Below are 57671 nucleotides of genomic sequence, written 5' to 3'. Positions count from 1 at the left end.
CACACTATTTGTAGAGAAACGAAAAAGAATTTTATACCAGCTATTTGTTTATCTACACTCGGTATAGCTGGGCCTGTCGTAACGGAAAATCGTGATGAATGCTGGGAATCCGCATGGCATCGGCTACATGAAACGACTTTACAAAATGAAAATTCATCGGATTCCTTCTCACAAATTACATCTGCCATGTTAGCAAATGTAATCGTTTTTGAATTGTTTAAACATGTCGCGGATGATTCTTATCGTGAAAAAGAATCACAATTCTTTTTATTAAACTATGAAACACTTGAAGGAACGTGGCATCCTTTTATAAAACACCCTCTTGCAACTGATGAAAGTTTTACAATTGATACGATAGAAAATCTTTCTGAAAAACTTGAGCATCGGTATGGCCAACATACTTCAACTGATATATTCCGCTTTTTCGACTCATTAACTTCTAAAGAAGCCGGTATATTCCATGTATGGGATGAACAAGATTCATATCAATTACCGTTATCACAGTGCTATATTCAAGTAGCCACTCCACTATCAGATGGCCCAGCTCCCCTTCTGCCTCTTATGACTTGCAGTGGATTGACTCATAATGAAGCACGCCGAGAAGCCGGTTTAACAGGAATTGAAACATATGTAGCAGAAATCATTCACCGCCTTATTCCTGAACATAACGATATCGGTATCGGTGCTGGAGGAACGATGACAGAAGGATTTTACCGGGCACTACAACAACATTTAAACAATAAACTGTATGAGCGGCAGTCACATATGCTAGAAGAACTTACAACGATTGATTTAACTGATATTCACGATAAACATTGTAGATTTTATTACGATGCTCTTGCTACAATTCATGAAACACCTAAAATTGCAATGAGTGAAGAGATTCTCAGTTTTCCAGTCATTTGGGTTGGTATAAATGATAGATGGTACGGTGCATCTAATATTAATATGACGTTAGCCTTACGGAACGCACTACAACTATCACTGCTCCACATTCAAAGTGAAGAGACTCCTTACAGAGCTAATATCTTGCCTGAATCATCTATTATTTTATATGACACGGATTCTTTTAGAGTGGAAATACAAGCGGAAGAAGAAATTCCAAGCGCACAATCTTTACAGCTTGCCTTACAGCATTTAGAAGAACATAATTTTTATCCCTTCGTGTTTGATTTAGCAATCGAACCATTTTTGAAAGAAAACTTAGACGGTGTGTATGGGGTATTAATTGCAAAGGAGGACGGTCTATGACTCAAAATATATTGCTTATAGGAGATGGCCTTCTTGCAGACTATGTACATGATCAATTATGCAAACAATATTCCATCATTCGTCAGCATACCCTTCCAGAAGTACTTCCTGAAAATATTCATCTCGCTCTCGTATTACATGACGGATCTCCTTCTACTATTCATCATGACGCTGAGCTAATTTTTCGGTCAAATCATATTCCATGGCTACGTGGTTTTACTTCATTTGGCGAAGGTATTATCGGTCCTTACATTCATCCTCTTACGCCCGGATGTTCCCATTGTTCTGATGGACGCCGTTTTATCGCTGGCTTTGACCAAAAAGAAATGTGGGAACTACAGCGGAAATATGCCTTTAAAGCAGATGATGTAACGAGGCGTGATGTACGTGCCACCCAAAATGGAATGTTACAAATGTGCCATCTTATTTGCGCAGAAACAGAAAAAATATTAACTCATAACCATTCTTCTTTAGAAAATGAACTTATTTTACTAAACTTACAAACATTACAATGTACGCGGCATTCTTTTCTTCCAGATCCTCTCTGTCCTGTATGTAGTAATTTACCTAATGATACTGCGGATGCGGCGGAAATTTCTTTACAACCGAGTTTAAAAGTAAGCACCGAAACGTATCGCTGCCGTTCCATTCATGAATTAAACACATTTTTAACGAGAGACTATTTAGATTATCGGGTCGGTATGTTGAACGGCAAAATGCAGCATTCATTATTACCATTCGCTGACGTCATTATAAACATGCCATTAATGTTCGGAAATGAAGGTGTTGCAGGCCGAACTCATTCATTTGCAGTGAGTGAAGCAACTGCTATTTTAGAAGGTTTAGAACGATATTGCGGGATGTCGCCTCGCGGGAAAAAGACAAATGTGCATGGTAGTTTTCATGATTTAGAAGAACACGCACTAAATCCCCTCTCGCTCGGTGTACATACAAATGAACATTACAATCGTGATAATTTTCCATTTAAACCATTTGATCCTGATTATGAGCAAAACTGGGTATGGGGATATTCTTTATCACAAAACAGACCGCTTTTAGTTCCTGAATCAATTGCTTATTATAGCCTCGGTCATCGAGACGCTTTCGTGTATGAAACATCAAATGGATGTGCAATTGGCGGTAGTTTAGAAGAAGCGATTTTTCACGGCATTTTAGAAATTGTAGAGCGTGATGCCTTCTTACTCACTTGGTATGCCGAATTACCTCTTCCCCGCCTTGATCTTAATTCAGCAAATGATACAGAATTACAATTAATGATCCAGCGGTTACGTACGATTACCGGATATGAATTACACGCTTTTAACGCGACGATGGAACACGGCATCCCGAGCTTATGGGTAATTGCAAAAAATACGCGTGAAAATGGAATGAACGTTGTTTGTGCGGGAGGCGCTCATTTAGATCCTATTCGAGCTTTAAAAAGTGCCATTCAAGAAATAGCAGGCATGTTACTTATAACAGACGATGAGCTCGAGCACAAAAGAGAATACTACGAAAAGTGCTTACAAGATCCTTATTTCGTTAATAAAATGGAAGACCATAGTATGCTGTACGGATTGAAAGAAACGGAAGAACGTCTTCACTTCCTTTTACGAGAAGATGCACCGGTGCAAACGTTCCAAGAAATAAATGTATCACAATCATTTGATATGGATTTAACATCCGATCTCCACCAACTTTTAAATCGTTTGCATCAATCTGACCTTGAAGTAATCGTTGTAGATCAAACCGTTCCCCTTATAGAAAAGAACGGACTACACTGTGTAAAAGTTATTATTCCAGGTATGTTACCGATGACGTTCGGACACCATCTTACTCGGGTTACAGGACTGGACCGGATATATACCGTACCGATGACACTTGGATATACAGACGAACCTTTAACAAATGAAAGATTAAATCCACATCCACATCCGTTTCCATAGTAAAGGAGGGATTTCATGCAGCTAAATACTTTTTTACATCATCTCCATTTCTCTATCGATGAAATTATGCCAAATCATGAGGTGGACTGGAAAGACGCACCGCTTCCTTATAAATTATATCGAAATGTACCTACCATCCCGCTCTCCTTAGAAATCCCGTTATCTTTATCGAACTCTTCTACTACACCTACTCTAAATGAGATTGGTCACTACCTTTGGTATTCATTTGGTGTAACACAATTATGTCAGCTAAATAGCGGGAGAAATGTATTACGTAGATCCATTCCTTCAGGCGGTGCCTTATACCCTAATGAATTGTATATCTATTTAAAGATTGACGATTATCCAGACGGCATTTACCATTATGACGCCGCGCATCACCGGCTTATTTTACTTCGCGAAGGAAATTTCGATTCTTATTTAGCAGACGCACTCGGTAACCGCTGTAATATACATGATTGTTTCGGTGCCGCATTCGTATCCACTATGTTTTGGAAAAACTTCTTTAAATACAATAACTTTTCATATCGCCTTCAAGGATTAGATAGCGGGGTTCTCATTGGACAATTACTTGAATGTGCCAAACAGTTCGGTTATACGAACGGCGTATACTTTCAATTTCTAGACCGTGCACTGAACCATTTACTCGGATTGTCAGAAGGTGAAGAAAGTGTGTATGCCGTTATTCCTTTAAGTACAGAGCCAGAAACTAATTGGTTTCACAATGATTACCATGAAAATAAAACATTTACTTCTCGTGAGTTGTTGCAACAAATTCCGCCGCTCGCACATGAACATTTCGTTCGCTCAAAACATGTAGATGAATATCCGATGATAACAAAAATAAATGAAGCTTCTATGATCGAATCGACAGCACACTTCCAAACACTAGCTCATGAAGAGCACTATCAATATCATGAGCATGCTGTACAACTGCCGAAAGTAGAGCGTTTATCTTATGATTTCTTGCAACTTTGCAGAAAACGGTATTCCCCTGATGCTGACTTTACTTTAACGAAATGGGATGCAGCCGAGCTCGCTACTTTACTACAAGAAGCGAGCCTCTCCCTCCCTTATTCCAACGACCTTGATGGTAAGTATATAAATGAAAATGCGCGCGTCTCATTATATGGATGTTTCTATAATGTAAAAGATATAAAAAACGGCGCTTACACTTATAACAGTAAAACGCATTCCATACAACCACTTCGATATGGGGACCTTCGTTATCCTCTTCAATCCAGTATGACGATGGATAACGTAAACCTTTTTCAAGTATCACTTTGCCTACATGTAGTCGGAAAGAAAGATTATTATACAAATGCATTAGGCTATAGAGGGTACCGTATTCATCAAATGGAAGCAGGTATACTTGTTCATAAACTCGTTTTTGCAGCGACCGCGATGGGGATGGGCGGGCATCCTTTACTTAGTTTTGATACAAATTCATGTGATCAATTGTACGGAATAGATGCTGGGAATGAAACATCTCTTATTCAAGTTCCAGTTGGGGCATATCGGGCGCGGAATTGGTTAAAAGGGGCTTTGCATTGTTAGAAGCACGCCGTCTATCGGCGTGCTTTTTTAAAGGATTTAATTTATAAAAGGCGAAATGAGTATATATTCTTACATAAAAGGAGAATTTAACTTGAGCATTTTACAACGGTTAATTCAGCAAGCAAAAAATCCTAGCGGAACAATTGGTTCCTCCATGCTTTGTATTATGAACGCTGCACATACGAGATTAATAAATTGGGCTTTGCAGAAAGTACATATAAAGACAGATGCAGTCGTATTAGACATCGGCTGTGGTGGAGGTAAAACCATACACACTCTTTCAAAACGAACTCCACTTGGGGAAATATATGGGATTGATTACTCCGATCAAGCTGTGAAAAATTCTATACAGACGAATGCAAAAGATGTTCAAAAACAAAAAGTAATTGTTCAACAAGCAAGCGTTTCTTCGATTCCACATCATACGAACTTCTTCGATCTCATTACCGCCTTTCAAACTCATTATTTTTGGCCTGATGTTGAACAAGATATAAAAGAAGTATTTCGCATCTTAAAACCGGACGGCTCCTTTTTATTAGTGGCTGAAACTTTCAAAATTCAATATCATATGAAGAAATTTAACACGACCGAAGAACTAATAAATCTCTTTTATAAAACAGGATTTACAAGTGTACAATGTTACGAAGAAAGAGATTGTCTTTGTGTAATAGGAATTAAATAAAAAGCAGACCTCAAAGGGTCTGCTTTTTTACTAGATTAACTTAAAAATACTCTTAATTTGTCTAGCAAATAACCAATTTTTCGTACCGTAGTTATCATTTAAACTATCTAAATTGATAGATTGTCCGTTAGCAAACTTTAATTCTAACGTAGTATTTTTGTCATTTGTTTTTAAGTTACTATTTGTAATGGCATCATACTTTAATTTTTCAATCTCAACATATTCGTCTTTTTCTTGTCCAATCACGACATGGTCTTGGAAGAAGAAAAATACTTCTACTTTTTTACCGAAACAAAATACATTTTTCGTATAAATTAATGTCGCGTTATCAAGTCCGACACATACTTCTTTCATTTCTTCCACAACGTGTCCAAAGTCTTCTTCATGTCTTGCATTTGATTCAGCAATCCATTCTTCGATTGTTCTCATGTTAATTGCCATACTGCGCCCCCTGGTTCGTTCATTGCTTCGTTTAAAAAATAAATACTATATGAAAATATAAGCGATACTTAATATGTTTTCAAGGGGAAACGGTATATTCAAAATAAAGTGAAACTTTAATCAGTGGGAGCTTACTGCCCGCAAATAGCGGGATAAAGTTAAATTTCAAATTAATATAAAAGGAACACCAATTTCATTAAATTTTAAACGTTTGAACGAGACATTCTTCATCATCAATTAGCTGCGCTCTCTCATCAAATTCAATGTTTAATTCTTTATATACTTTCTTCCAAAACGACAATGCTGGTACATTTTTTACAAGTTCGATAACGAACTATTGTCCTCTCTTCTCTTCTAGTAAATTCTCAACAGCTTGTTTACCGATTCCTTTTCCTTTATATTGATTCAATATGAAAATATCATTAATACCAAAATCATTTTCCTTCTTCAAAAACGGACGTTCCAGTAGTAATAAGAATCCTACAATACTCTGATCAACTTTTATAAAATACGGCGTGATTCCGTCATTTTTCCAAAACATATGCAAATCTTCGTATTCAAAAAATCCGTTCGCTCCGATAGTTATATTCATAGTGAACTTAGAAAGGTCATGAAGATATAAAGCGTACAAATTACGTAATATTTCTTTTTCTGATTCTTGAACTTTTTGAAGTGCTACAATCATAAAAAAGCTCCCCTTCCACATATGTAACTATTTCCCGATTCTCTTCATTCGACAAAAATGATAATTCCTCTTTAACAAAAAAATAGCACTTTAAAAAGTGCTATTCCGCTCTCCTTGCCGCTTGCTGAATTGGATCCCAAACGCTGTTATATGGTGGGGCATAACTTAAGTCGACATCTTCTAAATCGTGAATGCTCATTTTATTGAAGAGTGCCATTGCGATTACATCAATCCGTTTATCTACACCTTCTTCTCCAATTACTTGTCCGCCTAATAATTGTTTCGTGTCAGAACGGTATAGTAATTTCAAGTAAAGTGGTTTTGCATTTGGATAATAGCCCGCCATATTAGTCGAATCTACTTTGACTGTTTTATACGGGATGTGTAGCCCTTTCGCTTCTTTTTCATTTAATCCTGTTCTTGCAAGCGTCAAATCCATAAATTTAATAATACCTGTACCTAACGTACCTTTAAAGGCTCTTCGTTTATCAAGCATATTCAGTCCAGCAAGTCGCCCTTGTTTATTGGCAGTCGTTCCGAGCGGGATATGATCATGAATTTCCTTTATAACGTGGTAATGTGTTGCGCAATCACCAGCTGCATATACGTCTTGCACATTCGTTTGCATATATGCATTTACTTCAATTGCCCCTTTATGATTCTTACGTATATTTGTCCCTTCAAGAAAATCAGTATTTGGCTTCACTCCTACCGACACTAAAACAAGATCTGCTTTATACGTACCTTTATCCGTTTCAATTGCTTCTACTCGTTCATTCCCTTTAAACGCTTTTACATTTTCATTCGTTAAAATTTCAATATGATGCTTATCTGCTTCTTTATGTATGTACTCTGCCATATCTGCATCATAAATCGTACCGATATGATCATTTCGCTCAATCATTCTTACTTTCTTACCAAGTTCGACGAATGTTTCTGCCATCTCCAGTCCGATTGCGCCACCGCCAATAATCGTTACATCTTCAACTTTATTCGTTTCTAGCGTTTTTAATATGCGCTCAGCATCAGGAATTGTTTTTAAAAGATGAACGCCTTGTAATTCCCGTCCTTCCCATTCTGGCATAACAGGACGCACTCCAGTCGCAATTAATAATCGATCGTACGGAAATTCAAAGACATCTTTCGTCTTCGTATGCTCTGCGTACACCATTTTCTTTTCCGTATCTACTTTCGTTACTTCATGACGCACTTTTGCATCAATTCCATATTTCTCACGAAACGTCTTTACGTTACGCGCGATTAACTTTTCAGTTGAAGTGATAGCACCACTAATGACATACGGTAATCCACACTGAGCGTATGAATAAATTTCACCTTTTTCTAAAGTTACAACATTTGCATTTTCATCGTTTCTAACAATTTGCATAGCTGCACTCATACCAGCTGCATCTCCGCCAATAATGACATAGTTCACTTTACCACTCCTTCTTTTTTACATACTCTTTACGTTTTCCATATTTTATAGAAATAACACCTACTTCTATTGTAAAGAAAGAGAATTTCATCTTCAAATTTTGTGCACAAACCTATGCTTGAATAGGTAACTGTCGTGTCTTATAAACAATATGTTTAATATGCTATAACAGTCACAATTGAAAGTAGGTGAAACATACATGTGCGCCGGCCTTCTCGCTCAAACTCCAGAGGAACCGAAAGAACCAAAACCCGCCTTGTCGCTTGATCAAGAATTCTCTATTAACGCAACCATCTATAGTGCTCGTGCTTGGTTATCTAATGATGAGACTTTCCCACAAACGATTTGGAAAGGCTCTCGCTTCGCTTCAGCATCACACGCTGGCAAGTCCATCTTACCAATCGGCACTGTAAAAATTTTGAACTTATCTGATGATACAATAACAGTTACTGCATCATCAGAATCAGATGATAATCTCAAAATAGTCGTACCCCCTCATTCTGAAGGTGTTTTAACATCTAATGGTTTATCTGATGTGCAAGCAAGTACATCAGGAGGAGCAAGTAAAGTCACATTTCTCTTTCATATCTTTTTCTCAAGGGATCCTGGTTCAGATAAAAAACCATAAAAAAGGTACAGTTATGCACTGTACCTTTTTTCATGTGTTCTATTCTCTTGATTTGATTAGTTCAATATTATAAGTTTCGATATCTGTTAACGTTCCTGTAAAATAAGGGTTTTCTCTATACCAAGACTGTTTTGCAAAATACGCTTGCATATCTTTCGTTTGAAAAATATGTCCATGCCTTGCATATATTTCATTTCTAGCAATTTTCAACTGCTCTTTCGATAAATATGTTAAATCTGCGCTCGTTAATTTTCGAATATCACTATCAGGAAAGATGAAACCATTATATACATACCCAGTCGCGGGCGTTGGAGTAACATTATAAACAACTGTTTTTTCCGTATTTTTCTTTTGGAATGGAAGATTATAAGACAAAAGTGCCGTTACCGTCTCTACTTGTGTCGTTTCCCGTCCACTTTCTCCATTTCGTTCTAAATAAATCGTCGCACTTCCATCAGTCGCTACAGGCCCCCATGTAATTTCTTCTCCTGCCAGCGCTGTAACCGGTTTTTGATTTACGTACAATGTTGCACCAGGCGCGTTCGTTTGAACTGTAATATATTGAACTTGCAACGTTAAATCTATCGTTACGTTATTTTGGCTTTGTTTCATAAGTACAACCTTTTCCTCACGAGATAATTTTACATAGTCATTTTTATAATCTGATTGAAACACTTGATTTCCCGGAAGAAATGGCCCATATTGCTTCTCAAACTTTTTGTCATCTGTCTTATCAATTTCTTTTCCGTTCATTTTTAACGATACGCCTTTTTCATTTGTAAGCAAAGTTGTATAGTACGTCTTCGCTTTCAATTTATATCGATCAAATATAAAGAAATACTTTCCGTCTTTCGTTAATGAAAAATCAGCTCTTTCTATTCCGTCCCGTTGTTTTTCACCTTGTCTCAAATATCCTTTTAATTCATTTACGTAAGATGGATTTTCTTTTATATATGAAAATAGAGGCGTTAAACTCTCTCTCGTTATCATAACCGATGGATCATCTGCCGTAACGATCTCAGCTAATTTCTCTCCGTCCCTCTCTTGTAAAATCGTAATCATCCGGTCTACTTGTGCCACCTGCGTATAATACGATGCTCCGTACAAATACAATCCAATAATCACTATAACAAATAGTGCTAACAGTGTAATGCCAACTTTTGTACCACCGCTCATGTTCTTCTTTACTACAGGACGTCCCCTCTTCGACCCGCAGTTTTGACAAAATTGCACACCATCTTCAAACTGAGCTCCGCACTTTGTACATACATTCATTCAGTCAACCACCTTTTCATTAGAAGCCAGTTATTCCCTTTGTTAAGGCTTGAATTATCGTACTAATGTAAGACCAAAGTACCATGAACGTTGCAATTCCAATTAAAACATTTGCAATAATAAGTGTGTAAACAAGATCTAATCCGCCATTGTCTAGCTTTAATACGGCTACAGTTATACTAATCCCTATATAAGTTGCAGCTACGGATAATAATATAGGTAAGAAAAAGATTAATAAGAAACTAAAAAGAAAAGAAAGGACTAATATGACAATAGTCGGCGTCGCTATCGTTCCCCATATACCAAATACTTCAAGAAACGAAAAAGACGATTTCATCATCTTACCACTTACAAAAATAATAAATCCGACAAATAAAGTTAAAATTAATAAAAAGAAAAAGACCGTTATAGATTCTCCAAAAAACGTGGGAGTAGATATATCTGGTGCAAATGTTCTCGTAACTGCTGATGCTGCACTCATCATTCTATAAAAAATACATGCTCCTAAAAAACAAATAAGAACAAGGCTTACAATTCCATTTCGCACTTCAATAGCGCCGCTTTTCATAATCGCTGTCGGTGCTTGTAATGCATGTTTAAAAAATTGAAAATAGCCGCTCGCGAACCGCTTCGCTTGCTCTACCGTTTCATTTGGCAGAGCTTCCTTTGCTTGTGCCGCACGTGCTTGTTCCGGCCCTTCTTCTTGGCCACTACTTGCCACTACTTCTTCCGTTAACGAATGTCCACAATTCCCGCAAAACTTTGCCTCCGCTGCATTTTCTGTATGACATGACGGACATTTCATTCTCTTATCCCTCCTTAAGCATATACCATATAGGGTGTTACAAGTTCAATATATGACTTTGGACATAAAACATGACTACAAGAAAAAGATTCTGAAATCCTTCTTCCGAAAGAAAATATATGTGCTAGTAATCTTGAAAAAAAATGCTATTATGAAACAGAATAAATAATATTTTTAACAGATTGGATGACTGGCAATGGAATTGGTAAACTCAATTTTTCAAATACTCCTTACAAGCGTAATCCAATTATTATCTTTAATTGGCGTTATCATTGTAATTGGATTTCTATTAGGCTATTTAGAATCTCTCACACGCATGTATTGGTCGAGAGCTTTTGGAAGAAAAGGATTCCTATTAACGGCTTGGATCGGTGTTCCGATTCATGAACTTGGACATGCCATTATGTGCGTACTGTTCCGTCATAAAATTGTGGCGACTCAGTTCTTCCCAACAGATACAAGTCAAGGGGCTTTAGGTTACGTACAACATCAATACAATCAAAAAAGTGTGTATCAACGAATTGGGAATTTCTTCATCGGCATTGGGCCTATTATTTCTGGTATTACTGCACTAATCCTTTTAATGCGCTATTTCGTACCAGAATCATATTTTTTATTTAATACAACTCTCGAAAAAACGATTGCTTCTACTTCTATTAATATAGAAATGATCCAAAACATGCTCTTGTCGACGTTTGTATTATTGAAAAGCTTATTTACAATCGGTAATTTATTGAATCCTTCCTTTTGGTTATTTTTATTTATCGCCATTTGCATTTCCGCACATATCGCTTTAAGTAAACCAGACATTAAAGGATCAATAGACGGAGTTATCGTCATGTTTATCGTTTTATTTTTATTCAACATCATAGCGGGACTGTTCCAATACGACAGTAACCAGCTAATTGGACAGGTTATGAAATATAATATGTATCTCATTGCGTTTTCTAGTGTAGCACTGCTTTTCTCTTGTATTTCTACACTTGTTAGTTTTTCGTTTTATAAAATAAGAAGAGGGCGTTCTTTTTGAACTCCCTCTTCTTATTTTATATTCCCCTTATAATCACAATGCTCAACAGGCACACGAGCATGCCCTTCTTCATCGGTACACCATGACTGTGATTGGAATGCCAGAAAGATACCAATCCATTCTTCTTCCTTTTCAAAGTGAATAAGTATTCCTCCGTCTTGCCATATGCCATCATCACCTTGCCATTTTTCTACATTCCCTTGATTCATATGAATATCATGTATACCGTTTCCTGGTTTGAAATGAAAATAGGAATCTGGTGTATTTTCTTCTGGTCCCCATCTTTCACCAAATGCGTAAATAATTGCTTTTTCTTCTATCGCTCGTTTTATATAACGTTCTATTTTTTCATTTAAATCATTATCTGCTCCTGCTTTTTCGGGAGGTAAAGGAATCATTTGATTTGAGTCAAATAGATTTCCTCTTATATAATCTAAAGCTACTTTCGGTTCATTGTTTTTTATTTCTGTAAAACCGAATGGTAATGTCGGTAAAATATGAATCGCCTCTGACTTAATATTGTTACTCGCAAAATATAAAACTTCTGATGGATAACTTTGTGACTTTACGTTAATTGCAATACGATAATCTACTCCTGTCTCGCCCTGTAAATGAACTTGATAATGAGGTGTTTTCCCTTTTCCAATCTCTGATTGTATAACTGTACCTTTTAACACACCGTAGTTTTTTAGGGTCATACATTTCATCTCCCATTCATCTAGTAGAAGCTATTCATATTTAAATCATTATCCACTCATAAAAAAAATCCTCCTATATTAGGAGGATTTTTAATTTCTCAACATATACCAAACAATAACCTCTACCACTACAAGCAAAACCGCACCAAAAATCATTAACGTCGTCTTCTTTAATAGTTCATTTTCACGGTAAGGGATATTACATAAGTAAGCACCTAGTGTAATCCGTGATGGACAAGCGATTGTCGCTACTGATGATGCGGTGTTTTGAAGTGTTGTGACATATTGCCACGGGAGTGCTACGTTTTGTGCGGTTTGCATTTGTAGTTTTATAAACATTGCATTTGATCCTGCGTTACTACCTGTTAAAAATCCACCAATAGCGCCAATAAACGGCGCAACGAAAACGAAAAATGTTCCAAATGTATCACCAGCTGTCTTTGCGAGTAATGAATGCATGCCTGATGCACCCATTAGTTCTGAAATGGCGATAAACATTGTCGTCGTAATCGCAAAAGGAATCCATTGTTTGATCGTTTGTGAGAGTGATTGTTTAATAATATTAGACGGGATGCGGAAGAAAATAATAGTAAATAAGCAAGTCATACCGAGCCAAAATCCTGGTGAATATAGTAACTCTAGTTTGTAAGAGTATGATTTCAAATCAAGAACCGCATATGATCTGAACAAATCATGTAATGCTGGAACGAGGCGAGAAAGTAAAATACAAACTGTTAGAAATATATAAGGGCTAATAATTTTTATAATGGATACTTCTCTCTCCGTTGCAGCCGCATGCTCTGTTATAAGATTTTGCCCACTTTTTCCTTTTAATTTAATGATAAGAAAGCCAAAGGTAATCGTAACGATAGAACTTAATATCCCGGCTAGTTCAACACTTACGTATGCATTAGAAAGATAGATTCCGAGAGAAAATAATAGAAAGAATCCTACTCCTTCTTTCCACTTTTCTATAACCGCTTGCCAGCCGCCAACAACGTGTAAAGAAAGAATAACGAAGTAAGCAAACATCGGAATACTTAATAGCGCTGTATTTGTGCCAAGTGTTGTAAGAGGCATATTTATTAGCTGCGAACCGATAATCGTACCAGTTGCCATTGCGCCCCATGAACTAGCTAGTAAGCCGATGAATGAGAGTAGTACAGCTTGAAATGGTTTATATCCTAGTGAAAGAAAAATAGGTGCTGCAACCATGAAGCCGATACCGAATCCACTTACTGATTCAATAAGCGGGCAAATGCCAAAACACATAAGCAGCATTTGTAATAAGCGATCCTGAGTAACTTCTTCTAGAAAACGTGCTACTTGATCGATGTACCCCATTTTGTTCATGAGGTGAAATAAAAAAATACCGAAAAATAAAACGTACCCGACAATAAAACAAATTAACCATCCTTTAATCGTTGCGTGTACAGTTTCACTTATCCCTAATTGAAACGTTGGCGAGAGTAAAACGATTCCAACAGACACAGCATAAGAAATTAACGAGGACCTTAATGACGTTTGTTTAAATAAAAATAAACAAATGAAAATCATCATAATTGGGATAAGTGCCAACAATATGGCCATGTTATCATCTCATTTCGTTTAAAATACAATTTTTAACTATTATATAACAGATGCTATAATTTTCAATTGTTTTTAAAACAGATTCAAAAAAGGAACCAAACGGCTCCTTTTCATTCACTCCCATTTTCTATTATCCTGAAAAACTGTCTGCTTTCCGACTATTTCTTTCAACACAACAAACACAATGTAAGTACATATTGCTTGCAATATAATATTCCAAAATTTCATTAATGTAAATGAATGAATCCGTAGAAATAATTCGTTTAATAATACAATCGAAACGATACTAAATAATTCTATACTAATCGAAAATAGACATATTTCTAAAATAGACTGTTCTTGAATGCGATTTAAGTTGGAAAAGATGAATACATACCCTAAAAATAGAGCCATTAACTCTATTTTCGTCATGCTAATGAGCCAAGCGTATAATGGTACAGTTAAAAATAGATATAGTAATTTACGTCTTAGCATGCCTTCTCCCCCTCTGAATTATATGTATTTTCTGTATATTTTAACACTTATTACGCAAAACAAAAAGAAGAGACTATGCCTCTTCTTTTTGTTTTGTTGCATATATTAATTCACATATTTCTTCTCGCTTTTCATTTTCTAAAAGCTCAATGACCTTACTTCCAACGACAACTCCGTCGCATATTGTAACCATTTCTTCTACATGTTCTTTTGTTGAGATGCCGAATCCAGCGACTACTGGTAAGTTGACGTGTGATTTTACTTTTTCTAAGTAACTATGAATCTCCTCTTTAAAGTTTTGACGTACTCCCGTTACGCCCGCTACTGTAACAGCATAAACGAACCCTTCTGATTCACTCGTAATTTTTTCAATTCTTTCAATAGGACTCGTTACGGTAACCAGTGGGATGAGCGCAATGTTTACCTCTCGAAGTAACGGCGCAATAATATTTTGTTCTTCATACGGTAAGTCTGGAACGATGATGCCGTCTACACCTGCTTCTATACAGTTCTCAATGAATCTCTCTTTTCCGAATGCAAGTACCGGATTTAAATATGTCATAAGAACAAAAGGTATTTGTACTTCTTTCCTTACCTCTGCTAACGCTTGAAAAATGCCTTTTAATGTTACGCCGCTATCTAGCGCTCGTTTCCCTGCTCTTTGAATCGTTGGGCCATCTGCAACTGGATCTGAAAACGGAATACCAATTTCAACGATGCTTGCTCCTGCTTCATCAAGAAAACGAATTCTTTCTTTTAATTTTTCAAGGCCACCATCTCCGCCCATTACGTACGGAATAAATGCTTTCTTGCCATTTTCAAACGCTGCTTTAATTTTTTCTACTCCCATTTTTTACACCTCTTCCATATAACGTTTTATACTCTCTACATCTTTATCACCGCGGCCAGATAAACAAATGACAAGCCCTTCATCTTTCTTCATTTGCGGCGCTAATTTTAATGCGTATGCGACAGCATGCGAGCTTTCTAACGCCGGGATAATGCCTTCTTTTTTCGTTAATAATTGAAATGCTTCTAATGCTTCTTCGTCTGTTATCGAATGATAGGAAACGCGGCCAATATCTTTTAGCAAGCTATGTTCTGGACCAACACCTGGATAATCAAGTCCTGCTGAAATAGAGTGTGCTTCTTGAATTTGTCCTTCTTCGTTTTGCAGAAGATACATCATTGATCCGTGGAGAACGCCAACGCTTCCTTTCGTTAAAGTTGCTGCATGCTTTTCTGTATGAACGCCTTTTCCAGCTGCTTCTACGCCGTAAAGAGCAACTTCTTCATCGTGTACGAACGGATAAAACATCCCCATCGCATTACTACCACCGCCAATACAAGCAACGACTGCTTCTGGTAACTTTCCTTCTAACGCCTCATATTGTTTTTTCGTTTCATTTCCAATTACACTTTGGAAATCACGGACAATTTGCGGGAATGGATGTGGTCCGAGAACAGATCCCATAATGTAGTGCGTATCATGCACATGTGAAACCCAGTAACGAAGCGCCTCGTTTACCGCATCTTTTAATGTACCGCTACCTGCCGCTACACTTTCTACTTTCGCTCCGAGTAATTCCATTCGGAACACATTTAATTTTTGACGTCTTACATCTTCTTCTCCCATAAAAATGACGCATTCTAATCCGAGAAGAGCACATACAGTAGCTGTTGCAACTCCGTGTTGTCCAGCTCCTGTTTCAGCGACAACTTTTTTCTTGCCCATTCGCACTGCAAGTAGTGCCTGACCGATTGTATTGTTAATTTTATGAGCTCCTGTATGATTCAAATCTTCACGTTTTAAATAAATCTTTGCACCACCGCAATACTTCGTCATATTTTCAGCATAATATAGCGGTGTTTCTCTTCCGACGTACGTTTTTAAATAATGATTTAATTCCTTTTGAAATGCTTCATCTTGCATCGCTTCTTTATATGCTTCTTCTAGTTCTAGTACAGATTGCATTAACGTTTCTGGAACATATCGTCCTCCGTATATACCGTAATGTCCTTTTTCATCTGGATATGCGTAGTTCATTTGGAACACTCCTTCGCTTTTATAATAAATTGTTTTATTTTCTCTACATCTTTCTTTCCTTCTGTCTCTACTCCACTGCTCACATCGACCATGTATGGCCGAACAGTGCGAATTGCTTCTTCTATATTAAGAGCGTTTAATCCACCAGCTAATATCGTTTTCTTTCGCAATTCTTTTGGCATATGCCCAAGTAGTTCCCATGAAAATGTCTTTCCATTTCCTCCATGAAACTTTTCTTTCGGGCTATCAAATAATATATAATCCGTTTCATACCTTTGAGCGTTTTTCATATCACTCTCTGAAGTTACTCCTAGCGATTTTATAGACGGAATATTCAATCTTCTAATTTGATAATTGTCTTCATCCCCATGTAGTTGTACATGTGTTAACCCGCACTCATCTGCAATTTTCTGGATCACTTCTACTGATTCATTTACGAAAACACCGATTTTTAACACGTTGGCTGGAAGCTCCTGAATGATTTCTTCCGCTCTCTTTGGAGTGATTTTCCGCTTACTTTCTGCAAAAACAAATCCGAGTGCATCTGCTCCGTATTCGCAAGCACGTTTTGCTGTTTCCATATCAGTGATGCCGCAAATTTTCACTTTCATATATTCACCTTACAATCTTCAAAAAAATTACTAATAGAAGATGATGTCATAAGTGCCTCTCCAACTAATACACCTTTGGCTCCAGCTCTTTTAACACGGATAATATCTTCTTTTGAATGAATGCCACTCTCACTAATCCAAAATAATTTCTCCTCATTCAATCTTTTTCCAAGCTTTTCAGTTTGGCTTAAATCTACTTCGAACGTTTTTAAATTACGATTATTAATGCCAATAACGTGCGGATTTAATACAATCGCAGTTTCTAATTCCTGTTCATCATGAACTTCAACAATCGCTTCCAATCCTTTTTCTAACACGTAGCTATACAACTCTTTTAACTTCTCTTTCGTTAACGCTGCTACAATTAGTAAAATAATATCTGCTCCCGCTTCATACGCTCTATCGATTTGAATCTTATCAATTATGAAATCTTTACATAAAAGCGGAATGTTACTTTCTTCTCTTGCTGTTTGTAAATCGTGAAACGATCCTTTAAAAAATTGACCATCTGTTAAAACAGATACTGCTCCTGCACCACATTTCTCATATGTTCCCACTTGTTTTCGTACGTCAACGTGTAAATTGATATCTCCTTTTGATGGTGATGCTCGCTTTACTTCTGCAATGACAGTAAACTGCTGTAACGCTTCTACAAGTGAATGTGTCTTTCTTTTTGTTTTTACTGGTGTATATATTTCATATAACTCCGCAACTTCCTTTTTCTTCTGTTCTACAATTTTATCTAAAATCGTCCCCACTTTAGTTCACCCTTTCTAATTTTTCGTTGCTTGCTGCAATTAATAAGTTTAATTTGGTTAATGCTTTTCCAGAGTCAATGCTATGTGCCGCGAGTTTAATTCCTTCTTCAATCGTTTCCGTTTTTCCATTTGCGAAAAGAGCTAGACCTGCATTTAATAAAACGGTATCACGATAAACACTCTTTTCTCCGCTCAATACTTCAAGCGTAATCTTTGCATTTTCTTTTGAATTCCCCCCTCTAATTTCTTCATTTTTCACTCTTGAAAAACCATACTTTTCTGGATCAATACTCATTTCTACTATTTCATTATCTTTTAAAAGGACTACGTGATTTTCCCCTTGTAATGACGCTTCATCTAAAAAACCACTTCCATTTACGACAAGCGCTTGTTTCCGGCCTAACTTTTGTAATACTTCTGCAACTGGTAATAACATATCTCGTTTATAAATACCGACAAATTGTGTTTCTAAATTCACTGGATTTGTTAAAGGACCAATTAAATTAAAGATCGTCGGCACGTTTAACTCTTTTCTTATTTTCATAATGCGCCTTAGTGCTGGATGCATCACTGGTGCAAATAAAAATGCAATGCCCACATGCTCTAGTAAATAATCAATTTCGTTTGGCGTACTACTAATATTTACACCTAGTTCTTCTAATAAGTCTGCACTTCCTGTTTTACTAGAAACAGCACGATTACCATGTTTTGCAACCTTTACACCTGCTCCTGCCAGTACGAATGCTGATGTTGTGCTAATATTAAACGTTTGAGCACCGTCACCACCCGTCCCGCAATTGTCCATTGCTCCTTGTATATGGTTCGAAAACGGCAATGCCTTTTCGCGAAGAGCTCGAACGAGACCGTATATTTCTTCTGCAGTTTCACCTTTCGCTTTCAGTAAGACTAAGAAAGCTGCAATTTCACTTTCTAATATGTTTTCACTTAATAAAAGTAGTCCTGCTTTATACATTTCCTCTTCTGTTAAATGTTGACCCTCCACTAATTTACGAAGATAGTTATTCATACTCTTTCCTCCTCTTTTATTTCTGTTAAAAAGGCACGTATTAACTTTCCGCCTTCTTCTGTTGCGATTGATTCCGGATGAAACTGTAATCCGAAGAGCGGATAATAATTGTGACGGACTGCCATTATCTCTCCGTCGTCCATCGCTGTCGCTAATATGTCAAAACACTCTGGCAAGCTCGTTTGCTCTGCAACAAGGGAATGATAGCGCATTGCCGTTAGCGGCTGTGTAGCGTATGAAAAGATTGACGTTCCGTTATGTTTCACACGCGATGTTTTTCCATGTTTAATACATTCTGCTCTAACAATCTCTCCTCCAAATGCAGCTATGATCGCTTGGTGGCCAAGACAAATCCCTAATATGGGAACGTTCTTATAAAAATGACGGATGACGTCGATACAAATGCCAGCATCCTCTGGTTTTCCTGGTCCTGGTGAAAGTACAATTCCTCTTGGATTCACCTCTTCTAACTGTTCTATCGTTATTTCATCATTTCTTACAACTACAATTTCTTCTTCATGTTCGCCTAACAGTTGATACAAGTTATATGTGAACGAATCGTAATTATCGATAAGTACAATCATTTCATTACCTCCAAAAGCGCTCTCGCTTTATTTAATGTTTCTTCATATTCAGCTACTGGATCTGAATCGTAAACGACTCCTGCTCCTGCCTGAACGTATGCTTTTTCATCCTTTACGACCATCGTTCGAATGGCGAGCGCCATATCAAGATTTCCTGAAAAACTAACGTATCCAACTGCACCAGCGTATACATTTCTTTTTTCATTCTCTAGTTCATTTATAATTTCCATCGCTCTAATTTTCGGAGCTCCAGAAACCGTCCCTGCTGGTAAGCAATACGCTAACGCATCAAATCCGCCCATTTGTTTTTGCAATGTTCCGTAAACTTCGGATACAATGTGCATAACGTGAGAATATTTTTCTACTTTCATATATTTATCTATCGTAATCGAGCCGATTTCACTCACTCTACCAATATCGTTTCGCCCAAGATCTACAAGCATCATATGCTCTGCTCGCTCTTTCTCATTGCCTAACAGTTCTTTTGCGATTTCCTCATCTTCCCTCTTCGTTTTCCCCCTCGGCCTTGTACCAGCAATTGGATTCGTCATCACTTTATCCTCCCTTACTGATAGTAAACTTTCCGGCGAAGAACCGAGTACAACATAATCTTGAAAATCGATATAGAACATATATGGTGATGGATTTGCAATTCGAAGTTTTCGATATAACGCGAATGGATCACCAATACATTCACTTTGTAAACGCTGTGACAGTACAACTTGGAATATGTCTCCTGCTCTTATATATTCTTTCGCCATTTCTACCATCTCACAAAACTCTTTTTCCGTTATAGAAGAAGTAAATGATAATGGGGATTGTATTGTATTTACTTCAGCTTCTTCTCCTTGTAGCACTTTCTCTTTGTATACTCGTATCCTTTCGTATACTTCCTCATAATCTGTTGAATCATCTTCCCTGCATACATATACAAACGACAACTTTTGGCGTAAATGATCGTAAACGATAAACTCACGATATAGTAAAAGGTGTACTTCCGGAATATTTAATGGGTCGTGTAAATCCGCTCCAATGTTTTCATACTGCCGAATGACATCATATCCAATATAACCAACTGCTCCTCCGCAAAATGGAAATGGACTGTCTACTTGTGATGGTGCGATTACTTCTTCTAACACTTGCAGTACGTTACCCTGTAACTTTTCTGCCCGGCCGTAAATCGTTCGTTCCACTTCCGTACCAACGCTTTTCACTTCTCCATAAGGATTACATCCTAAGTAAGAATAACGCCCTTTATCTTGATGAAGCTGTGAACTTTCTAATAAGAATTTCTTCTTCCCTTTCATACGTCTATATAAAGAAATTGGCGTAATGCTATCTCCTTCTTCTTCAGTAATTACTAAAAATGTCTTTCTCTCTCTTTTTTGTTTTATAAATTCTTCTTTCGTCATCATGTCCTTCACCTCGCCCTGAAAAATAAAAAAGTCCTCTACATATCGAAAATATGTAGAGGACGATAAATATACCGCGGTACCACCTCGTGTTGGATGCAAAAGCATCCCGCTTTGTTCAGGTACAAAATTTATACCTTATCCTTGTAACGGCGGAACCCGGGTTGCCTACTGAAAAAAATTGTTCAGCATACCTCTCGTAAGCCCATTCCGTATATGGCACCGTACCGGGCTCCCACCTATTCCCGGCTCTCTGTAACGTCTCCAATATACGTACTCTTCTTACTTAAACGATTTCATTTATTTAATTTTTTATACACAAAAAGGGAGTACTCATCCTATAGAAAGGACGGGTACTCCCGTGGTGCCACCTTAATTCGTTACAAATGTAACGCACTTTACCGTATCAAAAACAATACGTGTCTCTTGTATCGATGAGATCATGTCGCCAAAGCCTACTTCTTTCGTTTCGGTTTGGAAGCTCCGAAGCCCATTCCACATCAATTCCATACTGATTCGCACCAACCATCAGCTCTCTGACATGTTCATCATGTGTACTCTTCTTCATCAACGCTTGCATTTTTTTAAGTTGCACTCATTATAGACCTGACTTTTTTCACAAGTCAATACTTTTTCAAAAATTTTATTTTTCTTTCCTTTCAATATTATATTGACAAAACAACCTCTTTTTATGTAAATATAATAAATACTCTATTAAAAATAAGGTTTTTTGTATGAATATTATATATTAAAAAAGTAAAATGACATCAAAAAACGCTTACATTTCTGAAAATTCATATTTCTATATGGATTTTTCAGAATAATCATGATAGATTATAAAGTGAAACTTTAATCAGTGGGGGGTGTTCATCCCCACTGATTATTAGTTGAATCAATCAGGTATTAACGCATCAAAAGACATGACAAAAGGAAGGGGAACTTCATGAGTACGCAGATGTTAACTTTAACTTCAATCTCTATTTACATGCTCGGGATGTTAGTAATCGGCTATTTCGCCTATAAACGAACGTCCAACTTAACAGATTATATGCTTGGCGGGCGTACACTAGGCCCCGCAGTAACGGCATTAAGTGCTGGAGCATCCGATATGAGTGGTTGGCTTTTAATGGGATTACCAGGTGCAATGTTTAGCGTTGGATTAAGTAGTAGTTGGATTGCGATCGGCCTAACACTAGGCGCATACGCAAACTGGCTTTATGTTGCTCCTCGCTTACGTACCTACTCAGAAATTGCAAATAACTCTATTACTATTCCAGAATTTTTGGAACACCGTTTCCACGACAAATCTCATATGCTACGTTTAGTATCTGGACTTGTTATTATGATTTTCTTTACTTTCTATGTAGCTTCAGGATTAGTTTCAGGCGCTGTATTATTTGAAAATTCATTTGGTATGAACTACCACGTTGGATTATTCATTGTTGCAGGCGTTGTTGTAGCTTACACATTATTTGGTGGGTTCTTAGCAGTAAGTTGGACAGACTTCGTGCAAGGAATCATTATGGTAGTCGCTCTTATTCTTGTTCCTATCGTAACAATTATGAATTCGAATGGACTTGGACCTGCATTTGATACAATCCGCTCTGTAGATCCAACACGTTTAGATATTTTTAAAGGGGCCTCTACTTTAGGAATGATTTCTTTATTCGCATGGGGGCTTGGTTATGTTGGACAACCTCATATTATCGTACGCTTTATGGCGATTTCGTCCGTAAAAGAATTGAAAAGCGCACGAAGAATTGGTATGAGCTGGATGATTTTCTCTGTTGTCGGAGCTATGTTTACTGGTCTTATCGGTATTGCTTACTATTCACAACAAGAGTTAACATTATCTAACCCAGAAACAATTTTCCTTGAACTAGGAAAAATTTTATTCCATCCACTTATTACTGGATTCTTATTAGCCGCTATTTTAGCAGCGATTATGAGTACAATCTCATCTCAGTTACTTGTTACTTCAAGTGCAGTAACGGAAGACTTATATCGTACATTCTTTAAACGCTCTGCCTCTGATAAAGAGCTTGTATTTGTCGGTCGTATGGCTGTACTTGTTATTGCATTAGTTGGATGCGCTTTAGCGTTTAAACAAAATGATACAATTTTAGCTCTTGTTGGATACGCTTGGGCTGGGTTCGGTTCTTCATTTGGACCTGCTATTTTATTAAGCTTATATTGGAAACGTATGACGAAATGGGGCGCACTTGCCGGTATGATTTCTGGTGCCGCTACTGTTATTATATGGACTCAATTCAAATTCTTAAAAGATTTCTTATATGAAATGATTCCAGGTTTCGCTATTAGTTTACTAGCCATCGTAATTGTTAGTTTACTAACACAACCTTCAAAAGAAGTTGAAGAGCAATTTGAGGATTTCGAAAAACAACATCGTCATAATTTATAAAAAAATCTCTGCTGTTATCATAACAGCAGAGATTTTTTACAGTTCGACAATCTTCTTATCAAATTTAACAAATTCTTTATGTTTCGTTAAATTTAACATAACACTACTCCTTTATAGTATGAGTATCAGCACTTATACAGAAAGGGGACTCCAACATGTTAGCAGCTTTCCAGCAACAACAAACACGAAAATTTTCACCTATCACAAATACTTCTGCGTCTTGTTTAAACATGCAACCTAACCCGCCTAAAATTTCAATTGCTCCTTCTGTTATTTCAGTCATCGGTGTTCATATGGAAAAACATAAATTAAAAATAAAAACGGGACAAAACATTGTGTTATCAGCTTCCATTTTACCAATACAAGCAACGAATAAAGAGCTTATTTGGTCAAATATGAATTCTGATATCATCACCATATATCCAAAAGGTGACACCGTAACGATTACTGGAAAAAGTGCAGGTAAAGCAGTCGTAATTGTCACAACTGCTGAAGGCAAATTTCGTGACCTATGTGTCATTCATGTACAACCTTATATGACAAATCCAAAGTAAAAGAGTGGCTTCGTAGCCACTCTTTTACTTGATTTCAATATTTTAGTTTTTACTTTTTACAAGGTTAATAAAAAATTGGATATAACCATACATTTTTTTTGATGGAAATTCTACTAAACTTTCCCCGTCTTGATTTAAGTCAATGAATCTCCTCCTCTTCCCTATTACAATGAAAACAATATTAGAAAAGGAGGACATATTATGACTGAACGAAAGTACGCCTTATTTGCTAGCACATCTCTTCTTGTTATGGCATTCATTGCATTTTTCTCTTACGGTTTTGTTCATGGAAACCTCGTTATACAAGGAGATGCGAGTACAACATTCCATAATATCCAAACTTCAAATTCACTTTTCAAAGCGGAAGTTTTTGGGTGGATTATCATTTTTATCACTGATATTGTCGCTGCGTGGGCTCTTTATTTCTTTCTAAAACCAATTCATACTAGCCTCTCATTACTAGCCGCTTTGCTTCGTCTTATGTATACAGCTATACTTGGGATTGCTATATTCAATCTAATATTGGCATTATTGCTTTCAAAAAATACAATTGCAAATCCAGAAACATATACAATGTTGTTTCTCAGTGCATTCGAATACATTTGGTCTGTAGGATTGATCATTTTTGGATTGCATCTTTTCGTTTTAGGCTATGTAGCTTTTCTCTCTAAACAGATACCAAAGTTTATTAGTATACTGCTGTTCATTGCTGCTACCGGTTATATGCTAATTCACGTCATGAATACAATGTTTACACAATACGATACAATGATTTCACTCATACAATCACTATTCCAATTACCTATGATTGCAGGTGAATTAGGACTTGCGATATGGCTACTATTGAAAGGTGGTAAACACTCTAATTAAGCCGTTTCTTAATTCTACTTAATGATTCTGGTGTCATGCCAAGATAGCTTGCTAGCTGATATTGTGGAACGCGATGAATTAAATACGGGCGTTTTCGTAACAATGTTTTATATCGCTCTTCTGGTGTCGATGAGATAAATACAGCAAGTTCATCTTGTACTTCACCGAAATTGTACTCGATCATTTTACGCGTCATTTCTTCTAATTGTGAATACTTATTATACATGTCCTTTTCACTATGTAGATCACCAACAACTACAGTACAATCTTCTAAACACGTTAACGTATATGATGAAGATTTATCTTGTTTATGATGGTTGAAATTCGAAATTGCCTGTTCTTCTGTATAAAAATTTGATGTAACTTCTTTCCCTGCTTCATCTATACTATGTTGCCTAACGCATCCTTTTAATACAAAATAACATTTTAACGGAACATTTCCTTGTCTTAGGAGCACTGTTCCTTTTTTATATTCTTCAATTTGTAATTCCCTGAGGATCATTTGCTGCTCTTCTTCACTTAGTGTTGTAAATCTATTCATATACTTCTTTAATATCTCTTCCATTTTCCTCCCCCTTCTACGCCCGCATTTCTATAAAACAAAAAGAGAAGTATCATAACTTCTCTTTTCTCCCCTAACACTATAATTCCTGTGTATACACTGGCTCGTTTACGACATTTTTTGCTGTTCGCTTTTGTTGCTGCATTAAGAAAACAGATACACCAAACAATACGAGCATGCTACCGATCATTTGCATTGCATTTAATTTTTCTCCAAGTAAGAAGAACGCAAGTATAGATGCTCCAACAGGTTCTCCTAAAATACTCATTGAAATTGTCGTTGCATTTACATAATTTAATAGCCAGTTATTAATTACATGTGACACTGTCGGCACAACCGCAAGTAAAAGAAAAACAGTCCAATCCCACTTCGTATAACCTGTAAAGGGTACTTGTAATATAACATTATAAATCCCCATAAAAAGACCTGCGAACGCAAAGACTGTAAAGCTATAAATCCAGTGCGATACTTTCTTCACTGTCGTTTGCCCGATAAATAAATAACCGACAACCGCTATTACACTTAGAAAGGATAATATGTCACCATAAATTGCTTGCTTACTTAAACCTAAATCTCCCCAACCAATGCACATTACTCCTAAAATAGCGATTCCCATCGTTGCAATGGCTGAATATGTTGTTCTTTCTTTAAATAGAAAAAAACCTCCAACTAAAGATACGATTGGTTGAAGTGCCAAAATAATTGTTGAACTAGCAACTGTTGTATGCTTTAAAGATTCAAACCATAAAAGAAAATGCAGTGCTAAAAAGAAACCAGATCCAATTAAAAAGCCCCAATCTTTCATTTGAATCCTATTAAATTCCTCTCTTTTTTTCCATACGATAGGCAGCATAATAAGTACGATAATCCATAAGCGGTACATACTTAATATTGAAGATGGTGCTGAGGACATCTTTACAAAAACTGCTGCAAAGGAAATGGCAATTATAGAAATTGCTAATGGTAGTGCGATTGATTTTTCTTGTTTCAAATCCTGTCTCCCCTCTCACCTGTCAAAAATCCCACTTCATTATATCCGTTTTCTTTCGCAACTTAAATACTAATTTTTTAGATTCTTCGTACCATTATGGTAAAATAGAAATTAAGGCACCAATTAGTGAATATTTCTTTCCTTTTCACTACAAGCGTCGCTCTTACAATCGTTACAGTAAATTTTTATTTAGGGGGATCTACATGAGTCAAACAATAGGGAGAATTGAAGAAATTTCATTTTATAGCGCATCACTTCAAGAAGATGTTACACTTCTCGTTTATTTACCAGTAAATTACACACCACTGCACAAACATACAGTTGTAATTGCACAAGATGGTAGAGATTATTTTCAGCTCGGTAAAGCGCACCGTGTAATTGAGCGCCTTCGTGAAACCGAAGAAATTGACCGTACAATTATTGTCGGTATTCCATATAAAAATGTACATGATCGTAAAGAAAAATATTTCCCAAATGAAGTAAAAAATGCTGCATATATTCGTTTCCTTGCTCATGAACTTGCACCATATATTGATGAAAATTATCCAACGTACCAAATGGGAAAAGGTCGTGTTTTAATTGGTGATTCTCTTGGCGGAACAGTTTCCTTTATGACTGCACTTATGTATCCGCATACATTCGGTAAAGTCGTTATGCAATCACCATTTGTGGATGAGACAGTGATGAACTTAGCAAAAGAATTCAAAGATCCACAGGCGTTAGAACTGTATCACGTCATCGGTACAGAAGAAACGGCTGTAAAGCGTACTGATGGACAAGTATCTGATTTCGTAGGGCCGAACCGTGAGTTAAATACGCTTCTTACAGATAGAAACTTCATCACGCATTACGAGGAATTTGAAGGCAATCATACTTGGAAATATTGGCAGACTGATTTACCGAAAGCCTTCTCTCATATTCTATCAATGAAATAATAGAGAGCAGTATTCAGAATAATTTGATATAATAGATAAAGAGATTTATTTATCTCAAAATCTAACTAGACTTACAAAGGGAGGAATTGGAACATGAAATTAGGCATTGTAATTTTTCCATCTAAAATGATTCAAGATAAAGCGAACGGATTGCGTAAACGTTATGACCCGCACTACGCATTAGTTCCGCCACATATTACATTGAAAACACCCTTTGAGGCGCAAGATGAACAATTAGAGTCGATTGTAAACGAGTTACATACAATCGCAAGTAAAACGAACCCTTTCACCCTTCATGTTGGGAAAGTTGGTTCTTTCGCACCTGTTAATAACGTCCTTTACTTTAAAGTAGAAAAAACACCTGAACTTACTTTCTTAAATGAAGAAATGCATAGCGGGTTATTCACGCAAGAACGCGAATATGCTTTCGTACCTCATTTAACAATCGGACAAGGCTTATCAGATGCAGAGCATGCTGATGTGTTGGGCCGATTACGTATGAAAGATTTCTATTACGAACAACCAATTGATCGTTTCCATCTTCTATATCAATTAGAAAATGGAACATGGACTGTACACGAAACATTCCGTCTTGGAAAGGGGAACAACTAATTTGCACGCACAGATTGTACAAACGGACGAACAACTAAGAGATGCATTCTCTGTACGTAAACAAGTGTTTGTAAATGAACAACGTGTCTCTGCTGAAGAAGAGTACGATGAGTTTGAAGAAACTTCAACACACGTTGTTATATATGACAATGATGTTCCAGTTGGTGCTGGACGTTTTCGCATCCTTGATGGTATAGGAAAAATGGAACGCATTTGCGTGCTAAATTCCCATCGCAAAAAAGGGATTGGAAAAATTGTTATGGGTTCTCTTGAAGCGTATGCAAAAGAAAATTCGCTACCAAAATTGAAACTTCACGCTCAAACACATGCTGAAGATTTCTATAAAAAACTTGGATATGTAACAAGTTCTGATGTATTTATGGAAGCAAATATCCCGCACGTTGTAATGATAAAAAAATTGTAATTTGAAAACAGGAGGTGACCCCTCCTGTTTTTTTACATTGCTATTTTCTTTTTCTTCCGCTAAAGTTAAATGTTGATGCTATAGTTTTGAAGGTGAACATATGACACAAGAAAAATTTTCACAAAAATCGTTAACACACGCTGATATTCCGCGTGCGACATATCATATTCCGAAAACATCTACCCATTTAATTATGGAAGAAGATGTAGACGCGGCTTATTTCCGCGCTCTTGAACAACAAAATGTTTTTTTAAACGAAAAACAATTAGAAGCCGTGCGCACAACAGAAGGTCCTGTTCTTACACTAGCTGGTGCTGGAAGCGGGAAAACATCGGTTTTAACAACTCGCGTTGGTTATTTAGTAAATGTAAAACAAGTTCATCCACGAAATATTTTATTACTTACATTTACACAAAAAGCAGCTGAAGAAATCCGAAGTCGTGTTGCGAAGTTACCAGGTATGAATCATGCAGCAAGTAGCTACGTTGTTGCTGGTACATTCCACTCTGTTTTCTTAAAATTACTTCGTAGTCAAGGTTATAATCAGCAAATTTTAGCAAATGAAAAACATAAACAAATTATGATAAAGAAAATCTTAAAAGAATTGCGTTTAAAAGACGATTATGATGCGGAAACGATGCTCGCGATGATTTCACTTGAGAAAAACAAATTAAATCGTCCGAAAGATGTAAAAGCGAAAACACCAGTGGAACAAGAATTTAAAGAAGTATATGAACGTTTTGAAGAGGTAAAACAACGATACAATTATATTGATTTCGATGACATCTTATTGGAAACATATTACATGTTAGAAAATAATGCTCCTTTACTAACTCAATTACAACAACGGTTTCACTACATTGAAGTAGATGAGTTTCAAGATACATCGTATGCACAATATGAAATCGTAAAATTGTTAGCCACGCCAAGAAATAATTTATTTATCGCAGGTGATGACGACCAGGCGATATACGGCTGGCGAGGAGCAAGTCACCAAATTATTTTATCTTTTCCAAAAGAATTTGATAACACAACAATCATTGCACTAAATACGAATTATCGATCCAATCCCTTTATCGTCGGGCTTGGAAATGAAGTTATAAAATTAAATCAAGAACGTTTTGATAAAGAGCTATACTCTGTTCGTGAGGAAGGTGTACAACCTTTTTATGCAAGACCTGCTACGACTCTTGATGAAGCAAATCAAATTTTGCAGCTCATTCAAGAAAAAGTAGATAGCGGTGACCGAAACTATAAAGATTTTTGTTTACTGTATCGCACACATTCTGTAAGTCGTTCGTTACTTGATCAGCTTACCATTCATAAAATCCCGTTTATTAAACACGGGGCGAGCCAATCATTTTATGAACATTCTTTAATTAAGCCTGTATTAGATCATTTAAGACTCGTGATTGAGCCGTTTCGACTAGAATCACTTTCAAACATATTGCCGACGATGTATATCGGACGTGATGATTGTATTTCATTTATTGAACGTGAACAATGGAAATATGGTGAGGGGCGCTTCCCTTCTCTTCTTCATTTCTTACTATTAAATCCAAGCTTAAAACCTTTTCAAGTGAAAAAGGTAAATGAGCGCATCGATTTTATTAAGTTTATTAAAGAATTAGAACCGAAAAAAGCATTAAAAGAAATCATTCATGGTAAAGGAAAATATTTAGAGTACTTACAAAGTAACGATCGTTCTTCCTTTACGATGCATAAAGACATACAAGAAGAAATGTTGGAAGAATTACTGGAGTCTGCAACTCGTTTCACCGATATTCCAGCTTATTTACAATTTATTGACGAGGCGATTCAAGGTCAAAAAGAAATGGAAGCATTAAAAACAAGGCCGCAAAAAGATGCCGTTTCACTTATGTCAATCCATAACGCAAAAGGCCTTGAATTTCCATGTGTCTTTTTACTTGGAGCGAGTGATGGAATCCTGCCCCACACTTCTTCTTTAAAAGATGCAAATGATCGTGTTACGGAAACTTCTGAAGCGTTAGAAGAAGAACGCCGATTACTGTATGTCGCCATTACACGTGCGAAAGAAGAACTTTATATTTCTTCTCCGCAATTTTTCAGAGGAAAGAAATTAGATATATCTCGTTTTTTATATACTGTGCGAAAAGATTTACCTGAAAAGACATCCACTAAATAAGGATGTCTTTTTTTATATCACGTTATGTACATCCCTCCTATATAAATTCCTTGTTTTTATCGTGAGAATTAACGTAATATCAGCCATATTCCACTCATATTGTAATAGTGTATGTCAGAACTCACGAGAAGGAGTGAACATAATGAGCTGCAATTGTAATGAAGATCATCAACATGAGTGTGATTTCAACTGTGTATCGAATGTTGTTCGTTTTATACATGAACTACAAGAATGTGCAACGACAACATGTGGATCTGGTTGCGAAGTTCCATTTTTAGGTGCACATAACAATGCATCAGTAGCGAATACACGTCCTTTTATTTTATACACAAAAACTGGAGAACCTTTTGAAGCATTTGCACCATCTTCAAGCCTTACTAGCTGCAGATCTCCTATTTTCCGCGTAGAAAGTATAGATGATGATGACTGTGCTGTATTGCGTGTATTAACTGTAGTTTTAGGTGATGGTACCGCTGTACCACCTGGTGACGACCCAATCTGTACGTTTTTAGCTGTACCAAATGCAAGACTAATATCAACCTCCACTTGCATTACTGTTGATTTAAGTTGCTTCTGCGCTATTCAATGCTTACGCGATGTTTCTATTTAAAACTAAATAATGAGTTAAGCATGGATTGGGTGGCAGATAATTCTGCCACCCAATCCATGCTTAACGAGTATTCTTATGTAAATTTCTTAAAATTGGGAACTTGTCTAGAACATAGAACCTGTCCTTTTCATTAACTGAAAGTAGAAACAGATAAAGGAGTGAAAAACATGTTCTCTTCTGATTGCGAATTTACTAAAATCGATTGCGAGGCGAAGCCAGCTAGTACACTACCTGCCTTTGGTTTTGCTTTCAACGCGTCTGCACCTCAGTTTGCTTCACTATTTACACCACTATTATTACCTAGCGTAAGTCCAAACCCAAATATTACTGTTCCTGTAATAAATGATACAGTAAGTGTCGGAGATGGCATTCGAATTCTACGAGCTGGTATTTATCAAATCAGTTATACATTAACAATTAGTCTTGATAACTCACCTGTTGCACCAGAAGCTGGTCGTTTCTTCTTATCATTAAATACACCAGCTAACATTATTCCTGGATCAGGTACAGCAGTTCGTTCTAACGTTATTGGTACTGGTGAAGTAGACGTATCCAGCGGTGTTATTCTTATTAACTTAAATCCTGGTGACTTAATTCAAATTGTGCCAGTTCAGTTAATTGGAACTGTAGACATTCGTGCTGCAGCATTAACAGTTGCACAAATTAGCTAGTAAAAAGCGGTATTTCTAATACAGAAATACCGCTTTTTATATATAATAAAAAACACTCACAGTAGCATGAGTGTTTCATTCTTCATATTGTTTTATTGTGTTCTTCTTTTTCCCACAATTGCATCCCTTTTTCTTCACAAATCCTTGTTGTTGTAATTGTTCTTGATATGCCTGTTGTTGTGCTTGGTGTTGTTGCTGTATATGATACCACTGCTGCAGGTCATATGAATTTTGCCTTGGATTATTGCTCACAGCAAACATCTCCTCTACTGTCAATTCTGTCTATTTACTATATGAACAACTCTTTATTTCCGTTCCCTCATTCTTTTAAACTCCGCTTTTTCTCTTATTATGAAAATATATTATTCTCCCATAAAATATCCTGTAATCGTTTCAATGATTGCTGCTGCTCCTGCAATGGCTAATAATGCAAGTAACGGTTCTGCAACGATAGGAATCCAATTATATAAGACTAATAAAAAAGCACTAACCCATACACCTGTACACCAATAACAGCTTAACAATTCGCCAATCCACTTTCTTAATCCTTTACCTTTCACTTTTGTAAACGTTGATACACTTCCATCCGGCTCCGTAATCTCTAATTCATCAATAAATGGTCTTCGCAAAAAGGCTGTAATTTTATCATAAACAATTAAACGAGTGAGCCTAAAAGCAGCTAACGCAAAAATAAAAAATAAAAGCCAGCTTGTAAGCAGCATGATTCCACCTTCCCTTATCCTCTTTCGCCTATTTAAAAAAAAAGGTCTTGAGATTGTGACCAAATCTCCTCGACTCCAATATCTTATTAATGTAAATACAAACAAGAAGATAAGGAGTGACATTAATGAGTTGTAACGAAAATAAACACCATGGCTCTTCTCATTGTGTAGTTGACGTTGTAAAATTCATCAATGAATTACAAGATTGTTCTACAACAACATGTGGATCTGGTTGTGAAATCCCATTCTTAGGTGCACACAATACTGCATCAGTAGCTAATACACGCCCTTTTATTTTATACACAAAAACTGGAGAACCTTTTGAAGCATTTGCACCATCATCAAGCCTTACTAGCTGCCGTTCTCCAATTTTCCGTGTGGAAAGTGTAGATGACGATAGCTGTGCTGTACTACGTGTATTAACTGTAGTTTTAGGTGACAGTTCTCCGGTACCACCTGGTGACGATCCAATTTGTACGTTTTTAGCTGTACCAAATGCAAGATTAATATCTACAACTACTTGCATTACTGTTGATTTAAGCTGTTTCTGTGCGATTCAATGCTTACGCGACGTTTCTATCGTAAAGTAAACTAAAAAACTATTGGGGTGGTAGAAGCTTTCTACCACCTTTACATATTTAAAAACCGGCCATACTAATCGATTGGATATCATCTATAGACAGCCTAATATCTCTCATACTATTTTGCGGCATAATAGATACAATACCATTTCGATACGATATGATCGATCCAACATATGAGACTGTAGCTGTTTTTATTCTGCACCTTACTTTCGGAATGTAATGAGGGCGGTTTAGTAAAAAATGAATTTTTTCATCATTATTCATATCCTTAAATGATTTATTATACGGGACAGTTCTTACTGGTTCTGGTTCTTGCTCTTCTTGTTCTATGTGTTCTTCTTTTTCTTCTTCTATTTTTTCTTCCACTTGCTGCTCTTCTTGTTGTTCTTGTTCTATTACCTCTTCCACAGCACTTCTTACAATATTTTCTTGTCTATTACTTTTCTCTTTTTGATCTTCATTTTCAAAGTTTGTCAGGATAATCCTTTTTATTTTCGGTGCAGCAAGTTCTAAACTTACTTGCGTGATATATAACAACGGTTTTCCAACTGTTGAACTTTTATTTTTATTCTTCACACTCGTCCCTCCCACTTCCATACGTAGCTAAATAAATCGTGTACTATTATAGTTATATTCATCACGTGGTAAGAACTTTCGTTAAAAATCGTTCTTTCTAAGAACAAATAAAAAGGACAATCTCAGCATTTAGAGATTGTCCTTTAAAAATTAATATTATATTTATCCTAGGATATGATACCCTGAATCAACATGAATGTTTTCTCCTGTTACACCGCGTGCTAAATCACTGAATAGGAATACTGCTGTATCGCCAACTTCTTCTTGCGTTGTTGTACGACGAAGTGGTGCGCGCTCCTCAATTTCTCTTAAGATTGAGTTGAAATCGCCTACACCTTTTGCAGATAACGTACGAATTGGTCCTGCAGAAATAGCGTTAACACGAATACCGTGTTGACCTAAATCGTTCGCTAAATATTTCACGCTCGCTTCTAATGAAGCTTTCGCAACACCCATAACGTTATAATTTTTCACAACGCGCTCGCCGCCAAGGTATGTTAATGTTAAAATATTTCCGCCTTCTGTCATTACTTTCTTCGCTTCTCTTGCTACAGCTGTTAAAGAGAATGCGCTAATATTTTGTGCAAGTAAAAATCCATCGCGAGAAGTATCTACAAATTCACCTTTTAAGTCATCGCGATTTGCAAAAGCAATACAATGTGCTACACCGTGAATAGTACCTACTTCTTGTTTAATTGTTTCAAAGCAAGCTGTAAGTTCCTCATCATTCGTTACATCACAAGGTAATACAAGTGATTCTTGTCCTTCTAATGTGTCCGCTAATTCACGAACGTTTCTTTCTAAACGTTCTCCTGCATATGTGAATATTAATTTTGCACCTGCATTATGCAAAGAGCGAGCTATTCCCCATGCAATACTTCTTTGGTTCGCAACGCCCATAACAACAAATGTTTTCCCTTGTAATAGTTCCATGATATATCCTCCCAGAAATACTTATACTTGTTATTAGTACCTGATACTATAATTATAGTACCATAAAACCGCTTAAAGGCAAACAAAAAAGTCATTAACAGAAATTTGTTAATGACTTTTGGTTTCTATAAAAAACCGCTCTAATCCTTCTTCCCAAGACGGCATTTGTGAAAAACCATTTAATCGTAGCATGTTATGTTGAAAGATAGAATATTTGGGCCTCGCAGCTGCAGCCCCGAATTCTTCCGTTGAAACAGGTAATACATTCACTTTCATATTGGCGTACGAAAATATCTTTTGTGCAAATTCAAACCAAGAGCATGAACCACTGTTTGATACGTGGTATGTACCGTATAAAGAAGTATGAATGAGCTTATTAATAACCATATTTAAATCCGCCACATACGTAGGAGAGCCAACTTGATCCGCTACAACGGATATTTCATCTCTTTCTTTTCCTAATCGCATCATCGTTTTCACGAAATTATTCCCATATTTACCATATAGCCACGATGTGCGAACGATAAAATATTTATTATGTAACTCTTTGACGAACTGCTCCCCCGCATACTTAGAGGCCCCATATATATTTATCGGTGCTGGACTATGAAATTCGTCGTATCCATCTGGTCTGGCGCCTTGAAATACATAATCAGTACTAATATAAACTAGCTTCGCCCCTACTAATTGTGAAGCAACCGCTACATTTCGAGCTCCGATTGCATTTATTCTATATGCAAGATCCTGTTCTTTCTCCGCATGATCTACTTTCGTATAGGCAGCACAATGAATAATTATATGTGGTTTTATTTCTTGTACCACTTGTTGTATTCGGGAAATATTTGTCACATCTAATAACTTTTTATCAAATGGATATATATCATATTCTTCAGAGTCTAACTCTTCAAATAGTTGCTTTCCTAATTGACCGTTTGCTCCTGTTATGATAACCCTCTCTTTCATTTAACATGCCCCTTACTGGTCTTTTAGTGGTTTCCACCATTCCTTATTCTTTTCATACCATTTCACCGTCTCTTGTAATCCTTGTTCAAACGTATATTTCGGTTCCCAATCAAATTCATTCTTCATTTTCTCTGCATCAATCGCATAACGACGATCGTGCCCTAAACGATCTGTAACATATTCAATGTCTTTTTTTGTTTTTCCTAAAAGAGTAATAATTTGTTCCACAACTTCTACATTTGTTTTTTCATTATTTCCACCTATATTATATACTTCTCCTACACGTCCCTTATGCAAAACAACGTCAATCGCACTGCAATGATCCGTTACATGTAACCAATCTCTTACATTTAAACCATCACCATATAACGGTAGTTTTTTTCCTTCCAGTGCATTCGTAACCATTAACGGAATTAATTTTTCGGGATACTGGTATGGCCCATAATTGTTAGAACAACGCGTTACTATAACCGGTAATTGATATGTTTTATAGTAAGATAGAGCTATCATGTCCGCGCTCGCCTTACTTGAAGAATATGGACTATTTGGAGCTAACGGCGTTTTCTCTGTGAACTTCCCTGTTTTTCCTAAAGAGCCATACACTTCATCCGTTGATACTTGCACAAGTTTTATATGCGAATATTTTTTAACTAGTTCTAATAAAGTGACCGTCCCAATTACATTTGTATCATAAAAAGGAATCGGATTTTCAATACTACGGTCCACATGTGATTCAGCTGCAAAATTTACAATCACTTGTACATCCCGCTCTTTTATAACGTGTTCTAATAGCTCTCCATTTTGAATTTCTCCCTTTACAAAAGAGTAATTCGGGTGATCCTGAAGAGATTTTACGTTATTTAAATTCCCGCTATATGTTAATGCATCGTAATTAATAATTTTATATGTTTCATAACTTTGTAGCATGTAATGAACGAAATTACTTCCAATAAATCCAGCCCCACCTGTTACTAATATATTCATAAACAACGCTCCTACTTAAAAACTATCTTCATATTCCTCTAATAATGGTAATATCTGATCCTTATCGGACAATATAGGATCGGTTACTGGCCAAGGAATTGCTAAATCTTTATCTTCCCAAAGTAATCCTGAGTCATGCTCTGCGCTATAATATTCATCTACTTTATACATAACGATAGTATGCGGAACAAGCGTGCAAAATCCATGCGCAAACCCTTTTGGCACTAGTAATTGCCGATGGTTATCTGCACTTAAAATATATCCTTTCCATTGTTTAAATGTTGGTGATTTTTTTCGTAAATCAACGATAACATCATAAATTGCCCCTTGCATAACTTGAATGAGTTTCGTTTGTGCTTTCGGTTTTTTTTGAAAGTGTAGTCCCCGAATCGTTCCTGCCTTAGCCGAATAAGATACGTTATCCTGTACAAATGAATACGTTATCCCTAATGTTTCTAGCACCTGCTTATTATAACTCTCTGAAAAAAAGCCACGCTCGTCTCCAAACAACCTCGGTTCTAACAATTTTGCATCGGTAAAATTTGTTTCTACAACTTTCATATTCTCACCTATTCTCCGTTAAACTGTTTCCCAAAATTAATATCACGCGCTAACGTATTCGCCTTTTGAAGCGAAGCATGAGTTCCCGCATCAGTCCACCAGCCGTTCATTTCATTATAAGTAAGTACCCCTCGTTTTAAATACCAATTATTTATATCTGTAATTTCAAGTTCTCCCCGTGCAGAAGGTTTTAATTCTTTAATATAAGAAAAGACTTTCGAATCATACAAATAAATTCCCGTAACCGCATAAGAACTTTTCGGCTCTTTCGGCTTTTCTTCAATTTCAACTATTTTTCGGTTTTGAATATGTGCTACGCCAAATCTTTCGGGATCTTCTACAGATTGCAATAGCACTTTCGCACCTTCTTTTTGATTTGCAAACTCTTCAACATACGGAAGTATATCATCTGAAAAAATATTATCCCCTAATATAACTACCATACGATCATTCCCGACGAAATCTTCACAAAGCCCTAACGCCTGTGCGATCCCGCCCGCTTTATCTTGCACACGATACGTAAAGGAAACCCCAAATTCATGACCACTCCCTAAAAAGCTAACAACATCCCCCATATGCTCTTTACCTGTAATAATCATAATATCTGTAATATCGCATTGTTTTAGCTTATATACCGCATGATAAATCATCGGATACCGACCAACAGGAAGTAAATGTTTATTCGTTACTTTCGTTATTGGATATAATCTCGATCCAGTACCACCTGCTAAAATAATTCCTTTCACTTTGCATCTCTCCTTTATGATGGAGATAATATATCTTTGTAATGTTCTACAAACACTTTCCGGTACTTCTCATATGTATCCGTATCAAACTCATCCCCGTTGTAATGAATACACCATAAATTTGCTTGATTTGGGATACCAATTAAATAACCAGCCCTTTGAAACTCTAAAGACTGTGACACATCATAAAAGTGAAACCCTTGAAACAAATCTTCTCGCCACGGAATATCATACTGCGTTGCCATGAATAAACCATCAATTGCCTGAACTGACAAAAATGGTTGATTACCATAAAAAACCTGATCTAAATTTAATAATTGATAATTCTGTCTTCTATACTCAATCACTTTCCCTACTAAATTTTTTCCTTCCCACCATATCCCGTTATTCGGTAAAAACTGAGCCCCAGCGACTCCTATTAAACCAAGCTTTTCATTTTCTTTAAAAAGAGATATAAGTGTAGAAAACATGTCTCGATTAATAAGATATGTATCTTGATGTATATACACTTTGTATTTCGCTGGATATGAAAGAGCTCGGTTGTATGCACTTGCCATACTTTGCGCATCTCGTATCGGAAAAATTTGCACGACATAACCAGGGGGAACAAAAATGTTTCTTATTTGGCTCTCACATTGTTTGAAAAGCTCCTCATTATTTACACAAACAACGACTAATATTGTATAATCTTTCATTTTTGTCCCCCCTTTTATTCTTCCTTATTTACATCTGACATATAGTGTTCCACAAATATTTTCCGATACTTTTCATAGTTCGTCATATTCACATCAAAATGATAATGGATACACCAAGCATCGCGCTGTACAGGTACACCGACTGTATATCCTGCTTTTCTAAATTCAAATGATTGAGATACATCATAAAAATCAAATCCGTCAAATAAGTCTTCTCGCCACGGAACATCATATTGTGTGGCCATTAATAAACCATCAATACATTCTACAGGAATAAATGTTTTTGATTCATGATACGGTTGTTCTAAACTTGCCATATAAAACAAATCATTCATATAACCAATGACTTTCCCTACAATTCCACGCCCTTCGTTCCATACGCCAGTCGGAGGAACATATTGCGCTCCAACCATCCCAATCATCCCAAGGTTTTCATGTTCCTCAAATAATTGAAGTAATCCGTATAAAAAAGCCCTATTTATAATAAAAACATCTTGATGTAAATACACTTTATACTTCGCTGGATGCGAAATGGCTTGATTGTATCCACTCGTCATACTTTTCGCATTTCGAATCGGCATAAATTGGACAATATACCCTGGCGGTACTAACAATTGCAATATATGTCGAACGCAGTTTGCATACAATTTCCGATCATTTATACATGTAACAAATAATATTGTTTTGTCTGCAGCACTCATAATTGTGATTTTTCAGCTTCAATAATATACTGAAATACAACTGTCTCAGCCATGAAGCCACTTCCAAGACGATATTTTTTACAAATTCCATATAACTCCTCAATAAGCGGCTCATACATTTTATGATCAACATATACACGATCTACTTTACTAATTGAATATCCTGCTTTTAAAAACATTCTTAGCATTTCATTGAATGTAAAGAAACGAATATGTGTTTTATCTAATAAACCATATTCTGTATACGTCCAATTTCCAGCAAGTAAGGGAGCTAATACTGAAATATGAGCAACGTTTGGTATACTTGCTAAAATCACACCATTTTGCTTTATATATGGCTTAACCTTTTCAATCACAGCCCACGGATCAAATAAATGCTCTAATACATCCCCAAATAGGACGCAATCAAATTGCCCCTCCTCATAAGGAAGATCTATTTTTTCTATATCCCCTAAAATAACATGATCTAGTCTTTCCTTCGCTTTTTCTGCCGCCTCTGGAAATGCCTCTATTCCTGATACACGTGTACCGTTTTCTTTAATAGCTGCTCCCAATGCACCGCTCGAACAACCAATATCAAGAACTTCTTTCCATTCCTTTTTTATATGCTTTAATAAATTCGGATTCGCTGCATTATAATAATGCTCGGATTTTTCTTCATATAAAGAACTTTTTTCGCGATTCATTTCACACACTCCTTATGCAAATTGAATTAGAAATATAAATCTCATATGAATTCTATAAAGTGCAGATTTTGTTCATCCCCCAATGATTATTAGCCCGCAAATAGCAGTATAAAATCTTTTATTTATATTGGTTACGTTACTGATACTCTAATATATAACCAATCTATTAGAGTTAGAATAGCGATAAATCATTTCTAAAAAACGAAACCTATTACACTTTATATGGTTTATCAAAAACTCCCCGAAAATATTTACGGTTATATTCAATTGCAGCATTATTCGGAACATAAGAAGCTGCTAATTCATTGTAATAATACGCTTTATCCTGCTCCCCTAACCTGCTATAACAAATACACATTTGTAAATAGGGTAGCCATGTGTAGCTAGCTGGACTATGGAAAGGACTTTCCGTTGCCATTGGTACTTCCGTTGCAAGTTTAAACCAAAATATCGCTTCATTATATTTTTCTTGTTCCATATATATATATCCTATTCTTGTACAATTCTCTCCTCTAGGGACGTCATACCGAAACGACTTCACACAAGATTCGATTGCCTTCTCCCACATTCCGAGCTTCGCATAGCAATCTCCTAGCTTACCACATGCATAAATTTTTTCTTCATACCATCCTTCGTCTTGATTAAGAAATGTTTCATATAGAAGAACTGCATCATCATATTTTTGGTTATCCGTAGATTCATTTGCGTAATAAAATAAATCTCTCGGACTTAATTCTTCACCTGCCGCTACAGTATTTTGAAAAATTTTCAAATTACGATTTGTTACTTTTTTTTCTTTTTTATGTGTAATAGCAACATTACTACTAAAAACCTCACCAGAAATAGCTAAATACTCATGAACCTTTCCAAACCATTGAAATTGTTTTTCACGCTTTACAAGTCGATTTCTTTTTGTACAATATAAAGGTTTCCCGTTAGAATCCATTGCAAGATGATAAGGCATCGAAACAGCATCAATTTTAGGATCTAATTCACTTTTTAAAAGTTTCAATGCTTCTTGAGCATCTTCTAATAAGACGTCATCTGCATCTAGCCACAATATATACTCTTGCGTCGCTTTTGAAAAAGAAAAATTTCTTGCTGCTGCAAAATCATCAATCCACTGGAAATCATATATGTTAGAAGTGTATTTCTCTACGATTTCTTTCGTTCGATCGACGGAACCTGTATCAACTACTATAATTTCATCCACAATTTTTTCAACTGTTTCTAAACAACGGGCTATTGTCTCCTCCTCATCTCGAACAATCATACATAAACTAATTGTAATTCCTTGCTTGTTCAACATAATCACCCTCTTCCAAATCAATCATATGTTATACATATACTAAACTTTCCATTTTTTTAAATTGTTCAAGTAGTTTAAGATTTCTTTTCAATAATTCAAATGTCCGTGTCATTTTCTTTCGGTTTTGCATCTACTATATAATGAACGCTTTATGGAGGTGAATTTATGTCAAATAATAATTATTCAAATGGATTAAATCCCGATGAATCTTTATCTGCTAGTGCATTTGACCCTAATCTTGTAGGACCAACATTACCACCGATACCACCGTTTACCCTTCCGACTGGGCCGACCGGGCCTACTGGACCGACTGGACCTACGGGGCCGACTGTACCTACCGGGCCTACTGGACCGACTGGACCTACTGGACCGACGGGGCCTACTGGACCTACTGGACCGACTGGACCGACTGGACCGACTGGTGGCACTGGGACTACTGGACCTACGGGGCCGACTGGTGACACTGGGGCTACTGGACCTACGGGGCCGACTGGTGACACTGGGGCTACTGGACCTACGGGGCCGACTGGTGACACTGGGGCTACTGGACCTACGGGGCCGACTGGTGACACTGGAGCTACTGGACCTACGGGGCCGACTGGGGCTACTGGACCGACTGGACCGACTGGACCATCCGGACTAGGACTTCCAGCAGGATTGTATGCATTTAACTCCGCTGGGATTTCTTTGGATATTGGACTTAATGCTCCAGTACCATTTAATACTGTTGGATCTCAGTTTGGTACAGCAATTTCTCAATTAGATCCTGATACTTTTGTAATTAGTCAAACTGGATTCTATAAAATTACCGTTATCGTATACACTGCAGCAGTAAGTCTATTAGGAGGACTTACAATCCAAGTAAATGGGGTATCTGTTCCAGGTACTGGGGCCACTTTAATCTCAGTTGGAGCACCTATCGTTGTTCAAGCAATTACGCAAATTACGACAACTCCATCATTAGTTGAAGTAATCGTTACAGGGCTTGGGCTATCATTAGCTGTTGGTACAAATGCATCTATTATTATTGAAAAAATCGCTTAATTTTTTACTTAGCAGTAAAACTGATATCAGTTTTACTGCTTTTTCAATTTCAAATTCAATCATGAAACATTCGCTATCTACATAATCATATTGTTGTATGACATTTTGCAGGAGGCACAAATATGGAAAGTAAATCTGCTGTTCAGCTTTATCTCGAATTGCTAAAGAAGACCATTTTATTTGAAATATGGTTAGAATATGAGGCATACTTACCCGCATCTCTACATATTTCAAAAGAACTAGAATTCGAACCAGTTACAGTCCCCCTCCCTTTATTCATTAAGCAATATGCTGAAAACCATAACTTAAAAATTGTAAAACCAAATGTTTCTAAAAGTGAACGTCATGATGGAATGGATTGGCCAAGAGCAGCACATAGCATGATTGGTCGAGAACGTATGAACCAATTACAAGAGGCGATGGAAACCGTTGTTCGTGAAAATATAGAAGGTGATTTTATTGAAACAGGTGTATGGCGCGGAGGTTCATGCATTTTTATGAATGGTTTTTTACAAGCAAACAACATTACGGATCGTAATGTGTGGGTTGCAGATTCATTTGAAGGTTTGCCAGCACCGAATCTAGAACAATATCCAAAAGATTACGGTGATTATTTACACACATTCGATTACTTACGCGTCTCTTTAGAACAAGTACAAGAGAATTTCAAAAAATATGATTTACTAAATGATCAAGTGAAATTTTTAAAAGGCTGGTTTAAAGATACTTTACCAACAGCACCAATTGAAAAAATAGCAATTGCACGGCTTGATGGTGATATGTACGAATCCACAATGGATGGTCTCGTGAACTTATATGATAAAGTTTCTAAAGGTGGCTATATAATTATCGATGACTACGGGCTACCGCCATGCGCTGAGGCTGTGACAGACTTTAGAAACCAACGAAATTTAAAAGCCCCTATTACTAAAATTGATGTATTTGGCGTTTATTGGAGAAAAGAATAAAAAAAGATTTAATCTATAGGAGATTCCATTTTCACTCATTCTTCTCTCACTTCTAATCCAATTAAGTATTCTTTTTCGGAATCTCCTTACATATAACAATTGTTTTCCTGTATTCTCTCACTACAAATTGAAAATTTTATTAATAGATTTACTGCATCTTCTCATACAAGAAAGGGGTATACTCATGAGTGAACTTAACAAAGAAATGACTTTACTCCCCCCTCCTGAACTCGTCCAATATGTAGGTGGCGACTTCAAAAAGGTTGGAAAAGAGTTCCTAAAGCATTTTATTCAAATTGGTGCTTTAAAATCAAATGAAAAAGTATTAGATGTAGGCTGCGGTGTCGGCCGAATGGCTGTACCATTAATGAATTACTTAAATGATGATGGAGCGTATTATGGATTTGATTTGTTTAAAGATGGAATTACTTGGTGTCAAAATAACATTTCAACTATGCGTAATAATTTTCACTTTGAACATGTTGACATATACAATCAATTCTATAATCCGGAAGGAAAAGAAGATGCCTCTCAATATCGTTTTCCCTATGAAGACGGAACATTCGATTTTATCTTTTTAACTTCTGTATTTACACATCTTCTCCCAAAAGAATTAGAACATTACGTATCTGAAATTGTACGTGTATTAAAAAAAGACGGGAGATGTTTCATTACATTCTTTCTTATAAACCCTGAATCGTCCTATTATTTAAATGCAGGACAAAGTACATTAGGTTTTTATCATCGAATCGAAAATTGCTACGTTGTAAATAAAGATATTCCGAATTTCGCAGTTGCTTATCCTGAGACAGATATTTGCAATCTATTGAATAAGTACGGCCTAGAAATAATCAATAAGCCGCATTACGGTTTATGGTGCGGCAGACATGAATATACAAGTTACCAAGATATTGTTCTTACAAAAAAAAGCTTCTGAAAGGAAGTTATGTATGATGAATGAAAAAAATCCACCTCTCGTTTCCATCCTTATTCCTACTTATAATCGGCCTCATTATTTCAAAATTGCTCTAGAAAGTGCATTGGCACAAACTTATTCAAATATTGAAATCATCATCGGAGATGATAGTACAAATGATGAAACAGCAACTTTAATACGCGAACAATACTTACCAAATTATAAAAATATAACATACATTCGAAATACCCCTACTCTAGGACAATTTCACAATGACCTTATGCTCATAGAAAAATCAAATGGTGAGTATATAAATTTTTTAATGGACGATGACGTGTTTTATAAGCATAAAATACAAAAAATGATGACCTATTTTGAGCAAGATCCCAATAAAAATCTTGCTCTTGTTACTTCTTATCGAGTACGCATTGATGATCATGGAAATCTAATAGGTGATTCCCATCCAACACAAAGGTTATATAGTGAAGACACCCCATTAAACGGGATATTTTTAGGTAATTGGATGTTAAAGGGCGGACACAACATTATCGGTGAGCCTACAACTACTTTGTTCCGAAAGGAATTGCTCACTGAACCTTTTGGCACCCTTAAAGAGCGACAATATTCTTGTAGTGTTGATATGGCCTCATGGATTTCTTTACTTTCTAAAGGAAATGCAATATACATTTCTGAGCCTTTAAGTCAATTTCGCTACCATGCTGGACAACAAATACACAATAAGCTCCTTCAAGGTTGTGAAGATTTCACACACCTTGTTATAACAGCAAAAGAATATGGCTTTTTACAAAATACTACGGACTATAGAGCAGCTCTACTTAGTGCTTACCAATGGTGTAAAAGTTCCTTAAAATACTATCTTCATCAACTAGATATTTTTCCTGACGCACATATACGTCTCTCTCATTGTTTGGATATAATTATTAAAGAGCTAAACAATTAAACTACTCTGCAAAATTAAAAGTGTATGGACTATATGTGAATCATTCGTATAGTTCATACATTCTTTCTCATACTATAAAGTGAAACTTTAATCAGCTCTCACCAATCGGGCTTTTACGGGCAGTTGATCCCCCACCTAACTTCTTCGCTTTCGCTGAATTTTGAGGTGGGGGTCTTACTGCCCATTAATGCGGGATAAAATCCATTACTATAAAGAGCAGTAGAAAGGAATACCTACATTGAAAGATCCAAATTCTCAATATCAAATAGACTACGTATTACTATTTATTTTATTTGCCATTGGGATTGTTAGTTGTTGTGCTATTGCAAGTGCGCAAGCCTCTTTACCGCCATTTTTACAAAACGTCAATTTTGTACTAAAGCAAATCCAATGGTATTTCATTGGATTTATAGCCATTGGTGTTATTATGATTATCGACTTCGATCGTTATCAAAAAATTGCTTGGTATTTGTACAGCTTTGCAATGGTACTACTTATTGGACTAGAACTTCAAGTACCAGGTGCCGTTACAATTAAAGGCGCTACCGCTTGGTACAGGCTCCCAGGCATCGGAAATTTTCAGCCTTCTGAAATTATGAAATTGTTTTTAATTATCGTCATTGGACGAATTATAGCAAATCATAATGAGAAATATTTTTCCCAAACGATACATGACGATTTTTTACTACTTGGAAAAATATTTGCGACAAGCTTGCCACCACTACTACTTATTGCAAAAGAACCAGATTTAGGAAACACAATGGTCATTTCAGCGATGCTTGCAGCAATGATACTAGTTTCTGGCATACGATGGCGTTTTATTTTTGGATTAGTTTCAGGTACTTTCGTTGCTGGATCTACATTAATATATATTTTTTTTACTCACACAGATTTCTTTAAAGCACACATTTTAAAAGAGTATCAATTAAATCGCTTCTACGGATGGTTAGCACCTTACAAATATGATGCACAAGGCTATCAATTAAGACAAGCATTCTTAGCGACTGGATCCGGAGAAATGCAAGGAAAAGGGTGGGAAAATGGACAAGTATATTTTCCAGAACCACATACAGATTTTATTTTCACTAATGTCGCTGAACAATTTGGCTTTCTAGGCGCAAGTGTCATTATTTCTCTTTTTTTCTTACTCATTTTTCGAATGATTCATATTGCTTTAGAAAGTAATGACCCTTTCGGTAGTTACATTTGCGCTGGTACAATCGGAATGTTTACTTTCCAAGTATTCCAAAATATCGGGATGACAATCGGATTACTTCCCATTACAGGGATAACATTACCTCTTATGAGTTACGGAGGAAGTTCACTGCTTACATACATGATTGCGATTGGATTCATTTTAAATGTTCGCTCAAGAACGAAAATCTTTATGTTTAAATGAACAACACAAAAACGCTATATTTTTATCTCTATCCTTTTTTAGATATACTAATGAAAAATACGATGGAGGTTTAAATATGAAATATGACATTATAGGAGATATTCATGGATGCTTCCAAGAGTTTCAAAATTTAACAGAGAAGCTAGGATATAACTGGAGTAGCGGTCTACCGGTTCACCCTGACCAACGTAAACTTGCATTCGTTGGCGATATTACAGACCGTGGTCCTCATTCATTACGTATGATTGAAATTGTATGGGAACTTGTCATACATAAAAAAGAAGCTTATTACGCTCCTGGAAATCACTGTAATAAACTATATCGATTTTTCCTTGGGCGTAATGTAACAGTCGCTCACGGACTTGAAACAACTGTTGCTGAATATGAGGCACTCCCTTCTCATAAGCAAAACATTATAAAAGAAAAGTTTATCACTCTTTATGAACAATCACCGCTCTACCACATACTAGATGAAAAAAGAGTAATCGTATGTCACGCTGGGATTCGGCAAGATTACATAGGAAGACGAGATAAAAAAGTACAAACCTTTGTATTATATGGCGATATTACAGGAGAAAAGCATGCCGATGGCTCACCTGTCCGTCGCGATTGGGCGCAAGAGTACAAGGGGCAAGCTTGGATTGTATATGGACATACACCAGTAGCAGAACCTCGATTCGTCAATCAGACAGTCAATATTGATACTGGTGCTGTATTTGGTGGCAAATTAACCGGATTACGTTATCCTGAAATGGAGACTATCTCTGTTCCTTCTTCTTTACCTTTTGTCGCTGAGAAATTCCGTCCAATTTCATAACTACCTTACTTAGCGAAAGATTACCGTATTATTTAGGCAGATTTCATATAAAACTAGGTAAAGTAATTAAAAAAAGATGCAATAAAGTGCATCTTTTTTTAATTACACTACATATAATGTCGCAGGAGGTGACAGAATGAAGAAAAAATCTTCTAAACAAAAAAGAAAATTTCCCCCTTTATATCTGCCCATGTACGGAATTAACAACTGGTGTAGTATTCGGGCTGCAGCGATAGAAGAACTGGAAGAACAAGAGTCATCAAAAAAAAGCAAAGTAAAACCAACATATGTCTCTTTAGAAAATGCTGTGATGAGCCGCATAATCGATCGCAGAAAAATAAAGATGCAACAAAAAAATAAACAGCTCTCAAATCAAGATGAACAGGTAATACATTCTAATCAAACAGAAGAAAAGACGGAAGAAAATATTTCTGTAGCAATAAATAAAAAAGTGGAACCAGAAATTCCAGCTGCTATTATAAACAAAGTAAAAAAAATAAAAGAGGCATTGGCTTCATCGAATGATATACAAACTGAAAAACCACTCATAATTGAGACACCTACACCTGAAAATACAAAAGTTAAAAGGGGCGGCCGATATGCATATGCGGAAGGGCTTCACTCTCATGCGGAGGGCATGGCAGCACATGCGGAAGGCTTATTAACACACGCAAAAGGTTCTTTCTCTCATGCAGAGGGATCAAACTCAAAAGCAACTGGACATAGTTCGCATAGTGAGGGAAGTGAAACGACAGCAGGCGGAGCTTATTCTCATGCAGAGGGTAAACAGACGATTGCTTTAGGCGAAGCAGCACACGCAGAAGGAACCGCAACTATCGCTAACGGATCCTCTTCTCATGCGGAAGGTCATCATACATCAACAGCTCATTTTGCAGGTAGCCATATTATGGGGCGCTTCGGCACTGCAGAAGAAGCTTATTCTTGGTTTATTGCAAATGGTGTAAGCGACACCGACCATAATATCGGGGCTAAATGGCTTGCCCATAATGGAGAAATGTACATTGAGGGTGCGTCTTACAATGCAAGTGGAACGGATTTTGCACAAATGTTTGAAACCGAAGATCATAAACCTATTGATGTCGGTTATTTCGTTACATTTAGTAGCGAAGAAAAAATTCGGATAGCTACTTCACACGACTCGTTCATTTTAGGAATATCTAGTGCAACCCCTGCCCTTATAGGAAATAGCGGGGCTTTAAGTTGGGAAAAACGTTATAAAACAGATAACTTTGGAAAACGCCAATATGTATGGACGGAAACCGAAGAAATACAACCTCTTTTAAATACAGAATGGGATCCAACTCGCAAATATGTAGCAAGAAAAGATCGCGCTGAGTGGCTTCCTGTCGGATTAATTGGACAAATGTTAGTACGTGATGACGGCACTTGCGAAGCACATGGATTTTGTCTTCCAAATGACAATGGCATTGCTACAAAAGCCGAAAATGGATTTTTCGTTATAAAGCGTACGGGTGAAAACCAAATTTTAATATTATTCCGCTAAGAAAAAAGGGAACAAAATTCTGTATAATATAAGAATTTTGTTCCCTTTTTAAGTATGCCGCAACACTTCTTGCATATCGCTTGGAAGCTTTATAGTGAAAGACATCTCTTTCTCTAAAATAGGATGATAAAACGTCAAAGATTTACTATGAAGTGCTTGCCGTTTCATTTCATCCCTTCTCCCTCCATATAAGCTATCACCAAGTAATGGATGTCCTATATGAGCCATATGCACACGAATTTGATGCGTTCTTCCTGTCTCAAGCTCAAGCGCTACATGTGTCTTATGATATGTACTATCAATTACTTTAAAATGAGTAACTGCCCTTTGTCCATCCTCACAAACCATTCGCTCAATAATGCTATCAGATTTTCGACCAATTGGTGCATCAATCATTCCTTCTCGTTCTACAATCTTTCCGTGAACAATTGCTTCATACGTTCGTTTCACAGCTTTTTGTTGATGCTGCTTCGATAAAAGATGATGCACGAAACGATTTTTTGCAATAAGCATAAGCCCCGAAGTATCACGATCTAAACGTGTTACGATGTGCACTGTACTTGCAAGATGCTGCTTATCATAATGAGATAACAGCGCATTGGCAACACTTCCTGCCGGATGTTCTCTAGACGGAATCGTTGACATATTCGCCTCTTTATTAATGATAAGAACCGCGTCATCTTCATATATAATGCATAAAGGAATATCTTCTGCCATCATCCCTTCACTTCTTTCCTCCACTGGAAAAAAGACACGTAATTCTTCACCAGCACGCAACTGATGACGAACACTCGCATGTTGACCATTTACTTCAATTGCTCCGCCATGAAACTTTATATCCGTTAAAGCGGCTTTAGAAATACCTTTCGTTTTCAAAAATTCCCTAACTAAAGTTCCCTCTTCAGCCGGCCCTATATCCCATTTCAATGTAAATCTGTTCAAATATATAACCCTTTCTATTTATCTGCAACAAACGAGTCACGAACTCGTTTCCAGAACGGGAATGGGCGGAAACGAACAAATCGTACTTTCTCGTTTGCGACGCGATACTGGATTGATTTCACATCTTGATGAACCATCGTTAAATGATCCACTGTAATTTGTAAGTTCATTCCTGCAGCTGGCTTTAACACACATGTATGATGCTTCGGCAATACGAGTGGCGATCCTACAGTACGAAATACACGATTGTTAATGGACGCCATTTCTGCAATTTGAATCGCTTCAATAGATGGGTGAATAATTGCTCCGCCAAGCGCTTTATTATACGCGGTACTTCCTGAAGGAGTAGAGATACAAAGGCCATCTCCGCGGAATGTTTCAAAATATTCTCCGCGTATTTCTACTTCTGTTACTAATGTACCTTCTGCACTTTTTACAGTCGCCTCATTCATCGCTAAATACTGTGACTCTTTACTTCCATTCACATAGCGAATAATAACTTCTAAAAGCGGATATTCCACCACTTGGAATGGTGTTTTCGCAATCGCAATTACTAATTTCTCTACTTCTGTTGGTAACCAATCTGCATAGAAACCTAGATGTCCTGTATGTACACCAACAAATGCTGTTTCATCCAATCGATTATAATAACGATGAAACGCATATAAAAGCGTTCCATCTCCCCCAACAGAAATTACAATATCGGGTTCCTTTTCATCCATTATAAATCCAAAATCTAGCAAGTACTCTTTCATCGTGCTTGCCAGTGTATCTGATGATTGATCTCCCTTTGACATAATTGTAAATTTCATCGCCCAACACCCTTTAGTTTATGATTCGGAATCTTTCGTTTCTTGCTTTCTTGAAAAAGCCTTTTGCGCTTCTTGAATTTCAAGACGAATAGAAGACATTTCTTCATCTAATAAAAACGCCGCTTCAGCTGCACGTTGCAATCGTATTTTAATATCTTCAGGAAAACGTCCACTATATTTATAATTTAAAGAATGCTCAATTGTTGCCCAAAAGTTCATTGCTAGCGTGCGTATTTGGATTTCTACCAATACTTTTTGTTCACCTTGAATCGTTTGAACAGGATAACTAATGACAACATGATAAGAACGATAACCGCTATCTTTCTTTTGCGTGACATAATCACGTTCTTCCACGATTTCAAAGTCATTTCGTTTTCGAAGATATTCTACAACAGGCTTAATCTCATCAACAAATTGACACATCATTCTAAGCCCAGCAATATCCTGCATATCTTCTCTCAATCGGTCTAGCGGTACATTTCTCTTCTCCGCTTTATCAATAATACTTGCAACCGACTTTACCCTTCCTGTTACAAACTCAATTGGAGAATGCTCTGTTAACATTGCAAATTGAGTACGCATTCCTTTTAGTTTCACTTTTAGCTCTGCCACCGCTTGGTGGTAAGGTGCTAAAAATTCTTCCCAATTTCGATTCATTTCAACCACCACCAAAATCAATCCATTTGCTTATAGAAATACTTTTTCTACAGCAGTTACTAATTCTTCTCCGTAATTTGCATTACCTTCAATATTTTCAACTAAATATTCTACTTCTTCTTTTAATCCTTCTAATTCCATTTCAATGTCATTCACGCGAACGAACATAACCACATCGTTATTCATCGCTTCATGCATTGCTTCCCAGCATGTGTGCGGAATACTTATATAAATGAAAGATGATTCATTTTCTAAGATATATAAAAATGATAAATTGTCTGAGTCTACAAGTACGTGATTACGCGCACTTAACTCCTTTACCTCTATTTCACTATTTTCCGCACAAAAAATAAGAGCATTCTCTCTCTTTTCTACGCTCTTAACTTGGATTTTATTTTGCATGCTCTAACTCCTCCATCTCAACTTCCTGTCTTACTTAACAGTATTATTGTATCATAACATGGACGCAAACAAATAAAACATTGAACCAAATTTATGAAAAAGCGATAATGTGTAAAGAATTATTTTTCAAAAGGAGATTATACAATGACACAAGAAATTGAAATTGAATTCAAAAATATCGTTACAAAAGAAGAATTCGATACATTATGTAAATCGTTTTCTATTGAAGCATTTACAAAACAAGTGAATCACTACTTTGAAACACCTGACTTCTCGTTAAAAGAAGCTGGCTCTGCACTTCGTATTCGTCATAAAGGAGCAACTTATACGTTAACGTTGAAACAACCTGCAGAAATCGGTTTATTAGAAACGCATCAAGTCGTAACAGAAGACGAAGCAAAAATGATGATGAAAACAAACACAATCATTCAAGGAGCAGTAGTAGATCAATTACACAAATTACAAATTCCTGTTTCTGCTTTAACATATATGGGTAGTTTAACAACAGAAAGAGCAGAAACATTATTTAAAGGCGGAACGCTTGTCTTTGATCATAGTTTCTATTACAATCACGATGATTATGAAATTGAATTTGAAGTACAAGATGAAGAAACAGGAAAAGCTGCATTTATTCATTTATTAACGCAACATAACATACCTGTTCGCCATACAAATAACAAAGTAAAACGCTTTTTCCTTGCCAAACAAAAAAAAGCACGCTAAAGTGAAAATTCCACTAGTGAATATGTTTCACTAGTGGATACATCTCACTAAAAAAGTTTACACCCGTAGAATAAGCAAAGAATCTTTGAGAAAGCTGTTTATTTGCCCTCTCGAACATTCCATTGCTACAATAGATATACATTTCATGGAAAAAGGAGTTTATAAAGGATGAGCAAGCAACCGATGACACCATTTGAAGGAATTGGCGGTGAACAATGCATTGCAATATTAGTAGATACATTTTATTCCTATGTCAGTAAACACCCTGACTTATCTCCCATCTTCCCGGAAGATTTAACAGAAACCGCTAGGAAGCAGAAGCAATTTTTAACACAATATTTAGGTGGCCCTAATTTGTACACTGAAGAACATGGTCATCCTATGTTAAGGGCACGCCATCTTCCGTTTGAGATTACTCCAAAACGAGCAGAGGCTTGGCTATCATGTATGGAGCAAGCAATGGATGATACTGGAGTTCATGGTCATATAAGAGAGTTTGTTTTTGAACGTTTAGCATTAACCGCTCAGCATATGGTTAATACTCCAAACGAAACAGGTGAAGTGTAATGGATAAGCAGGAAGCAAAGCATATAAATATGCCATCTCCTTCCGCATGCGAGCATAAGTCTGTAGAAGCATATTTATTTATTGATCCACTTTGTAAAGATTGCTGGGAAATTGAGCCTTTTATTATTAAACTATGGCTTGAATACGGGAAATACTTCTCTATTCGTCATATCGTAACAGGAAAAGTGGATGGAACGAACGCTTCCTCACACAAATGGAATAAACCTGCTAATATTCGATTTGTGTGGGAAAAGACAACCAGTTTACAAGGTTTTTCATGTGATGGAAAGGTACATATGCAAGAAGCATCGTCAACACCATATTTAGTTTCGATGGCAATTAAGGCAGCGGAGTTGCAAGGCCGAAAAGCAGGTTCGAAGTTTTTGCGAAAACTCCAAGAATACATTTTCCTTGAAAATGTATCAAACCCTGACTGCGAACTATTACTTGCATGTGCGAAAGATAGCAATATTGATGTAGAAGAATTTAAAAAAGATCTACATTCTGCTAGTGCAAAAAAAGCTTTCCAATGTGACTTGAAATTCACAAATGAAATGCATATTACAGAAATACCTTCCCTCGTCTTTTTTCATGCGAACTCAGATGAAGAAGGTATTAAAATCGCTGGAAATTATTCCTACGATGTATACGTACAATTATTGAAAGAACTTGTAAAATGTGAAATTGAGCCAGAACCATTACCACCTTTAGAAGTGTTACTAGAAGCAACACAATTTATATCTTCAAAAGAAGTAGCATTTATTTATGATTGTCCGCAACAAGAAATTGAACGCGAACTAAAAAAATTACAACTGAAACGAAAAGTACAAATGATAGAAGTAAAATGCGAACGTTATTGGAAATGGATAGCAAAAGAAAAAGACCTGGTGTAAACACCAGGTCTTCTTCTTTACGGCTTATAAAAATATTAAAGGGGATGGGAGAAATTTTCACGTTCAAACAAAGGGGTATATGTTTGTATGTGAATTCGTTCACGCTTATTATATTACAAGATTCGACGTCAGATGACAACCCCTTTTGTCGAATTTCACACTTTTGTCACATTCTAAACGTTTTCATTTTTGAATAAGCTATAAAAAAGGTCATTTAGGAGGTTTATTTATGAAAAAATCTTATATTGCTCTTCTCTTTCTAGCTGTCATCGTTTCTTTTTTCTTGTACATCCTCTCTCTACTACAAGCTTTTCCTAAAATTATTGCCTTACCTCTTTTATTCGGAATCATCGTTATCACTCTCTCTTATTTCAATTATAAAAAACGATTCAAAGGGTTTTAATTTTAAAAATCAGTCGTAAAACTATCCTTTCAGTTAGAAAAACAAAGAAATTCACCTTTCTTTTCGACAAATATCGACATTGAATCTATTCAACAAAAAGACGAGGATACAATCCCTCGTCTTTTTTCATTACTTTTCTTCAAATAATAATGCTTCTAATTCATTTAATTTCTCTTCAAATACTTGTAGCGCCTCTTTTACTGGTTCAGGAGATGCCATATCTACTCCTGCTTTTTTCAGCACTTCAATTGGATAATCAGAGCTTCCTGCTTTTAAGAACTCATTAATATAACGTTCTACTGCTGGTTGTCCTTCTTCTAAAATCTGTTTAGATAGAGCTGTCGCTGCACTAAATCCTGTTGCGTATTGATATACGTAATAGTTGTAGTAGAAGTGTGGGATACGAGACCATTCTAAACCAATCTCTTCGTCGATTACTAAAGCGTCACCGAAATATTTCTTATTTAAATCATAGTAAATTTCCGTTAACATGTCTGGCGTAACAGCATGTCCTTCTTGTACTTTCTTATGAATAATATGTTCAAACTCTGCAAACATCGTTTGACGGAATACAGTACCACGGAACCCTTCTAAATAATGATTTAATAAATATAGACGCTCTTTCTTATCTTCTGTCGTTTTTAATAAATAATCATTTAGAAGCGCTTCATTACAAGTAGATGCCACTTCTGCTACGAAGATGGAATAATCACCATATACGTGCGGTTGTGTTTTTCTTGTATAGTAACTATGCACCGAATGACCAAACTCATGAGCAAGTGTAAATAAATTATTTACATTATCATGCCAGTTCATTAAAATATACGGATTTGTTCCATATGCACCAGATGAATATGCCCCGCTTCGTTTTCCTTTATTCTCATACACATCTACCCAGCGATTTTCATATGCCTCTTTCAAAATATCAACATATTCATCACCAAGTACGTTTAAAGATTTTAATAAAAGGTCTTGCGCTTCTTCGTATTTCACATTCATTTTCACTTCTGGTACAAGTGGTGTATATAAATCATACATATGAAGCTCATCAAGTCCTAGTGCACGCTTACGAATATCGATGTAACGGTGTAATAAATGTAAGTTGTCATTTACTGTTTCAACGAGTTGATCGTATACTGCTTCCGGAATATTATTATTGCTCAGTGCAGCTTGGCGAGCAGAATCATATTTACGAACACGCGCATTGAAATTATTACGTTTTACTGCTCCGCTTAACGTACTTGCGAATGTGTTTTTAAATTTTCCGTACGTTTCATATACAGCTTTAAATGCATCTTTGCGAACACGAGGATCATCACTTTCTAAAAACTGAATGTAACGGCCATGTGTAATTTCTATTTCTTCTCCGTCTTCCCCTTTAATAGATGGGAATTTTAAATCCGCGTTATTCAACATACCGAATGTATTGCTTGATGAACTCATTACTTCAGATGCTTCCGCTAATAAAGCTTCCTCAGCTTCTGATAATACGTGCGGGCGTTGACGTGTAATTTCTTCTAATGCATGTTCATATACACTTAAATCTCTATTTTCCTTCAAGAATGTTTGCAGTGTATCTTCTGAAATCGATAAAATTTCAGGCACAATATACGCTGTGCTACTAGATACTTGTGAATATAAATTTGTTGCACGATCATTTAATGCTTGATATACAGAGTTTGTTGTATCTTGATCGTAACGCATATGAGCATATGTATATAACTTACCTAATCGCATTGATATTTCATCTTCATATTGCAATGCCTCAAGTAAATTGTCCGCAGAGTCACCAAGTTTCCCTTTAAATTCAGTTAACTTCGGTAATAGCTCTTTAATAGCTTGGAATTCTTTTTCCCATTCTGCATCCGTTTGGAAAATATCTTCTAATCGCCACGTACTTGCTTCTTCAATCTCGTTGCGATCTGGTAATGCTTTCGCTTTGTTTTGTTCAGACATTCTTTAAGCCCTCCTTTAAATATCTCTACTTAAGTACAATTCGTTTTTTCTTATGTAATTCCTTCACAATCATTCTTTATTATATCCGCTTTTCCTCCTCTCATGTTAAAATTTGCCTCAAATAAAGATAGCGCATGTATTAAGCAAATCTCATCATGTTTCATAATTTCCTCCTCTGTTTTTAACATCACGGCATCCCTTATTTTTCGGTACGTATAAGTTCCCACTTTACGTAAAACACCTATATAGCATAAAAATGTCATATATTCAGTAACTGCCAATTTCCATATGTGCTGCGAAAAGTACGGAAGTATCCGCCTTTTCGTATACCTTTTTACATAACTACACACGTATTGAAGAGAAATACACTCTCCCACTGCAAGCTCCCCTATACACTTCATATATAGAAAAGCTTGCCATATAAATGGGTTTGTTTGAAAAGCAAATGCAGAAGGGAGTGGAACACCAATTTCAGAAGGAAAGCTCGCTGGGGTACATTTAAATTGATATAAGAGGCGTAATAATGACTTATAATTATAATTCCAAATCGGTAAGGCATTTTGGCGAAAGTTTTTCTTTCTCTTCTTCCACTCTTCACCCAATCTTTCTTTCCCGAAAGGAACAGGAGAAAAAAGCATTTCAAAAGTAGTCGCATCAGTTGGTAAATATATAGTATGTGAGAAAAAAACATTTGTAGAAAAGGGAGTGACAAATGCACATTTCATAAATGATTTTTGTTTCGGACAGAAGAAAATAAGAAGTGGCTGAGGATAAGATTGTAAGGAGAAAGCCATAAGTGAGGAAAATTTCATCCAATATGCAGATTGCTTTTTCAATTGATTTCCACCAACGATCCAAATGACCTGTATACCAGCTTGCCAATACGAATATGTTCTTTTGTACAGCTGCTCTATAGCGAGGTTTGCACATTGGTATTCAATTGCAATTTTTCTACCCGCCCTCTCTACAAAAACATCTGGTCGTTGCTTAATTTCTGGGAGGTAGTACTCTATATCCACCTGAAAGTTTTGACGTTTGAACCATCTATATAACAATTCTTTACCATGCATATGATACTTTGATTCCGCTTCATAAAAGGCAAGACATGAATCCACTTTTTTATGAGCAAAATGCCAACTTTTTTGTTTCCCTAATTTCATTTGCACTTCCTTTCCGCAAGCTACACAAAAGAATCGTTCTTGTTGACGCATACGGCGCAAAAGCTCTTCATTACAATTATAGAGTAAATGAATTTTTTCACCGTTTTCTCTTTTAGCGATAAATATCGTAATCACACCCTTTCAGCTCCTTATATTCTACAATTTGTTACAAATTCCTTTTAAAAAAGAGATGTCCCAATTTAAAATGTACCCTATAGAATAGACACTTAAAAAAAGTCTATTCTATAGGGTATTTCTTGTATAATGAGAGAAAAATGAGAATCGGAGAAATTTTAAAATGACGAAAAAATT

The 57671-nt window shown here is 36.4% G+C and carries 61 protein-coding genes, 1 pseudogene and 2 other annotated features (1 of these 64 running past the window's edge); of the genes and pseudogenes, 27 read left to right on the top strand and 35 right to left on the bottom strand.

What is annotated here, in order from left to right:
* The 4 genes from MR112_RS00310 to MR112_RS00295 all read left to right on the top strand — a co-directional run.
* Positions 1–1251 carry the 3' portion of a putative thiazole-containing bacteriocin maturation protein gene (locus MR112_RS00310; RefSeq protein WP_242244706.1) on the top strand. Its footprint begins 669 nt before the window's first position, so the window shows 1251 of its 1920 coding nt (coding positions 670–1920); its start codon lies beyond the left edge, outside the window; the stop codon is at positions 1249–1251.
* Entirely contained in the window at positions 1248–3197 is a 1950-nt protein-coding gene (locus MR112_RS00305; RefSeq protein ID WP_075677560.1) for a TOMM precursor leader peptide-binding protein, read from the top strand. The genes MR112_RS00310 and MR112_RS00305 overlap by 4 nt, the downstream gene beginning before the upstream one ends.
* Positions 3198–3212: 15 nt before the next feature.
* Positions 3213–4754 carry a SagB family peptide dehydrogenase gene (locus tag MR112_RS00300; protein ID WP_088345326.1) on the top strand — a complete coding sequence of 514 codons (1542 nt, stop codon included), beginning with the start codon at positions 3213–3215 and terminating at the stop codon, positions 4752–4754.
* Between the two features lie 91 nt (positions 4755–4845).
* The gene (locus tag MR112_RS00295) at positions 4846–5436 is read left to right on the top strand and encodes a methyltransferase domain-containing protein (RefSeq protein ID WP_088345324.1); all 591 of its coding nucleotides are present in this window, start codon (positions 4846–4848) and stop codon (positions 5434–5436) included.
* A gap of 30 nt (positions 5437–5466) precedes the next feature.
* Here the strand turns inward: MR112_RS00295 and MR112_RS00290 are convergent, their stop codons facing one another.
* From MR112_RS00290 to MR112_RS00280, 3 genes and pseudogenes are all read right to left on the bottom strand, one after another.
* On the bottom strand, positions 5467–5877 hold the full coding sequence (locus tag MR112_RS00290) for a DUF3908 family protein (RefSeq protein ID WP_071740052.1): 411 nt from the start codon (positions 5875–5877) through the stop codon (positions 5467–5469).
* 196 nt (positions 5878–6073) lie between these two features.
* A pseudogene (locus tag MR112_RS00285) lies at positions 6074–6562 on the bottom strand (GNAT family N-acetyltransferase).
* Between the two features lie 100 nt (positions 6563–6662).
* Complete coding sequence (locus MR112_RS00280) at positions 6663–7997, bottom strand: CoA-disulfide reductase (protein WP_226369048.1); 1335 nt, start codon at positions 7995–7997, stop codon at positions 6663–6665.
* Positions 7998–8196: 199 nt separating this feature from the next.
* Between MR112_RS00280 and MR112_RS00275 the strand changes: the two genes are divergently transcribed.
* Complete coding sequence (locus tag MR112_RS00275; protein WP_000332414.1) at positions 8197–8625, top strand: hypothetical protein; 429 nt, start codon at positions 8197–8199, stop codon at positions 8623–8625.
* Between the two features lie 39 nt (positions 8626–8664).
* Here MR112_RS00275 and MR112_RS00270 read toward each other — a convergent pair whose 3' ends face one another.
* Positions 8665–9900, bottom strand: coding sequence for a TcaA 3rd/4th domain-containing protein (locus MR112_RS00270; protein WP_242244705.1), 1236 nt, complete (start codon positions 9898–9900; stop codon positions 8665–8667).
* A gap of 19 nt (positions 9901–9919) precedes the next feature.
* Complete coding sequence (locus MR112_RS00265) at positions 9920–10705, bottom strand: zinc-ribbon domain-containing protein (protein WP_242244704.1); 786 nt, start codon at positions 10703–10705, stop codon at positions 9920–9922.
* Between the two features lie 196 nt (positions 10706–10901).
* Here MR112_RS00265 and MR112_RS00260 point away from each other — a divergent pair, with 196 nt between their 5' ends.
* Positions 10902–11735 carry a hypothetical protein gene (locus tag MR112_RS00260; RefSeq protein WP_033695718.1) on the top strand — a complete coding sequence of 278 codons (834 nt, stop codon included), beginning with the start codon at positions 10902–10904 and terminating at the stop codon, positions 11733–11735.
* An 11-nt stretch (positions 11736–11746) separates the two neighbouring features.
* Here the strand turns inward: MR112_RS00260 and MR112_RS00255 are convergent, their stop codons facing one another.
* The 10 genes from MR112_RS00255 to trpE form a co-directional block, all read right to left on the bottom strand.
* Positions 11747–12433, bottom strand: a complete 687-nt coding sequence (locus MR112_RS00255; protein ID WP_000172949.1) for a DUF2278 family protein — start codon at positions 12431–12433, stop codon at positions 11747–11749.
* A 90-nt stretch (positions 12434–12523) separates the two neighbouring features.
* On the bottom strand, positions 12524–14023 hold the full coding sequence (locus tag MR112_RS00250) for an L-lactate permease (RefSeq protein ID WP_000996262.1): 1500 nt from the start codon (positions 14021–14023) through the stop codon (positions 12524–12526).
* Between the two features lie 114 nt (positions 14024–14137).
* Positions 14138–14497: a DUF4029 domain-containing protein gene (locus MR112_RS00245; protein ID WP_000946131.1), complete on the bottom strand. Its 360-nt coding sequence runs from the start codon at positions 14495–14497 to the stop codon at positions 14138–14140.
* Positions 14498–14570: 73 nt separating this feature from the next.
* Positions 14571–15347 carry a tryptophan synthase subunit alpha gene (trpA, locus tag MR112_RS00240; protein WP_000537823.1) on the bottom strand — a complete coding sequence of 259 codons (777 nt, stop codon included), beginning with the start codon at positions 15345–15347 and terminating at the stop codon, positions 14571–14573.
* Between the two features lie 3 nt (positions 15348–15350).
* Positions 15351–16544: a tryptophan synthase subunit beta gene (gene trpB / locus MR112_RS00235; RefSeq protein WP_016124290.1), complete on the bottom strand. Its 1194-nt coding sequence runs from the start codon at positions 16542–16544 to the stop codon at positions 15351–15353.
* On the bottom strand, positions 16541–17155 hold the full coding sequence (locus tag MR112_RS00230; protein ID WP_000865121.1) for a phosphoribosylanthranilate isomerase: 615 nt from the start codon (positions 17153–17155) through the stop codon (positions 16541–16543). Before MR112_RS00230 ends, trpB begins: the two co-directional genes overlap by 4 nt.
* Positions 17152–17913 (bottom strand): indole-3-glycerol phosphate synthase TrpC, encoded by a 762-nt coding sequence (gene trpC, locus MR112_RS00225; protein WP_000536697.1) that lies wholly within the window; start codon positions 17911–17913, stop codon positions 17152–17154. The genes MR112_RS00230 and trpC overlap by 4 nt, the downstream gene beginning before the upstream one ends.
* 1 nt (position 17914) lies before the next feature.
* On the bottom strand, positions 17915–18940 hold the full coding sequence (gene trpD, locus MR112_RS00220; RefSeq protein ID WP_001067365.1) for an anthranilate phosphoribosyltransferase: 1026 nt from the start codon (positions 18938–18940) through the stop codon (positions 17915–17917).
* On the bottom strand, positions 18937–19524 hold the full coding sequence (locus tag MR112_RS00215; protein ID WP_242244703.1) for an aminodeoxychorismate/anthranilate synthase component II: 588 nt from the start codon (positions 19522–19524) through the stop codon (positions 18937–18939). Before MR112_RS00215 ends, trpD begins: the two co-directional genes overlap by 4 nt.
* Complete coding sequence (gene trpE / locus MR112_RS00210) at positions 19521–20939, bottom strand: anthranilate synthase component I (protein WP_134266226.1); 1419 nt, start codon at positions 20937–20939, stop codon at positions 19521–19523. Before trpE ends, MR112_RS00215 begins: the two co-directional genes overlap by 4 nt.
* A 52-nt stretch (positions 20940–20991) precedes the next feature.
* Positions 20992–21236, bottom strand: a binding site (T-box leader).
* 42 nt (positions 21237–21278) lie between these two features.
* Positions 21279–21516 (bottom strand) — a binding site (T-box leader).
* Positions 21517–21879: 363 nt separating this feature from the next.
* Here trpE and putP point away from each other — a divergent pair.
* The 3 genes from putP to MR112_RS00195 all read left to right on the top strand — a co-directional run bounded on the left by putP (position 21880) and on the right by MR112_RS00195 (position 24782).
* Positions 21880–23358, top strand: coding sequence for a sodium/proline symporter PutP (gene putP / locus MR112_RS00205; protein WP_000107210.1), 1479 nt, complete (start codon positions 21880–21882; stop codon positions 23356–23358).
* A 155-nt stretch (positions 23359–23513) separates the two neighbouring features.
* Positions 23514–23912 (top strand): Ig-like domain-containing protein, encoded by a 399-nt coding sequence (locus tag MR112_RS00200; protein ID WP_000878734.1) that lies wholly within the window; start codon positions 23514–23516, stop codon positions 23910–23912.
* A 201-nt stretch (positions 23913–24113) separates the two neighbouring features.
* Positions 24114–24782 carry a DUF4386 domain-containing protein gene (locus tag MR112_RS00195; protein ID WP_000140099.1) on the top strand — a complete coding sequence of 223 codons (669 nt, stop codon included), beginning with the start codon at positions 24114–24116 and terminating at the stop codon, positions 24780–24782.
* Here the strand turns inward: MR112_RS00195 and MR112_RS00190 are convergent.
* Together MR112_RS00190 and MR112_RS00185 are read right to left on the bottom strand one after the other, a co-directional pair.
* Positions 24775–25347, bottom strand: coding sequence for a Crp/Fnr family transcriptional regulator (locus MR112_RS00190; protein WP_070757200.1), 573 nt, complete (start codon positions 25345–25347; stop codon positions 24775–24777). The two genes, MR112_RS00195 and MR112_RS00190, sit on opposite strands and share 8 nt — an antisense overlap.
* 76 nt (positions 25348–25423) lie before the next feature.
* Positions 25424–26335, bottom strand: coding sequence for a DMT family transporter (locus tag MR112_RS00185; protein WP_000806941.1), 912 nt, complete (start codon positions 26333–26335; stop codon positions 25424–25426).
* A gap of 203 nt (positions 26336–26538) precedes the next feature.
* Here MR112_RS00185 and MR112_RS00180 point away from each other — a divergent pair, with 203 nt between their 5' ends.
* The 6 genes from MR112_RS00180 (at position 26539) to exsF (ending at position 31754) form a co-directional block, all read left to right on the top strand.
* On the top strand, positions 26539–27270 hold the full coding sequence (locus MR112_RS00180) for an alpha/beta hydrolase (RefSeq protein WP_000084013.1): 732 nt from the start codon (positions 26539–26541) through the stop codon (positions 27268–27270).
* A 93-nt stretch (positions 27271–27363) separates the two neighbouring features.
* Positions 27364–27882, top strand: a complete 519-nt coding sequence (locus tag MR112_RS00175) for a YjcG family protein (protein WP_000765863.1) — start codon at positions 27364–27366, stop codon at positions 27880–27882.
* A 1-nt stretch (position 27883) separates the two neighbouring features.
* On the top strand, positions 27884–28306 hold the full coding sequence (locus MR112_RS00170; protein WP_242244702.1) for a GNAT family N-acetyltransferase: 423 nt from the start codon (positions 27884–27886) through the stop codon (positions 28304–28306).
* A gap of 100 nt (positions 28307–28406) precedes the next feature.
* Positions 28407–30473 carry an ATP-dependent helicase gene (locus MR112_RS00165; RefSeq protein ID WP_242244701.1) on the top strand — a complete coding sequence of 689 codons (2067 nt, stop codon included), beginning with the start codon at positions 28407–28409 and terminating at the stop codon, positions 30471–30473.
* A 142-nt stretch (positions 30474–30615) separates the two neighbouring features.
* On the top strand, positions 30616–31083 hold the full coding sequence (cotY, locus tag MR112_RS00160; RefSeq protein ID WP_001277719.1) for a spore coat protein CotY: 468 nt from the start codon (positions 30616–30618) through the stop codon (positions 31081–31083).
* Between the two features lie 167 nt (positions 31084–31250).
* Entirely contained in the window at positions 31251–31754 is a 504-nt protein-coding gene (gene exsF / locus MR112_RS00155) for an exosporium protein ExsF (protein WP_000492939.1), read from the top strand.
* Between the two features lie 75 nt (positions 31755–31829).
* Here exsF and MR112_RS00150 read toward each other — a convergent pair whose 3' ends face one another.
* Complete coding sequence (locus MR112_RS00150; protein WP_029948404.1) at positions 31830–32015, bottom strand: hypothetical protein; 186 nt, start codon at positions 32013–32015, stop codon at positions 31830–31832.
* 101 nt (positions 32016–32116) lie between these two features.
* Positions 32117–32476, bottom strand: coding sequence for a DUF1360 domain-containing protein (locus MR112_RS00145; protein WP_242244700.1), 360 nt, complete (start codon positions 32474–32476; stop codon positions 32117–32119).
* Between the two features lie 125 nt (positions 32477–32601).
* Between MR112_RS00145 and exsY the strand changes: the two genes are divergently transcribed.
* Positions 32602–33066, top strand: a complete 465-nt coding sequence (exsY, locus tag MR112_RS00140) for an exosporium assembly protein ExsY (RefSeq protein ID WP_001277744.1) — start codon at positions 32602–32604, stop codon at positions 33064–33066.
* 48 nt (positions 33067–33114) lie between these two features.
* Here exsY and MR112_RS00135 read toward each other — a convergent pair whose 3' ends face one another.
* The 10 genes from MR112_RS00135 to MR112_RS00090 form a co-directional block, all read right to left on the bottom strand.
* The gene (locus tag MR112_RS00135) at positions 33115–33657 is read right to left on the bottom strand and encodes a spore coat CotO family protein (protein WP_242244699.1); all 543 of its coding nucleotides are present in this window, start codon (positions 33655–33657) and stop codon (positions 33115–33117) included.
* Between the two features lie 141 nt (positions 33658–33798).
* Positions 33799–34569 carry an enoyl-ACP reductase FabI gene (gene fabI / locus MR112_RS00130; RefSeq protein ID WP_000421886.1) on the bottom strand — a complete coding sequence of 257 codons (771 nt, stop codon included), beginning with the start codon at positions 34567–34569 and terminating at the stop codon, positions 33799–33801.
* A 108-nt stretch (positions 34570–34677) separates the two neighbouring features.
* Positions 34678–35532 carry a dTDP-4-dehydrorhamnose reductase gene (gene rfbD, locus MR112_RS00125; protein WP_242244698.1) on the bottom strand — a complete coding sequence of 285 codons (855 nt, stop codon included), beginning with the start codon at positions 35530–35532 and terminating at the stop codon, positions 34678–34680.
* A 12-nt stretch (positions 35533–35544) separates the two neighbouring features.
* Positions 35545–36516 (bottom strand): dTDP-glucose 4,6-dehydratase, encoded by a 972-nt coding sequence (rfbB, locus tag MR112_RS00120; RefSeq protein ID WP_001024171.1) that lies wholly within the window; start codon positions 36514–36516, stop codon positions 35545–35547.
* Between the two features lie 15 nt (positions 36517–36531).
* Positions 36532–37077, bottom strand: coding sequence for a dTDP-4-dehydrorhamnose 3,5-epimerase (gene rfbC, locus MR112_RS00115; protein ID WP_000869415.1), 546 nt, complete (start codon positions 37075–37077; stop codon positions 36532–36534).
* An 8-nt stretch (positions 37078–37085) separates the two neighbouring features.
* A complete protein-coding gene (locus tag MR112_RS00110) occupies positions 37086–37823 on the bottom strand; it encodes a sugar phosphate nucleotidyltransferase (protein ID WP_000676157.1) in 738 nt (245 codons plus the stop codon).
* 14 nt (positions 37824–37837) lie between these two features.
* Positions 37838–38518, bottom strand: coding sequence for a glycosyltransferase family protein (locus MR112_RS00105; protein ID WP_242244697.1), 681 nt, complete (start codon positions 38516–38518; stop codon positions 37838–37840).
* A 14-nt stretch (positions 38519–38532) separates the two neighbouring features.
* Positions 38533–39219, bottom strand: a complete 687-nt coding sequence (locus MR112_RS00100) for a glycosyltransferase family protein (RefSeq protein WP_001271188.1) — start codon at positions 39217–39219, stop codon at positions 38533–38535.
* Positions 39216–39905 (bottom strand): class I SAM-dependent methyltransferase, encoded by a 690-nt coding sequence (locus MR112_RS00095; protein WP_001078432.1) that lies wholly within the window; start codon positions 39903–39905, stop codon positions 39216–39218. Before MR112_RS00095 ends, MR112_RS00100 begins: the two co-directional genes overlap by 4 nt.
* A gap of 211 nt (positions 39906–40116) precedes the next feature.
* A complete protein-coding gene (locus tag MR112_RS00090; RefSeq protein ID WP_000932915.1) occupies positions 40117–41214 on the bottom strand; it encodes a glycosyltransferase in 1098 nt (365 codons plus the stop codon).
* A 165-nt stretch (positions 41215–41379) separates the two neighbouring features.
* On the opposite strand from MR112_RS00090, the gene MR112_RS00085 reads away from it, so the two are divergent.
* From MR112_RS00085 to MR112_RS00055, 7 genes are all read left to right on the top strand, one after another.
* Entirely contained in the window at positions 41380–42258 is an 879-nt protein-coding gene (locus MR112_RS00085) for a BclA C-terminal domain-containing protein (protein WP_242244696.1), read from the top strand.
* 122 nt (positions 42259–42380) lie between these two features.
* The gene (locus MR112_RS00080; protein WP_000444381.1) at positions 42381–43226 is read left to right on the top strand and encodes a TylF/MycF family methyltransferase; all 846 of its coding nucleotides are present in this window, start codon (positions 42381–42383) and stop codon (positions 43224–43226) included.
* Between the two features lie 184 nt (positions 43227–43410).
* On the top strand, positions 43411–44163 hold the full coding sequence (locus MR112_RS00075) for a class I SAM-dependent methyltransferase (RefSeq protein ID WP_001292843.1): 753 nt from the start codon (positions 43411–43413) through the stop codon (positions 44161–44163).
* Positions 44164–44176: 13 nt separating this feature from the next.
* Positions 44177–45103, top strand: a complete 927-nt coding sequence (locus tag MR112_RS00070) for a glycosyltransferase family 2 protein (protein ID WP_242244695.1) — start codon at positions 44177–44179, stop codon at positions 45101–45103.
* A gap of 238 nt (positions 45104–45341) precedes the next feature.
* Positions 45342–46502, top strand: coding sequence for an FtsW/RodA/SpoVE family cell cycle protein (locus MR112_RS00065; protein WP_000654702.1), 1161 nt, complete (start codon positions 45342–45344; stop codon positions 46500–46502).
* Between the two features lie 76 nt (positions 46503–46578).
* Positions 46579–47319 carry a bis(5'-nucleosyl)-tetraphosphatase PrpE gene (gene prpE, locus MR112_RS00060; RefSeq protein WP_000872698.1) on the top strand — a complete coding sequence of 247 codons (741 nt, stop codon included), beginning with the start codon at positions 46579–46581 and terminating at the stop codon, positions 47317–47319.
* Between the two features lie 136 nt (positions 47320–47455).
* On the top strand, positions 47456–48844 hold the full coding sequence (locus MR112_RS00055; protein WP_000730517.1) for a peptidase G2 autoproteolytic cleavage domain-containing protein: 1389 nt from the start codon (positions 47456–47458) through the stop codon (positions 48842–48844).
* 48 nt (positions 48845–48892) lie between these two features.
* On the opposite strand, the gene MR112_RS00050 is transcribed toward MR112_RS00055, so the two are convergent.
* Genes MR112_RS00050 through MR112_RS00035 form a run of 4 tightly spaced genes read right to left on the bottom strand, consistent with a single transcriptional unit; the run spans position 48893 to position 51657 of the window.
* Entirely contained in the window at positions 48893–49786 is an 894-nt protein-coding gene (locus tag MR112_RS00050) for an RluA family pseudouridine synthase (RefSeq protein WP_001079134.1), read from the bottom strand.
* A gap of 14 nt (positions 49787–49800) precedes the next feature.
* The gene (locus MR112_RS00045) at positions 49801–50598 is read right to left on the bottom strand and encodes an NAD kinase (protein ID WP_000673190.1); all 798 of its coding nucleotides are present in this window, start codon (positions 50596–50598) and stop codon (positions 49801–49803) included.
* An 18-nt stretch (positions 50599–50616) separates the two neighbouring features.
* Entirely contained in the window at positions 50617–51255 is a 639-nt protein-coding gene (gene yjbM, locus MR112_RS00040; RefSeq protein WP_001081482.1) for a GTP diphosphokinase, read from the bottom strand.
* Between the two features lie 30 nt (positions 51256–51285).
* Positions 51286–51657 carry a UPF0738 family protein gene (locus MR112_RS00035; protein WP_242244694.1) on the bottom strand — a complete coding sequence of 124 codons (372 nt, stop codon included), beginning with the start codon at positions 51655–51657 and terminating at the stop codon, positions 51286–51288.
* Positions 51658–51801: 144 nt separating this feature from the next.
* Between MR112_RS00035 and MR112_RS00030 the strand changes: the two genes are divergently transcribed.
* The 4 genes from MR112_RS00030 (at position 51802) to MR112_RS00015 (ending at position 54243) form a co-directional block, all read left to right on the top strand.
* Positions 51802–52380 (top strand): CYTH domain-containing protein, encoded by a 579-nt coding sequence (locus MR112_RS00030; protein ID WP_086395928.1) that lies wholly within the window; start codon positions 51802–51804, stop codon positions 52378–52380.
* A gap of 168 nt (positions 52381–52548) precedes the next feature.
* Positions 52549–52947, top strand: coding sequence for a globin domain-containing protein (locus MR112_RS00025; protein ID WP_000043390.1), 399 nt, complete (start codon positions 52549–52551; stop codon positions 52945–52947).
* Entirely contained in the window at positions 52947–53840 is an 894-nt protein-coding gene (locus MR112_RS00020) for a ClpXP adapter SpxH family protein (RefSeq protein WP_000360645.1), read from the top strand. The genes MR112_RS00025 and MR112_RS00020 overlap by 1 nt, the downstream gene beginning before the upstream one ends.
* Positions 53841–54069: 229 nt before the next feature.
* Positions 54070–54243 (top strand): hypothetical protein, encoded by a 174-nt coding sequence (locus MR112_RS00015; RefSeq protein ID WP_000750355.1) that lies wholly within the window; start codon positions 54070–54072, stop codon positions 54241–54243.
* Between the two features lie 129 nt (positions 54244–54372).
* Here MR112_RS00015 and pepF read toward each other — a convergent pair whose 3' ends face one another.
* Together pepF and MR112_RS00005 are read right to left on the bottom strand one after the other, a co-directional pair.
* Positions 54373–56199 carry an oligoendopeptidase F gene (pepF, locus tag MR112_RS00010; protein ID WP_000003348.1) on the bottom strand — a complete coding sequence of 609 codons (1827 nt, stop codon included), beginning with the start codon at positions 56197–56199 and terminating at the stop codon, positions 54373–54375.
* Between the two features lie 50 nt (positions 56200–56249).
* The gene (locus tag MR112_RS00005) at positions 56250–57494 is read right to left on the bottom strand and encodes a competence protein CoiA (RefSeq protein WP_242244693.1); all 1245 of its coding nucleotides are present in this window, start codon (positions 57492–57494) and stop codon (positions 56250–56252) included.
* Positions 57495–57671 lie beyond the last annotated feature (177 nt).

The organism is Bacillus cereus group sp. BfR-BA-01330, assembly GCF_022663885.1.
Classification (GTDB): domain Bacteria; phylum Bacillota; class Bacilli; order Bacillales; family Bacillaceae_G; genus Bacillus_A; species Bacillus_A cereus.
The sequence above is the reverse complement of the archived record's forward strand: the minus strand, read 5'-3'. Positions and strand labels throughout refer to the sequence as shown.

Coding starts and splice junctions, on each gene's coding strand:
- MR112_RS00305 (WP_075677560.1), top strand. CDS start 1,248: ATGACTCAAAATATATTGCTTATAGGAGATGGCCTTCTTGCAGACTAT.
- MR112_RS00300 (WP_088345326.1), top strand. CDS start 3,213: ATGCAGCTAAATACTTTTTTACATCATCTCCATTTCTCTATCGATGAA.
- MR112_RS00290 (WP_071740052.1), bottom strand. CDS start 5,877: ATGGCAATTAACATGAGAACAATCGAAGAATGGATTGCTGAATCAAAT.
- MR112_RS00275 (WP_000332414.1), top strand. CDS start 8,197: ATGTGCGCCGGCCTTCTCGCTCAAACTCCAGAGGAACCGAAAGAACCA.
- MR112_RS00270 (WP_242244705.1), bottom strand. CDS start 9,900: ATGAATGTATGTACAAAGTGCGGAGCTCAGTTTGAAGATGGTGTGCAA.
- MR112_RS00265 (WP_242244704.1), bottom strand. CDS start 10,705: ATGAAATGTCCGTCATGTCATACAGAAAATGCAGCGGAGGCAAAGTTT.
- MR112_RS00260 (WP_033695718.1), top strand. CDS start 10,902: ATGGAATTGGTAAACTCAATTTTTCAAATACTCCTTACAAGCGTAATC.
- MR112_RS00255 (WP_000172949.1), bottom strand. CDS start 12,433: ATGACCCTAAAAAACTACGGTGTGTTAAAAGGTACAGTTATACAATCA.
- MR112_RS00250 (WP_000996262.1), bottom strand. CDS start 14,023: ATGGCCATATTGTTGGCACTTATCCCAATTATGATGATTTTCATTTGT.
- MR112_RS00245 (WP_000946131.1), bottom strand. CDS start 14,497: ATGCTAAGACGTAAATTACTATATCTATTTTTAACTGTACCATTATAC.
- trpA (WP_000537823.1), bottom strand. CDS start 15,347: ATGGGAGTAGAAAAAATTAAAGCAGCGTTTGAAAATGGCAAGAAAGCA.
- trpB (WP_016124290.1), bottom strand. CDS start 16,544: ATGAACTACGCATATCCAGATGAAAAAGGACATTACGGTATATACGGA.
- MR112_RS00230 (WP_000865121.1), bottom strand. CDS start 17,155: ATGAAAGTGAAAATTTGCGGCATCACTGATATGGAAACAGCAAAACGT.
- trpD (WP_001067365.1), bottom strand. CDS start 18,940: ATGAATAACTATCTTCGTAAATTAGTGGAGGGTCAACATTTAACAGAA.
- MR112_RS00215 (WP_242244703.1), bottom strand. CDS start 19,524: ATGATTGTACTTATCGATAATTACGATTCGTTCACATATAACTTGTAT.
- trpE (WP_134266226.1), bottom strand. CDS start 20,939: ATGATGACGAAAGAAGAATTTATAAAACAAAAAAGAGAGAGAAAGACA.
- putP (WP_000107210.1), top strand. CDS start 21,880: ATGAGTACGCAGATGTTAACTTTAACTTCAATCTCTATTTACATGCTC.
- MR112_RS00200 (WP_000878734.1), top strand. CDS start 23,514: ATGTTAGCAGCTTTCCAGCAACAACAAACACGAAAATTTTCACCTATC.
- MR112_RS00195 (WP_000140099.1), top strand. CDS start 24,114: ATGACTGAACGAAAGTACGCCTTATTTGCTAGCACATCTCTTCTTGTT.
- MR112_RS00190 (WP_070757200.1), bottom strand. CDS start 25,347: ATGGAAGAGATATTAAAGAAGTATATGAATAGATTTACAACACTAAGT.
- MR112_RS00180 (WP_000084013.1), top strand. CDS start 26,539: ATGAGTCAAACAATAGGGAGAATTGAAGAAATTTCATTTTATAGCGCA.
- MR112_RS00175 (WP_000765863.1), top strand. CDS start 27,364: ATGAAATTAGGCATTGTAATTTTTCCATCTAAAATGATTCAAGATAAA.
- MR112_RS00165 (WP_242244701.1), top strand. CDS start 28,407: ATGACACAAGAAAAATTTTCACAAAAATCGTTAACACACGCTGATATT.
- cotY (WP_001277719.1), top strand. CDS start 30,616: ATGAGCTGCAATTGTAATGAAGATCATCAACATGAGTGTGATTTCAAC.
- exsF (WP_000492939.1), top strand. CDS start 31,251: ATGTTCTCTTCTGATTGCGAATTTACTAAAATCGATTGCGAGGCGAAG.
- MR112_RS00150 (WP_029948404.1), bottom strand. CDS start 32,015: ATGTTTGCTGTGAGCAATAATCCAAGGCAAAATTCATATGACCTGCAG.
- MR112_RS00145 (WP_242244700.1), bottom strand. CDS start 32,476: ATGCTGCTTACAAGCTGGCTTTTATTTTTTATTTTTGCGTTAGCTGCT.
- exsY (WP_001277744.1), top strand. CDS start 32,602: ATGAGTTGTAACGAAAATAAACACCATGGCTCTTCTCATTGTGTAGTT.
- MR112_RS00135 (WP_242244699.1), bottom strand. CDS start 33,657: ATGGAAGTGGGAGGGACGAGTGTGAAGAATAAAAATAAAAGTTCAACA.
- fabI (WP_000421886.1), bottom strand. CDS start 34,569: ATGGAACTATTACAAGGGAAAACATTTGTTGTTATGGGCGTTGCGAAC.
- rfbD (WP_242244698.1), bottom strand. CDS start 35,532: ATGAAAGAGAGGGTTATCATAACAGGAGCAAACGGTCAATTAGGAAAG.
- rfbB (WP_001024171.1), bottom strand. CDS start 36,516: ATGAATATATTAGTAACAGGTGGGGCTGGATTTATTGGAAGTAATTTC.
- rfbC (WP_000869415.1), bottom strand. CDS start 37,077: ATGAAAGTTGTAGAAACAAATTTTACCGATGCAAAATTGTTAGAACCG.
- MR112_RS00105 (WP_242244697.1), bottom strand. CDS start 38,518: ATGAAAGATTATACAATATTAGTCGTTGTTTGTGTAAATAATGAGGAG.
- MR112_RS00100 (WP_001271188.1), bottom strand. CDS start 39,219: ATGAGTGCTGCAGACAAAACAATATTATTTGTTACATGTATAAATGAT.
- MR112_RS00095 (WP_001078432.1), bottom strand. CDS start 39,905: ATGAATCGCGAAAAAAGTTCTTTATATGAAGAAAAATCCGAGCATTAT.
- MR112_RS00090 (WP_000932915.1), bottom strand. CDS start 41,214: ATGTTGAACAAGCAAGGAATTACAATTAGTTTATGTATGATTGTTCGA.
- MR112_RS00085 (WP_242244696.1), top strand. CDS start 41,380: ATGTCAAATAATAATTATTCAAATGGATTAAATCCCGATGAATCTTTA.
- MR112_RS00080 (WP_000444381.1), top strand. CDS start 42,381: ATGGAAAGTAAATCTGCTGTTCAGCTTTATCTCGAATTGCTAAAGAAG.
- MR112_RS00075 (WP_001292843.1), top strand. CDS start 43,411: ATGAGTGAACTTAACAAAGAAATGACTTTACTCCCCCCTCCTGAACTC.
- MR112_RS00070 (WP_242244695.1), top strand. CDS start 44,177: ATGATGAATGAAAAAAATCCACCTCTCGTTTCCATCCTTATTCCTACT.
- prpE (WP_000872698.1), top strand. CDS start 46,579: ATGAAATATGACATTATAGGAGATATTCATGGATGCTTCCAAGAGTTT.
- MR112_RS00055 (WP_000730517.1), top strand. CDS start 47,456: ATGAAGAAAAAATCTTCTAAACAAAAAAGAAAATTTCCCCCTTTATAT.
- MR112_RS00045 (WP_000673190.1), bottom strand. CDS start 50,598: ATGAAATTTACAATTATGTCAAAGGGAGATCAATCATCAGATACACTG.
- yjbM (WP_001081482.1), bottom strand. CDS start 51,255: ATGAATCGAAATTGGGAAGAATTTTTAGCACCTTACCACCAAGCGGTG.
- MR112_RS00035 (WP_242244694.1), bottom strand. CDS start 51,657: ATGCAAAATAAAATCCAAGTTAAGAGCGTAGAAAAGAGAGAGAATGCT.
- MR112_RS00030 (WP_086395928.1), top strand. CDS start 51,802: ATGACACAAGAAATTGAAATTGAATTCAAAAATATCGTTACAAAAGAA.
- MR112_RS00025 (WP_000043390.1), top strand. CDS start 52,549: ATGAGCAAGCAACCGATGACACCATTTGAAGGAATTGGCGGTGAACAA.
- MR112_RS00020 (WP_000360645.1), top strand. CDS start 52,947: ATGGATAAGCAGGAAGCAAAGCATATAAATATGCCATCTCCTTCCGCA.
- MR112_RS00015 (WP_000750355.1), top strand. CDS start 54,070: ATGAAAAAATCTTATATTGCTCTTCTCTTTCTAGCTGTCATCGTTTCT.
- pepF (WP_000003348.1), bottom strand. CDS start 56,199: ATGTCTGAACAAAACAAAGCGAAAGCATTACCAGATCGCAACGAGATT.